The organism is Fredinandcohnia onubensis (assembly GCF_002734215.1).
Taxonomy (GTDB): Bacteria; Bacillota; Bacilli; order Bacillales; family Bacillaceae_L; genus Ferdinandcohnia; species Ferdinandcohnia onubensis.
In genome coordinates this window covers 597,800-655,470 of record NZ_NSEB01000004.1, presented here as the reverse complement: position 1 = coordinate 655,470, position 57,671 = coordinate 597,800, and the positions used below count along the sequence as shown (strand labels likewise).

59 protein-coding genes, 1 pseudogene and 3 riboswitches (1 of these 63 cut by a window edge) are annotated in these 57,671 nt (G+C 38.2%); of the genes and pseudogenes, 14 read left to right on the top strand and 46 right to left on the bottom strand.

Annotated elements, in window-relative coordinates:
• Together CKK03_RS06240 and yutH are read right to left on the bottom strand one after the other, a co-directional pair.
• Positions 1-221: the 5' portion of a 2-hydroxyacid dehydrogenase gene (locus CKK03_RS06240; protein WP_099361729.1), read on the bottom strand. Its footprint begins 763 nt before the window's first position; only the first 221 of its 984 coding nucleotides appear in the window; its start codon is at positions 219-221; its stop codon lies beyond the left edge, outside the window.
• Positions 222-269: 48 nt separating this feature from the next.
• Positions 270-1,274: a spore coat putative kinase YutH gene (gene yutH, locus CKK03_RS06235; RefSeq protein WP_099361728.1), complete on the bottom strand. Its 1,005-nt coding sequence runs from the start codon at positions 1,272-1,274 to the stop codon at positions 270-272.
• Positions 1,275-1,436: 162 nt separating this feature from the next.
• Here yutH and CKK03_RS06230 point away from each other — a divergent pair, with 162 nt between their 5' ends.
• Entirely contained in the window at positions 1,437-1,919 is a 483-nt protein-coding gene (locus CKK03_RS06230; protein ID WP_099361829.1) for a phosphatidylglycerophosphatase A family protein, read from the top strand.
• Positions 1,920-2,019: 100 nt separating this feature from the next.
• On the opposite strand, the gene nucF is transcribed toward CKK03_RS06230, so the two are convergent.
• On the bottom strand, positions 2,020-2,790 hold the full coding sequence (gene nucF, locus CKK03_RS06225) for a 5' nucleotidase NucF (RefSeq protein ID WP_099361727.1): 771 nt from the start codon (positions 2,788-2,790) through the stop codon (positions 2,020-2,022).
• An 18-nt stretch (positions 2,791-2,808) separates the two neighbouring features.
• The gene (gene hepT, locus CKK03_RS06220) at positions 2,809-3,249 is read right to left on the bottom strand and encodes a type VII toxin-antitoxin system HepT family RNase toxin (RefSeq protein WP_099361726.1); all 441 of its coding nucleotides are present in this window, start codon (positions 3,247-3,249) and stop codon (positions 2,809-2,811) included.
• A gap of 183 nt (positions 3,250-3,432) precedes the next feature.
• On the opposite strand from hepT, the gene CKK03_RS06215 reads away from it, so the two are divergent.
• Both CKK03_RS06215 and CKK03_RS06210 read left to right on the top strand, forming a co-directional pair.
• Positions 3,433-3,699 carry a DUF3055 domain-containing protein gene (locus tag CKK03_RS06215; protein ID WP_099361725.1) on the top strand — a complete coding sequence of 89 codons (267 nt, stop codon included), beginning with the start codon at positions 3,433-3,435 and terminating at the stop codon, positions 3,697-3,699.
• Positions 3,700-3,811: 112 nt separating this feature from the next.
• Positions 3,812-4,042: a cytosolic protein gene (locus CKK03_RS06210; RefSeq protein WP_099361828.1), complete on the top strand. Its 231-nt coding sequence runs from the start codon at positions 3,812-3,814 to the stop codon at positions 4,040-4,042.
• A 52-nt stretch (positions 4,043-4,094) separates the two neighbouring features.
• Here CKK03_RS06210 and CKK03_RS06205 read toward each other — a convergent pair whose 3' ends face one another.
• The gene (locus tag CKK03_RS06205; RefSeq protein WP_099352671.1) at positions 4,095-4,370 is read right to left on the bottom strand and encodes a YutD family protein; all 276 of its coding nucleotides are present in this window, start codon (positions 4,368-4,370) and stop codon (positions 4,095-4,097) included.
• 125 nt (positions 4,371-4,495) lie between these two features.
• Here CKK03_RS06205 and CKK03_RS06200 point away from each other — a divergent pair.
• A pseudogene (locus tag CKK03_RS06200) lies at positions 4,496-5,140 on the top strand (YhcN/YlaJ family sporulation lipoprotein); the annotation flags it as partial.
• 171 nt (positions 5,141-5,311) lie between these two features.
• Here the strand turns inward: CKK03_RS06200 and lipA are convergent.
• The gene (gene lipA / locus CKK03_RS06195; protein WP_099361724.1) at positions 5,312-6,211 is read right to left on the bottom strand and encodes a lipoyl synthase; all 900 of its coding nucleotides are present in this window, start codon (positions 6,209-6,211) and stop codon (positions 5,312-5,314) included.
• A 255-nt stretch (positions 6,212-6,466) separates the two neighbouring features.
• Here lipA and CKK03_RS06190 point away from each other — a divergent pair, with 255 nt between their 5' ends.
• On the top strand, positions 6,467-7,462 hold the full coding sequence (locus CKK03_RS06190) for a M23 family metallopeptidase (RefSeq protein WP_425432843.1): 996 nt from the start codon (positions 6,467-6,469) through the stop codon (positions 7,460-7,462).
• A 72-nt stretch (positions 7,463-7,534) separates the two neighbouring features.
• On the opposite strand, the gene CKK03_RS23485 is transcribed toward CKK03_RS06190, so the two are convergent.
• The 27 genes from CKK03_RS23485 to CKK03_RS06065 all read right to left on the bottom strand — a co-directional run bounded on the left by CKK03_RS23485 (position 7,535) and on the right by CKK03_RS06065 (position 36,029).
• Complete coding sequence (locus CKK03_RS23485) at positions 7,535-7,648, bottom strand: methionine/alanine import family NSS transporter small subunit (RefSeq protein ID WP_142354001.1); 114 nt, start codon at positions 7,646-7,648, stop codon at positions 7,535-7,537.
• Entirely contained in the window at positions 7,645-9,186 is a 1,542-nt protein-coding gene (locus CKK03_RS06185; protein ID WP_099361723.1) for a sodium-dependent transporter, read from the bottom strand. The genes CKK03_RS23485 and CKK03_RS06185 overlap by 4 nt, the downstream gene beginning before the upstream one ends.
• A 249-nt stretch (positions 9,187-9,435) precedes the next feature.
• Complete coding sequence (locus CKK03_RS06180) at positions 9,436-11,019, bottom strand: Na+/H+ antiporter NhaC family protein (RefSeq protein ID WP_099361722.1); 1,584 nt, start codon at positions 11,017-11,019, stop codon at positions 9,436-9,438.
• 126 nt (positions 11,020-11,145) lie between these two features.
• A riboswitch (Lysine riboswitch) is annotated at positions 11,146-11,328 on the bottom strand.
• Positions 11,329-11,420: 92 nt separating this feature from the next.
• On the bottom strand, positions 11,421-12,179 hold the full coding sequence (gene yunB / locus CKK03_RS06175; RefSeq protein ID WP_099361721.1) for a sporulation protein YunB: 759 nt from the start codon (positions 12,177-12,179) through the stop codon (positions 11,421-11,423).
• Positions 12,180-12,302: 123 nt separating this feature from the next.
• Positions 12,303-12,605 (bottom strand): YunC family protein, encoded by a 303-nt coding sequence (locus tag CKK03_RS06170; protein WP_099361720.1) that lies wholly within the window; start codon positions 12,603-12,605, stop codon positions 12,303-12,305.
• Positions 12,606-12,715: 110 nt separating this feature from the next.
• On the bottom strand, positions 12,716-14,119 hold the full coding sequence (locus tag CKK03_RS06165) for a bifunctional metallophosphatase/5'-nucleotidase (RefSeq protein WP_099361719.1): 1,404 nt from the start codon (positions 14,117-14,119) through the stop codon (positions 12,716-12,718).
• Positions 14,120-14,217: 98 nt separating this feature from the next.
• Positions 14,218-15,066 carry a DUF72 domain-containing protein gene (locus tag CKK03_RS06160; protein WP_099361718.1) on the bottom strand — a complete coding sequence of 283 codons (849 nt, stop codon included), beginning with the start codon at positions 15,064-15,066 and terminating at the stop codon, positions 14,218-14,220.
• A gap of 79 nt (positions 15,067-15,145) precedes the next feature.
• Positions 15,146-16,543 (bottom strand): Fe-S cluster assembly protein SufB, encoded by a 1,398-nt coding sequence (gene sufB / locus CKK03_RS06155; protein ID WP_099361717.1) that lies wholly within the window; start codon positions 16,541-16,543, stop codon positions 15,146-15,148.
• 57 nt (positions 16,544-16,600) lie between these two features.
• Entirely contained in the window at positions 16,601-17,047 is a 447-nt protein-coding gene (gene sufU / locus CKK03_RS06150) for a Fe-S cluster assembly sulfur transfer protein SufU (RefSeq protein ID WP_099361716.1), read from the bottom strand.
• A complete protein-coding gene (locus tag CKK03_RS06145) occupies positions 17,037-18,257 on the bottom strand; it encodes a cysteine desulfurase (protein WP_099361715.1) in 1,221 nt (406 codons plus the stop codon). Before CKK03_RS06145 ends, sufU begins: the two co-directional genes overlap by 11 nt.
• The gene (sufD, locus tag CKK03_RS06140) at positions 18,257-19,564 is read right to left on the bottom strand and encodes a Fe-S cluster assembly protein SufD (RefSeq protein ID WP_099361714.1); all 1,308 of its coding nucleotides are present in this window, start codon (positions 19,562-19,564) and stop codon (positions 18,257-18,259) included. The genes CKK03_RS06145 and sufD overlap by 1 nt, the downstream gene beginning before the upstream one ends.
• A gap of 17 nt (positions 19,565-19,581) precedes the next feature.
• The gene (gene sufC / locus CKK03_RS06135) at positions 19,582-20,367 is read right to left on the bottom strand and encodes a Fe-S cluster assembly ATPase SufC (protein ID WP_099361713.1); all 786 of its coding nucleotides are present in this window, start codon (positions 20,365-20,367) and stop codon (positions 19,582-19,584) included.
• Positions 20,368-20,739: 372 nt separating this feature from the next.
• Positions 20,740-20,877: a YuzK family famiily protein gene (locus tag CKK03_RS23625; protein ID WP_180271132.1), complete on the bottom strand. Its 138-nt coding sequence runs from the start codon at positions 20,875-20,877 to the stop codon at positions 20,740-20,742.
• A gap of 279 nt (positions 20,878-21,156) precedes the next feature.
• On the bottom strand, positions 21,157-21,999 hold the full coding sequence (locus CKK03_RS06130) for a MetQ/NlpA family ABC transporter substrate-binding protein (RefSeq protein ID WP_099361712.1): 843 nt from the start codon (positions 21,997-21,999) through the stop codon (positions 21,157-21,159).
• 17 nt (positions 22,000-22,016) lie between these two features.
• The gene (locus CKK03_RS06125; RefSeq protein ID WP_245864033.1) at positions 22,017-22,616 is read right to left on the bottom strand and encodes a methionine ABC transporter permease; all 600 of its coding nucleotides are present in this window, start codon (positions 22,614-22,616) and stop codon (positions 22,017-22,019) included.
• Between the two features lie 97 nt (positions 22,617-22,713).
• Positions 22,714-23,739 carry a methionine ABC transporter ATP-binding protein gene (locus CKK03_RS06120; RefSeq protein ID WP_099361710.1) on the bottom strand — a complete coding sequence of 342 codons (1,026 nt, stop codon included), beginning with the start codon at positions 23,737-23,739 and terminating at the stop codon, positions 22,714-22,716.
• Between the two features lie 142 nt (positions 23,740-23,881).
• Positions 23,882-23,989, bottom strand: a riboswitch (SAM riboswitch).
• A 104-nt stretch (positions 23,990-24,093) separates the two neighbouring features.
• Complete coding sequence (locus tag CKK03_RS06115; protein WP_099361709.1) at positions 24,094-25,416, bottom strand: O-acetylhomoserine aminocarboxypropyltransferase/cysteine synthase family protein; 1,323 nt, start codon at positions 25,414-25,416, stop codon at positions 24,094-24,096.
• Positions 25,417-25,486: 70 nt separating this feature from the next.
• Positions 25,487-25,587: riboswitch (SAM riboswitch) on the bottom strand.
• A 191-nt stretch (positions 25,588-25,778) separates the two neighbouring features.
• The gene (locus CKK03_RS06110; RefSeq protein ID WP_281254476.1) at positions 25,779-27,125 is read right to left on the bottom strand and encodes an MFS transporter; all 1,347 of its coding nucleotides are present in this window, start codon (positions 27,123-27,125) and stop codon (positions 25,779-25,781) included.
• 128 nt (positions 27,126-27,253) lie between these two features.
• Positions 27,254-28,033, bottom strand: coding sequence for a TerC family protein (locus CKK03_RS06105; RefSeq protein ID WP_099361707.1), 780 nt, complete (start codon positions 28,031-28,033; stop codon positions 27,254-27,256).
• Between the two features lie 200 nt (positions 28,034-28,233).
• The gene (locus CKK03_RS06100) at positions 28,234-28,539 is read right to left on the bottom strand and encodes a thioredoxin family protein (protein ID WP_099361706.1); all 306 of its coding nucleotides are present in this window, start codon (positions 28,537-28,539) and stop codon (positions 28,234-28,236) included.
• Between the two features lie 80 nt (positions 28,540-28,619).
• Positions 28,620-28,973 carry a toprim domain-containing protein gene (locus CKK03_RS06095; RefSeq protein WP_099361705.1) on the bottom strand — a complete coding sequence of 118 codons (354 nt, stop codon included), beginning with the start codon at positions 28,971-28,973 and terminating at the stop codon, positions 28,620-28,622.
• A 147-nt stretch (positions 28,974-29,120) separates the two neighbouring features.
• Entirely contained in the window at positions 29,121-29,366 is a 246-nt protein-coding gene (locus CKK03_RS06090; RefSeq protein ID WP_180271166.1) for a YusG family protein, read from the bottom strand.
• A 146-nt stretch (positions 29,367-29,512) separates the two neighbouring features.
• The gene (gene gcvH / locus CKK03_RS06085; RefSeq protein WP_099361703.1) at positions 29,513-29,896 is read right to left on the bottom strand and encodes a glycine cleavage system protein GcvH; all 384 of its coding nucleotides are present in this window, start codon (positions 29,894-29,896) and stop codon (positions 29,513-29,515) included.
• Between the two features lie 109 nt (positions 29,897-30,005).
• Positions 30,006-30,365 carry an arsenate reductase family protein gene (locus CKK03_RS06080; protein ID WP_099361702.1) on the bottom strand — a complete coding sequence of 120 codons (360 nt, stop codon included), beginning with the start codon at positions 30,363-30,365 and terminating at the stop codon, positions 30,006-30,008.
• A 192-nt stretch (positions 30,366-30,557) separates the two neighbouring features.
• A complete protein-coding gene (locus tag CKK03_RS06075; RefSeq protein WP_099361701.1) occupies positions 30,558-32,342 on the bottom strand; it encodes an acyl-CoA dehydrogenase FadE in 1,785 nt (594 codons plus the stop codon).
• A 55-nt stretch (positions 32,343-32,397) separates the two neighbouring features.
• The gene (locus tag CKK03_RS06070) at positions 32,398-33,576 is read right to left on the bottom strand and encodes an acetyl-CoA C-acetyltransferase (RefSeq protein WP_099361700.1); all 1,179 of its coding nucleotides are present in this window, start codon (positions 33,574-33,576) and stop codon (positions 32,398-32,400) included.
• A gap of 68 nt (positions 33,577-33,644) precedes the next feature.
• Complete coding sequence (locus CKK03_RS06065) at positions 33,645-36,029, bottom strand: 3-hydroxyacyl-CoA dehydrogenase/enoyl-CoA hydratase family protein (protein WP_099361699.1); 2,385 nt, start codon at positions 36,027-36,029, stop codon at positions 33,645-33,647.
• Positions 36,030-36,283: 254 nt separating this feature from the next.
• Here CKK03_RS06065 and CKK03_RS06060 point away from each other — a divergent pair, with 254 nt between their 5' ends.
• Positions 36,284-36,433: a YuzL family protein gene (locus CKK03_RS06060; protein WP_099361698.1), complete on the top strand. Its 150-nt coding sequence runs from the start codon at positions 36,284-36,286 to the stop codon at positions 36,431-36,433.
• 847 nt (positions 36,434-37,280) lie between these two features.
• Here CKK03_RS06060 and CKK03_RS06055 read toward each other — a convergent pair.
• Entirely contained in the window at positions 37,281-38,198 is a 918-nt protein-coding gene (locus CKK03_RS06055; protein ID WP_099361697.1) for a proline dehydrogenase family protein, read from the bottom strand.
• A 219-nt stretch (positions 38,199-38,417) separates the two neighbouring features.
• On the opposite strand from CKK03_RS06055, the gene CKK03_RS06050 reads away from it, so the two are divergent.
• The gene (locus tag CKK03_RS06050; protein WP_180271165.1) at positions 38,418-38,738 is read left to right on the top strand and encodes a hypothetical protein; all 321 of its coding nucleotides are present in this window, start codon (positions 38,418-38,420) and stop codon (positions 38,736-38,738) included.
• Between the two features lie 16 nt (positions 38,739-38,754).
• Positions 38,755-39,108 (top strand): spore coat protein, encoded by a 354-nt coding sequence (locus CKK03_RS06045; RefSeq protein WP_180271164.1) that lies wholly within the window; start codon positions 38,755-38,757, stop codon positions 39,106-39,108.
• Positions 39,109-39,145: 37 nt separating this feature from the next.
• On the opposite strand, the gene CKK03_RS06040 is transcribed toward CKK03_RS06045, so the two are convergent.
• From CKK03_RS06040 to CKK03_RS06020, 5 genes are read right to left on the bottom strand one after another with little or no spacing between them, the layout of a single operon-like run.
• The gene (locus CKK03_RS06040) at positions 39,146-39,394 is read right to left on the bottom strand and encodes a YusU family protein (RefSeq protein WP_099361696.1); all 249 of its coding nucleotides are present in this window, start codon (positions 39,392-39,394) and stop codon (positions 39,146-39,148) included.
• Positions 39,366-40,172 (bottom strand): IucA/IucC family C-terminal-domain containing protein, encoded by an 807-nt coding sequence (locus CKK03_RS06035; protein WP_099361695.1) that lies wholly within the window; start codon positions 40,170-40,172, stop codon positions 39,366-39,368. Before CKK03_RS06035 ends, CKK03_RS06040 begins: the two co-directional genes overlap by 29 nt.
• Before the next feature lies 1 nt (position 40,173).
• The gene (locus CKK03_RS06030) at positions 40,174-40,983 is read right to left on the bottom strand and encodes an ABC transporter ATP-binding protein (RefSeq protein ID WP_099361694.1); all 810 of its coding nucleotides are present in this window, start codon (positions 40,981-40,983) and stop codon (positions 40,174-40,176) included.
• A gap of 25 nt (positions 40,984-41,008) precedes the next feature.
• Complete coding sequence (locus CKK03_RS06025; protein ID WP_099361693.1) at positions 41,009-42,067, bottom strand: FecCD family ABC transporter permease; 1,059 nt, start codon at positions 42,065-42,067, stop codon at positions 41,009-41,011.
• Entirely contained in the window at positions 42,064-43,068 is a 1,005-nt protein-coding gene (locus CKK03_RS06020; RefSeq protein ID WP_099361692.1) for a FecCD family ABC transporter permease, read from the bottom strand. The genes CKK03_RS06025 and CKK03_RS06020 overlap by 4 nt, the downstream gene beginning before the upstream one ends.
• A 413-nt stretch (positions 43,069-43,481) precedes the next feature.
• Here CKK03_RS06020 and CKK03_RS06015 point away from each other — a divergent pair, with 413 nt between their 5' ends.
• Positions 43,482-44,456, top strand: a complete 975-nt coding sequence (locus CKK03_RS06015; protein WP_099361691.1) for an ABC transporter substrate-binding protein — start codon at positions 43,482-43,484, stop codon at positions 44,454-44,456.
• A 36-nt stretch (positions 44,457-44,492) separates the two neighbouring features.
• On the opposite strand, the gene CKK03_RS06010 is transcribed toward CKK03_RS06015, so the two are convergent.
• The 5 genes from CKK03_RS06010 to CKK03_RS05990 form a co-directional block, all read right to left on the bottom strand.
• The gene (locus CKK03_RS06010) at positions 44,493-45,443 is read right to left on the bottom strand and encodes a Gfo/Idh/MocA family protein (protein WP_099361690.1); all 951 of its coding nucleotides are present in this window, start codon (positions 45,441-45,443) and stop codon (positions 44,493-44,495) included.
• A 101-nt stretch (positions 45,444-45,544) separates the two neighbouring features.
• Positions 45,545-46,309: a (S)-benzoin forming benzil reductase gene (locus CKK03_RS06005; protein ID WP_245864017.1), complete on the bottom strand. Its 765-nt coding sequence runs from the start codon at positions 46,307-46,309 to the stop codon at positions 45,545-45,547.
• An 80-nt stretch (positions 46,310-46,389) separates the two neighbouring features.
• A complete protein-coding gene (locus tag CKK03_RS06000; RefSeq protein WP_099361688.1) occupies positions 46,390-47,472 on the bottom strand; it encodes a Ger(x)C family spore germination protein in 1,083 nt (360 codons plus the stop codon).
• Positions 47,469-48,557, bottom strand: coding sequence for a GerAB/ArcD/ProY family transporter (locus CKK03_RS05995; RefSeq protein ID WP_099361687.1), 1,089 nt, complete (start codon positions 48,555-48,557; stop codon positions 47,469-47,471). Before CKK03_RS05995 ends, CKK03_RS06000 begins: the two co-directional genes overlap by 4 nt.
• Positions 48,558-48,600: 43 nt before the next feature.
• Complete coding sequence (locus CKK03_RS05990) at positions 48,601-50,085, bottom strand: spore germination protein (RefSeq protein ID WP_099361686.1); 1,485 nt, start codon at positions 50,083-50,085, stop codon at positions 48,601-48,603.
• Positions 50,086-50,277: 192 nt separating this feature from the next.
• Between CKK03_RS05990 and CKK03_RS05985 the strand changes: the two genes are divergently transcribed.
• The 4 genes from CKK03_RS05985 to CKK03_RS05970 all read left to right on the top strand — a co-directional run bounded on the left by CKK03_RS05985 (position 50,278) and on the right by CKK03_RS05970 (position 54,961).
• Positions 50,278-51,648 carry a S8 family peptidase gene (locus CKK03_RS05985; RefSeq protein WP_099361685.1) on the top strand — a complete coding sequence of 457 codons (1,371 nt, stop codon included), beginning with the start codon at positions 50,278-50,280 and terminating at the stop codon, positions 51,646-51,648.
• Between the two features lie 150 nt (positions 51,649-51,798).
• Positions 51,799-53,493, top strand: a complete 1,695-nt coding sequence (locus CKK03_RS05980; protein WP_099361684.1) for a DUF6044 family protein — start codon at positions 51,799-51,801, stop codon at positions 53,491-53,493.
• A gap of 21 nt (positions 53,494-53,514) precedes the next feature.
• Positions 53,515-54,546 (top strand): glycosyltransferase family 2 protein, encoded by a 1,032-nt coding sequence (locus CKK03_RS05975; RefSeq protein ID WP_099361683.1) that lies wholly within the window; start codon positions 53,515-53,517, stop codon positions 54,544-54,546.
• On the top strand, positions 54,515-54,961 hold the full coding sequence (locus CKK03_RS05970; RefSeq protein ID WP_099361682.1) for a GtrA family protein: 447 nt from the start codon (positions 54,515-54,517) through the stop codon (positions 54,959-54,961). Before CKK03_RS05975 ends, CKK03_RS05970 begins: the two co-directional genes overlap by 32 nt.
• Here the strand turns inward: CKK03_RS05970 and CKK03_RS05965 are convergent.
• Both CKK03_RS05965 and CKK03_RS05960 read right to left on the bottom strand, forming a co-directional pair.
• Positions 54,958-56,133 carry a D-alanyl-D-alanine carboxypeptidase family protein gene (locus CKK03_RS05965; RefSeq protein ID WP_099361681.1) on the bottom strand — a complete coding sequence of 392 codons (1,176 nt, stop codon included), beginning with the start codon at positions 56,131-56,133 and terminating at the stop codon, positions 54,958-54,960. The two genes, CKK03_RS05970 and CKK03_RS05965, sit on opposite strands and share 4 nt — an antisense overlap.
• Before the next feature lie 193 nt (positions 56,134-56,326).
• Positions 56,327-57,040 carry an ASCH domain-containing protein gene (locus CKK03_RS05960; protein ID WP_099361680.1) on the bottom strand — a complete coding sequence of 238 codons (714 nt, stop codon included), beginning with the start codon at positions 57,038-57,040 and terminating at the stop codon, positions 56,327-56,329.
• Between the two features lie 214 nt (positions 57,041-57,254).
• Between CKK03_RS05960 and CKK03_RS05955 the strand changes: the two genes are divergently transcribed.
• Positions 57,255-57,602: a gamma-type small acid-soluble spore protein gene (locus CKK03_RS05955; protein ID WP_099361679.1), complete on the top strand. Its 348-nt coding sequence runs from the start codon at positions 57,255-57,257 to the stop codon at positions 57,600-57,602.
• Positions 57,603-57,671: the final 69 nt, after the last annotated feature.

Below are 57,671 nucleotides of genomic sequence, written 5' to 3'. Positions count from 1 at the left end.
GCGATTACCTTTAATTTTGGTGCTGCATCAAGAAGCTCTTTATCGACTTTATCTGAAAGCATTGTTAAAAGAGCGTCTGCTTTTTTTACCTCTTCAAGTAGGATCTCTCTTGGAACGGCTTTTTCTTCTTCATTCCAAATATGTACATCTGCTACTTCCATTAGTGGTTGAATTGCGTTTTCGGAAAGTTTTCTTGTAATAAAAACATATGGCCTAGTCATGTTTCACCTCTAAGAAAAAATTATCTTTCTCTATAGTACCATACATTTTTATTTTTGAAGCCAGCTTATAGTTGGAATTGTTAGTCTTTTTTCTTCAACTCCTACACTTGATAAAAAGGTCGCTAAAAAGCGTTCATGTTCACTGGAATGCTTCAGAATGGATTCTAATCTCTTACAATACCTTTCCATTTGCATTTCTGAACCTGTCATATAAAACCATTCAATACACTCAAAAAAATGCAATGGAAATAAAAGGCGTGCATAAAGAAGTCGCCAGGAGAATGCAGAAAGTGGGCTAACCCGCTCATATTCCTTCAAAAAATGCACAATTTGTCCGTTTTGTCTTGTTTCTCCATTAACGTATTGATCTCGAATAAATTCTGCAAGGTCCCTTGTATAATGGTCAAAAACCCAAGCCGTAGGTAGCTTCGTATAGGAATTCCGATCCCAAGAATTTTCCGTAAAACGATGGTGACATATCGTGGCCGAGTCGATTGCAGAAGGGGTTTCGTCAATTTCTGTATCAACCAGATATTGGATTGCATTTTCTGTTAAGCCTATATAATATGGAAAAGCCTCGACAAATAAGGTTTCAAACTCGTTTTGCGGATGCTGCTTTACCTTTTCCTTCCAGAACAACTCCATTTGATCCAATCTTTTTTCCCATAAAAATTTCCACTGTCCGATTCGATTAACCTTCTTTACTTGATAAGGAAAGCTTCTGCCTCGTTTATGAAACCGGGCCAACTCATACCCTAATGAATTGGAAACCCTATGGCTATACACTGGACATCTAATCATAACTGCTTCCGCATCATTGATAATGGTACTTAACTTTCCTTCTGTTGTAGGTAAAATAGAGCCAACACGAATATCTCCCTTTTGAATCATGTAATCACTAAGATGTTTAATTTCAATCAGTTCTTCTTGTTCCAAGTTTGATATTGGCACAATACAATATACTATATTTCGATAGATGATCGCTTCATAGCCGAATACTCTTACGAATCGATCCACTTTTAATTTGTATTGCTCCAAAAGTGTTTCTTTCATAAATCATCGCTCCCCGCTCATACTATTAAGACTACGTATTGATTTGTATAAAACATCTATATGAAACAAAACTTCATTACTTGTGGTAAACTAGGAAATATTAGTAAAAATTATTTTGAAATCAGAAGAAATTAGGTGAACCAGATGAGTCAAGAAAATAAAATGAATGAGATTGAAAAAACAGCCAGAAAATGGTTGGAGGAAAGAGGCGTCACCATTCAAGATATTGCGGAGTTGGTGTATTATCTACAAAGCAAATATCACCCAGATTTAAAAATGGAAGAATGTATTCATAATGTTGACCGCGTGTTAACAAAGCGTGAAATCCAAAATGCAGTGTTAACAGGGATTCAATTAGATAAACTTGCTGAGAAAGGCTTACTTGAGGAGCCATTACTATCAACAATCAAAGTTGACGAAGGACTATATGGAGTAGATGAAATCCTCGCCTTTTCAATTGTGAACGTCTACGGCTCAATCGGATTTACAAACTACGGATACATTGATAAGAAAAAACCTGGAATATTAGAACGCCTAAATGATAAATCAACTGGGGAATGTCATACATTTTTAGATGATATTGTGGGCGCAATTGCAGCTGCAGCATCAAGTCGTTTAGCACATCGAGCAGCAAACATAGAGTAAGGATAAAAAAAGATCAAATCCAATCGATTTGGTCTTTTTTATTTGACGATAATGTTATTCCGTATTTTGTCCGTAAAAAAAACGCTCAAATTGAGCGTTTTTAAATGCGATCCATCCATTCCTTTAAGCTATGAATTGCATAGGTAGGAGGACGGTCATATCCTTTTAGTAGTTCAGGGGTTGTAACACCTGTATGAACAAGCAAAGTATCAATACCTGCATTCATACCTGCCATAATATCGGTATCATAATAATCACCAATCATGATGGTATCCTCTTTTGGAGTGCCCAGTTGTTTTTGCGCTTGTTCCATGATAATTTTTTCTGGCTTCCCAATAAAAGTGGGTTTTACTGTTGTTGAAACAGTGATCACCGAGGTTAATGAACCATTCCCAGGTAGAAGTCCACGCTCAGTTGGAATGGCGATATCACCGTTTGTCGAAATAAAGGTTGCACCATTTCGTACTGCTAAACAAGCAATGGCGAATTTTTCATATGTAAGGGAACGGTCTATTCCACAAACCACAAAATCTGGGTTTTCCTCTTGAAATGTAAAGCCTTTTTCCTCTAATGCTTGGTAGATACCATCTTCACCAATTACATATACACTTGCTCCTGGTTTCATATCATACATATAATTTGCCGTTGCTTGACTAGTGGTGAAAACCTGGTCTGCTGTACACGCAATATCAAAGTCACGAAGTTTGGTTGCTACCTGTTCGGGTGTTCTAGATGAATTATTCGTAACAAACAAATATGGTATTTGCTTTTGATTTAATTTATTCACAAAATCACACGCTTCTTTTATACGCTCTGTTCCACGGTACATAGTACCATCTAAGTCAAATAAGTATCCTTTGTATTGTTTCACTACTTCTATCACCTTTTTTTAGTTTTTAAATGCTGAAACCGGTCCTAATTCATTTTCAAGATAAGATCGTACCGCTTGTGGAAAGCTTGCAAGACTTTCTTTATTTTTTTGAAGGCTCAAGATTAATTCATCATGATTAATCTCAAGATAATCTTGTACAATTACTTTTCGAAAACGGATAATTTCTTTAAGTTCATTCGCTACTTCAGTTGTCACTACTTTTTCATCTTCAAGTATATCAATGATATCCTCATAGCTACCTGGATCACGCATAATAAAGCCGTCAATCATCGAATTTCCTACATCTAGAATTGCCTCAATTGTAAGATGAGTGATTCTCTCTAACGCTTTCTTTTCAATCACGCCTGTCCAACTTGAATTCGCTGCTACAATTAATTGTAAATTCTCTTCGTAAAAAAGAAGGGTTTTTTCAATCTTTTCCCGGTCAACAAAATACATAGTATCACCTTCAGTTTATAATCTTTACCCATCATCTTTTATATACCACATTATTTTACCATAAAGTTTATAATCATTCATGGTATGCCCCTCATTCATTGCATCTATAAATTCGTTTTCTAATTCGTACACCTTTGATATGATAAGTATAAATGACTGTTTCTTAAAAGGAGAGAATCCATTATGGCTGAACGTTTTTTCTTATATGATGATACAATCGACACACAAACACGGTTTGTAAGCTTTATGGGGGAACACCAGCGTTACGACTTAGCTGTTGTTAAATCTGACCGCTATTATGGCAAGCATATTGTTTTAAATATCTTGAGCAATCGCTTTGCAATTATCGGAAGAGATGACCTAGATGAGCCGGGTTATATCGAACATGCTTATCAGCTGTCTGAAGAGGAAGCAGAGGAATTACGTTCTTTTCTGTATGAAATTGTCTAACATAATTACGTAATGCTGCGAAAACACTAGAAGTAAGAAGTGAGGTGTTTTTCAGGTGGCAGATAAAGACAAGGAAGAAATAAAGTATACCGATTTTTCAAATGTGGAGACGATGAGAAATTTCTTAACTTTTGAGGAATATCCAGAAGGACCATATGGCACACAACAAGGTAAGGATACGCCCGTAGAGAACAAAAGCACACCGTGGAAAGAAGGTCAACGAACCTATAGCAACTTTAATTATGAGTTCAAATCACTTCACCAGGATCTCCCTAGACAATTCCCTGGGGCTCATCCTACACATGATGACAAGGATGAAAATGCCGAACCACCTTATGACTAATAGGAAGGTTCAAGCCATAATAAAAGTACAGGCAGATGAGTTAGCCTGTACTTTATTTTTTTACCTTTTTTAAGACAAAATAGGCGCAACCGAAATTGCAATATTCGTATAAATATTCAGAAAGGGTACTTATTTTTGTATCAAATGACGCTTTTTGGTTTTTATCATCAAAAAAACCTTTTAAGCGAAGCTGTTCATATCCCCAGTCCCCAACTATATAATCATACTTCGCTAAGATATCACTGTATCTCGCACGAAAAGCTTCTTCATTAAATCCATCTTTTAGCTCATCAATAAGCTCATATGTAGTATTACCTATGCTAATCACTTTAATCACCTCGTACCCCATACTAGAGGATGTTCACTATATATCCATTATAGCCAATCAATCCATCAATTACTATGCGAAATTTTTGTTGAATTGGTCACCCTACAACTGAGGGGGTGTCAAGATTGAAAAAATACACAATCATCTCAGGCTTAATTGCTTTAACTGCTTTAACAGGTTGCGGTACTTCTGACGACAATGCAGGAGTCTACCATGAAAGTGGAAATACAATATATCGAACTGACCAAAATGAGCTTTACAATGCGAAAGGCGTCAAAAACGATGGTAAAGAAATGACGAACTTTGGCTATGTTCGTCACCAAAAAAATCCAGTCCTTGGCGGTGCAAATGTATACAGTGATTTGCCAACCATGGACAGGGAAAAAGTAGCAGATTTAATCAGTAAAATCTGTACAAACATTCCGAACGTCAAAGATGTTGGTACGCTTGTAACGGATGAAGAGGTCCTTGTTGCATATGATACGGATTCTAAAGATCGTATGTTAACGGCAGACCAGGTAAAACGTTCCGCGTTGTCAGTTGTTCCGAGGTATTTCCATGTATACGTTTCTGACAATCCAGACATGATGAATCAAATTGAGCGATTCGGTAGACTTGATTCAGACAGTCGAAATGTCGATCAAATTATTACATCAACCATTCAACAAATGATTAAATCTCCACAAGGATATAAAGTCAGCGATGGTGAAAATGAAAATGGGGAAATGGAAGGTGGCCTAAACCCAGAGTATGAGCGTAGGGCAAGGGAAAACCAAGACTTCCTTAAAAATCCTAGTATCAACAATAAAGGTGGAATGGAATTCAACCCTGAAATTGATCGCACAACCGATAATAAAGGGAATGAAGACCAAAAGCGAGATGACGGAAGAGAATTATTGCAAAAAGGAACGCACTAAAAAAAAGGGGATTTCCCCTTTTTTTTATGCTTGCTTAACTTGTTGATTTGATTTTGCTGCGTTTACTTGTTCATCTGCATGATAAGAAGAACGTACAAGAGGGCCAGCTTCACAATGACTGAAGCCTTTACTTAATGCAATCTCTTTTAATTCCGCAAATTCATCTGGATGATAGTATTTTTCAACTTTCAAATGCTTTTTCGTTGGTTGTAAATATTGACCAATTGTGATGATATCTACATCGTTTGCTCGAAGGTCGTCCATTGTTTCAATGATTTCTTCCTTCGTTTCGCCAAGGCCGATCATGATACTTGATTTTGTTGGGATGTCTGCATTCATTTCTTTTGCACGACGTAAAAATTCAAGTGAACGTTCATATTTCGCACGTGCACGAACACGGTCAGATAAACGGCGAACCGTTTCAATATTATGGTTCATAATGTCGGGCTTTGCATCCATTAAGGTTTTTAAGTTTTCGTACACTCCACCCATATCAGATGGTAGCACTTCAATTGATGTAAATGGATTCTTTCTACGAATTGCACGAACGGTTTCTGCAAATACCGCAGCTCCCCCGTCTTTCAAATCGTCACGAGCAACTGTTGTAATAACAACATGCTTTAATCCCATCATTGCGACAGAATCAGCTACACGCTCTGGTTCTGCCCAATCCAATTCATTTGGAAGTCCAGTCTTAACCGCACAAAAGCGACAAGCGCGAGTACAAGTATCCCCAAGAATCATAAAAGTAGCTGTTTTCCTTACAGCCCAGCATTCATGAATATTAGGACATTTTGCTTCCTCACAAACGGTATGTAATTGCTTTTCTCTCATCATTTTCTTTAAGCCTGTGTAGCTCTCATTCGTATTCAGTTTTATTTTTAGCCATTCCGGCTTTCGAAGATATTCTTGTTTTTTTGACATACTTCATCACTCCATTGCAAAGGCTATCCCTATTATACTCCTAACTTCTTTAAGAATCCAAGTATTCGATTTATTTGTATTTTTTAGCTTCCAACAATTAGTGATTATGAAAATGAGATGATTTAACAAACTAACAAGGAAGAGTACTTCTTTTTATTTAATTCCAACTAGACAAATTCGGCTTTTAAGTACCTATAGATGCCTTTTAAGAACCATACATCCTTGTGTTATTTTAGTGAAAGGAGATTTGCGTGCGTGAACAGAAAACTTGGTATAGTAGTTGTTATTTGCTTACTTTTTACGTGTATGCCTTTGGATGCAAGTGCAAATGAGGATCAACAAAAAGTTTTTCAGGAACGAATGAACCTCTATACAAAGATGGAAACAGTAACACAGATTCCATGGTACTATTATGCGGCTATTGACCAGTATGAAAGAAGCATCCGTCGTTCCCGAAAGGATATTCCGAAAGAAACGGGGTTAATTGGAATTTACATTAAACCCGAGTCTTGGGCGGGGGCTTTAAATCCAAATCCAAATGATTCGAATCCATATAGCATTCAGCTTTTTGGAGGAATTGGTCTTGATGGCAACGGGGATGGTGTTGCTGATCAAACAAATGATGAGGATATCCTACTTACAATTTCAGAACAAATTTTAGCGTACGGAACTGATCCTGATAATATCAAGATTGGTTTATGGGATTATTACAAACGGGATAAATCCGTTTCACTAATTACGGGAATCGCTACAATCTATTCAGCATATGGCACACTTGATTTAGATAAACACGCCTTTCCGGTTCCTCTTGGCTATAATCATAGCTATAAAAATACATGGGGAGATGCGCGTGGCTGGGGAGGTCGTAGAATGCATGAAGGCACTGACATCTTTGCAAGCTATGGAACACCAGTAAGGGCAACCTCATATGGGATCATCGAAATGAAAGGTTGGAACCGATTTGGTGGGTGGCGTATCGGAATCCGCGATGTGAATAATACGTACCATTACTTTGCTCACTTAAATGGATTTGCAAAGGATATTGCAATCGGTCAGGTTGTTGAGCCTGGTACAGTGATTGGCTCTGTTGGAAGTTCTGGCTATGGACCACCAGGCACTGCCGGAAAGTTCCCTCCACATCTTCACTACGGAATGTACAAAGATAATGGATATACGGAATGGTCCTTTGATCCGTATCCACATCTACGGGCTTGGGAACGATCAGAAAGACAAGCAAGGAAACGTAAATAAAATAAAAGGCTGTGGTATTTTTACCACAGCCTTTTTCCGTTCTATTATGACCCTCTTTTTATATTTATTTCTTTAACCTTGTTTCGCTTGTTTAGCCTTTTTTGCAGCATGTGCAATACTTGCAACTAGACCTCCCCATAAAATGACCATTCCAATAACCATCATAGCAATTGCACCACCGGTCATAGTCCTACCTCCTTGTCACTACTAGAAGAATAGTTGTCATTTAACGCCTCATTACTCCATTTTTTTAGTGAGAACACGATTCCTAATATAATGACTCCTGCTGCAATGAAAACACCTGGGAAGAGTATAAATGAAGTTGCATACCCTTCATAGTTACCAGTTGCATTGTCAAATTGTTGTAGGATATTTTGTTTGAATAAGTCAAACATCATATATCCTAAAACCACTGGTGTGATTACGCCTAAACAAATCTTCCACCAACCACCTGCACGAATATCGGAGATAGCATTTGCGTGTGCTTGTAATGGATTCATTTGCTTGAATACCCAAGCAATAAGTATTACTTCAACTAATCCGGCAACAGCAATACCAAATTGGTTAATGAAGTAGTCAACTACATCTAGGAAGTATAAGCCTCCATTTGTAGAGTATAGAATTGAAATAAGTGATGCTAACCCCGCACCATATATGACTGCCTTGTTACGAGTAAGATTAAACTTGTCTTGAACTGCTGCAATGAACACTTCACAAATCGAAATAAGTGATGTTAATCCGGCAAATACTAACGATAAGAAGAAAAGTGCTCCGAAAAATTCGCCAAATGGCATTTGGTTAATAATTTGCGGGAAGACCGCAAATGCTAGACCAACACCCGCACTTGCTACTTCTTCTACAGGTACATTCGCTTGTGCTGCCATAAAGCCTAGTGCAGCGAATACACCGATACCAGCTAAAAGTTCAAAACCTGAGTTCGCAAAACCAGTAATAAATGCATTGTTTACTACATCGGACTTCTTAGGTAAATAACTTGCATAAGTAATCATAATTGCAAAACCAATTGATAAACTAAAGAAAATGTGTCCGTATGCCGCAACCCAAACCTCTCCAGACATAATCTTATCCCAGTTAGGTTGGAAGAATGAATTTAGTCCTGTACTTGCTCCTTCAAGTGTTACTGCTCGAATAACGATAATCGTAAATATAACTAATAGTGTAGGAATGAAAATTTTATTCGCTTTTTCAATTCCCTTTTTCACGCCTTTAAATAGGATAAATAATGTAATTGCCCACACAACGACTAAAGGTCCAAAAACCCCAAGTACTGGTGCTCCTACATCTCCTGGAGTTTCAGCTAAATGCAAGTATTTAGAGAATAGGAATCCGCTTGTATCTTCTCCCCATGCTTTATTAAATGAGAAGAATGTATACGAAATTGCCCATGCGATAATGACTGCATAATAGGTGGCAATTACGAAAGAAATTAATACCTGCCACCACCCGAGCCATTCTAACTTTTTATTTAAACGGAAAAATGACAAAGGTGCTGATCCTCTAAACTTTTGTCCGATTGTGAATTCTAGAATTAGGATTGGTATTCCAGCTGTTAAAATCGCAAATAGGTATGGAAGAAAAAATGCGCCTCCTCCATTTTCGTAAGCAACATATGGAAATCTCCATATATTACCTAAGCCAACCGCAGAACCGATTGCAGCCATTACGAACCCTGCCCGTGTCCCCCACTGTGGACGATTATCCATAAACAAACCTCCCCTTTCCCACTTTAGCCCATTACCGCATTAGTCCTTTAGCACTAGACATAAGTTGGAAATTTTAATATTTTCAGATTATTTTCTATAATCTATTTATTAGTATAGCCAGTCTTTATCTCTATGTCAAAAGTTATTTTAAAATGAAATTTACTTTTAAAAAAAAAGAGACAAAGGTTCTAATTCCCTTTGTCTCTTATATACTAGTTAAGTTCGATTGTTAACATTTGAATAGTAATTCTATGCGTTTTGTCTGTTTTTCATAGTGAGAACAAAAATAACAAATAATACTAAGGTAGTAAGCACTCCTAATAGGGTACTGCCTGTCAGACCTAGTACTATATATCCGATTACAGCGATGACGGCAGAAGTGATGGCATAGGGTAGCTGAGTCATTACATGATCAATATGATGGCTTCCCGCTCCAGTGGAGGACAGAATAGTTGTATCTGATATTGGTGAACAATGATCACCAAACACGGAGCCCGCTAGGACAGCAGCTAAAGCCGGAAGTAATAAATTAATATCAGATGCTGCTGCAATGTCTCCTGCAATCGGAAGCATCATCCCAAAGGTTCCCCAAGACGTCCCAGTCGCAAACGCCATAAAGCCTGCTACAACGAATAAAATGACCGGTAAAAATGCAATATTTAAATTGGACCTTTCAACGAGGCTTGCTAGATATTTACCTGTTTCAATTTGTCCTATCAAGTCAACAATTACCCAAGCAAATAGTAAAATGTATACAGCTGGAAGCATTGATTTTATCCCTTCAACAATTCCCTTAGGGAGAAGTCCAAAGTTTAAAGCCTTTTTTGCGTAAACCTGAACAAAGAACAAAATAAGTGTTACAAGAATACCTAGAATTCCACCGGATAATAAAGAACCTGTTACATCAGTATTTTCAAAAATTGTAAAAATGGTTATATCGCCTTCAGAAGCTTTGTAGCCTGTCCATATTAAGGAACCAACCGTACCAACAACTAATGCAATAATCGGCCAAACTAAATCACCAACAGTACCTTTCTCACTTTGAGGCAATTCTTGTTTTAACTCTCCAAGTACTGGCTTTTCCGGATCTGTAACCTCTCCTGTTGTCATTGCACGCGTTTCATGAACCTTCATACTTCCAATATTGAGATTAAAAACTGCAACCGCAATAACCATTAATATAGCTGTTACTACGTATAAATTCATTGGAATGATTTGTATAAATGCAGATAAAGGAGAATACTCCGCTACTCCATGTGTTGCTAAAATTGGTGCAATGATAGCAATAATATAAGCACCCCAGCTTGAAATTGGTGAGACAACACATATTGGTGCAGATGTTGAATCAATAATATAGGCTAGTTTTGCACGTGATACTTTATTACGATCAGTAATCGGTCTGCTTACTTGCCCAACAGCCAACGCATTAAAGTAATCATCAATAAAAATGATAATTCCCAAAACTGCAGCTAAGAGTTGAGCTCCGGTTCTAGTTTTAACCTTTTTTTGTGCCCATTCTCCAAATGCACGACTACCACCAGAGATGGAAATGAATGCAGTGATAATTCCTAAAATAAGAAGAAATAAAATAATATACACATTCCAAGTGTTTAGTGCTCCGTCAGATACAAATACGGCTTTAATACTTGTCCAAATGGTGAGTAAAACGTCTTGTAGCCAAGCTCCGACTCCTTCATTCTTAAGTACATTTCCATGTAATACGAATGCCGCCGATAGAATGCCGACTCCAAGTGATAGTAGAACTCTTCTTGTTAAAATAACCATGAGAAGTGCAATGATTGGTGGGATAATTGAATATATTGTTCCAGACATGATATGATTCCTCCAAGTATTTTTATGGAGGGCGTGGTGAAAGAAGATACTCTTTAGAAGACAAAAAGAGAGTATGATAGAAAATAACTATCATTACTCTTTAGTAATGTTATGTTATCCTCCATCACGATCAGTAGCCCTCCATTATAGATCATTTCTATAATGACAGTGTTACCCTTTTTCAAGGCAACCCCAACAAAAATAACATTGACGAGTTTATTTTTGCTTCGGCAAAAAATCCTTTCAACTATGCTCTACGTTGTCATCCTCACATAGTTTACTCTTATTTTCCGCACCTCTACCCCATCGATCCGATAAGGTGGTGTATTCATTTATTAATTCCTTCGCTAGTATATACGATTTTTCGCTTAGATTCAACTATTCTAGTATAGTATTTTCTGCTAATTTGTCGGTATCTCTATAGAAGGAGATGAGTCCCCACCATTATTGTAGAAGTCTGGAACATCATGTAAAATGTTTTGATTGATAACCGGGATAATGGTTTCAATTTCTACCTCTCCAGTTGAGAAAGGTAAAATAACCTGCATCGTCACTGTCGCAAGAACATTATATTGAAACCAGCCATTATTAATCCCCCACTCGTCAATTCTTCCTTGAGGCGTTGTTTCTCCAAATCCAATCATATGAAAACGAATCGGTATTTCCGGACCTAAGTTTCCTAAAAGGGCATTATTTGTTGCTTCCCCAAGAGGTACCTTAAAAACAAAGCCCGTTTGTCCACTGGCATCATCCGTCTCAATTTCTAAATCAGGATATTCAAGTTTGTTAACTTCACCTTCATTTACATATTTTAAGTATCGCTCAATATTTCCGAGGGTCTTTGTAGCCATTTTGTTGACGACCTGGGTATTGTAGCTAATTACTTTCCCATTTTCATCCGTTTGCACAATACTCAAATCCTCTTGGACCAATTCTTCCTCATTTAATTGTTGATTAATAGCATTTTTAATAACTGTGGCAGCAACCTTCTTCGTTTCATTTTCAGCATATGCCATAAGTGCTGGCTCTATCGCTTTGTTAATAATGAATAAACCAATAACAGTTGAGAGAATAAAAAAGACAAATGTTAATAAAAAGACGTAACGGAAAGGCAAGGGCCCTTTCCTTCTTGGTTGTAGACGTGCTCTGTACTTTCCCAAACGAAAATCCCCCCTTACAAGCTATGTGTATGCAAGTAAGGGGGGATGTACGATAACTATTTTGTTCGACAACATTTAAGTGATGCCACGTACTTTTATATGGTATACCTTCTCAGGTTAATTTTAGATCATTTTTAATAGGGCGTCTTTGCCTTTCATACCTACTGTAATGCCTCGATTTTCGGCTTCAAATGTAATTGATTCAAGAGGGGCATCCAGTAATTGCTCGATTGTACGAACACCAACTGCCCTACCAGCAATAATGCCTCGTTCTTTAAGTTTTTCATTCAACAATGCAACATCGAGAGCTCCACACATAATATAGCCATTTTCATTTGTGACTGCCATAAAATTTGTTTTAGGTAGGTTAACGGTAATGGCTGTAAATTGATGATTATCAATTACTATTGGTGTCATTGAGACCATTCCTAGCACACTCCTTTCCCTAACTAATTTATGTAACGGGAAAGTGATTTGTGTTTGAAATAGTGATGGTCATAGACCTATCTTTTTCTAGGCCTTTTGACTACGTATCTTTAGAACGTTTTGCTGATTGCTTTTAATTTTTCAGCTAAAAGGTCTCGTAAGAATTCTGGCATATAGTATTTTTTATCTTTAGCATCCCGTATGACAGGAAAAAGTGAACCGAATGTGAACATATCAATCGTGGCGATTGAATACGTTTTGTCTGGATCAAGGTCCTCCCCATTGACTTTAATATCGGTAATATGGTCTAATCCATCCGAAAGCTTTGAAGTGTTAAGCTCTACACCGTCATATACCATTTTGCCCATTACCTTTCCACGGAAGCCTAGACCTTTAATTCTGAGATTTTCCATTTCCTTTGTGTTTGCCTGTAAAATGATTTCCTTCAGTTCATCGCCCTTAACCCAGACCTTACACGGATTAATAGGATGAGGGCAAATTCGATGCAAGTCTTCTCTTGTTACCTTTCCTGTTGGAAGAGAGTCAAGTAGTAGCCCTGCGTTCACCATCGATATGTCTCCTTCACACCATTCTCGAAGCACCTCAGCTAAAAGCTTGGAAAATGAGGTTTCCGCAAACCAATCACTTTGAAGTGGTTGTTCAATCTCAGCAACAACATCATTTTGTAAGGTGTGAATACTATTTGCCATGTACTTTGAAAGGATTTCAGTTGTTTCCTTACTCTCTGACAGTGATTTCGTAGGGATTACATTTGCAGCACTTTCAATAAGCCTATTTTGTTCAGTATCAATTTTAAGAGTAACATGTCCGATGTAATTCCCGTATTTTTGCGCACAGCATAAAAGTGTGTTATTGATTCTCTTTCCATTTTCTAAAAGATGATGTGTGTGGCCACCAAGTAGCACGTCAACATCTGGGAAATCTCTTGCAATTTGCTCATCCTCATTAATTCCTAAATGGGACATCAAAAGAATCATATCTGTTTTGTCTTTTAATTCATTGATTGTTTCTTGAAGGATAACCAAAGGGTCTTTGACATTCCACCCGAGCAGCTTATAAAGCCCAATATAATGAACCGTTAAACCGATGATGCCAATTCTAAACCCACTTGGCAAGACATGAATATGGTAAGGATCGGCCCAATTAGGTAGCTTCCCATCTCGGTCGAATAGATTTGCAAGCAACACCTTAAATTCTGCCTCATCATATAAAGAATCCAGATGCTCATAAGACATCGTAATCCCTTCGTTGTTACCGATAGTAGCATAATCGTATTCAAGCTGGTTTAGGAGCTGCACATTCATTTTGCCATGGGATGCTTCAGAAATTGGATGAAAGCGATCAATATGGTCACCAATATCGATTAAGAGCATTTCCTCATTGTTTGCTTGATGAAGATTTCTCATTTCTGTGATATATTTTGTAATTTTAGGCCATCGGTCAAAATGGCTATGGAGATCGTTTGTATGATAAATATGTACGGTTTCACTCAATCCCTACACCTCCTTTTTGCCTGTTTAAAATCCTGTGAACTTTCCACCTTTAGGTACTTCACTTATGTATGTATTCTAAAATATGCTTATAGCTTGTACTAACTAAAAAAGTCTAATTGCCTCGGGGCTAGCCCGTGATATTCGATTCCGAGCATATCGATAAATTGTTTAGCATTATCTGCTGCGTCTCCACCTGAGTTGTTATTAAACAATACGTAGATGGTTTCACTTGTTTGATTAAGTTCCTGAACATAGTGAATCCATTCTTCTAGCTCTTCTTTATTATACTTATATAAATAACGAACATCACGCCAATTGCCTTCTTTTGGCTTTGTCCAGCCATGGACATTTCTGCCATGGAAACGTACGAGCGTTTTTTGTTGATGGGTTGGATGGAGGACTGTCGGGATTGACCCTTGGCCTGCCTGTGGCTCATCACAAATACTATGAATCCAGCCTTCTTGTTCCATAAATTGTAATGTTTGTTGTTTTAGCTGTGGTGAAAACCATGATTGGTGGCGGAATTCAAGGGCGACAGGAGTTTCTCCCATCTGCTGCTTGCACCACCTTAAGTAGTCTACATTTTCACGTTTACAATCATACCATGGTGGAAATTGAAATAAAACCAAGGCGAGCTTATTTGCTTGTTGATAAGGTTCAAGTGACAAACGAAAGGCATCAAACATGTCTTTCTTTGATTCAAATGGGATTTCCCCACGTTGATGACCGGTCATCCCTTGATAAGCTTTAACAATGAATTGAAAAGATTCAGGCGTATCTTTCAACCATTTTTCCACATTACGTTTAGGCTGGATGGCATAGAAAGACGCATCTACCTCGACGATTGGAAAATGACCAGCATATTCTTTTAGTTTATCACCTGATGAGGTTCCTGCTGTATAGAGACGATCATGGTCACCCCAGCCAGTTACACCAATATAGATCATGGAGTCACCTCCTATTACTATTATGTACAAAAATAACTCGCTTGAGAGTATCTCAAACGAGTTATTGCATGTGTTCTTATTATCCGATAGAACCTTCCATTTCGAACTTGATCAAGCGGTTCATTTCAACGGCGTATTCCATTGGAAGCTCTTTTGTAAATGGCTCGATAAAGCCCATTACGATCATTTCAGTAGCTTCTTGCTCAGAAATACCACGGCTCATTAGATAGAATAGTTGTTCTTCAGATACTTTCGATACCTTTGCTTCATGCTCTAATGAAATATTGTCATTTAAAATTTCATTATACGGAATTGTATCAGAAGTAGACTGATTATCCATGATTAACGTATCACATTCGATATTAGAACGTGCGCCATGTGCTCTACGTCCGAAGTGTACAATACCACGGTATGTTACTTTACCACCGTGTTTAGCAATAGACTTCGATACGATCGTAGAAGACGTATTTGGAGCAAGGTGAGTCATTTTCGCACCTGCATCCTGGTGTTGACCTTTACCAGCAATTGCAATGGAAAGAGTCATACCACGAGCTCCTTCACCACGAAGGATAACAGCTGGATATTTCATTGTTAATTTTGAACCAATGTTACCATCGATCCATTCCATTGTTGCATTGGCATCACAAACTGCACGCTTGGTAACAAGGTTATACACGTTGTTAGCCCAGTTTTGAATAGTTGTATAACGGCAGTACGCATCTTTTTTGATGATGATTTCAACAACAGCACTGTGTAGTGAGTTTGTTGTATAAACAGGAGCCGTACATCCTTCAACATAATGTACGCTTGCACCCTCATCAACAATGATTAAAGTACGCTCGAATTGACCCATGTTTTCAGAGTTGATACGGAAATAAGCTTGTAGTGGTGTATCAACCTTTATACCTGGTGGTACATAGATAAATGATCCACCAGACCAAACTGCTGAGTTCAATGCTGCGAACTTATTGTCAGTTGGAGGAATTACTTTTGCCCAGTGCTCACGGAAAATATCTTCATTCTCTTTTAGAGCTGAATCTGTATCCTTAAATACGATTCCTAGATCTTCAAGGTCTTCCTTCATATTATGGTATACAACCTCTGATTCGTACTGAGCAGAAACACCCGCAAGATATTTTTGTTCAGCTTCAGGAATACCTAACTTATCAAAAGTTGCTTTGATTTCTTCAGGAACTTCATCCCATGACTTTTCGGATTTCTCGGATGGTTTTACGTAATACGTAATTTCATCAAAGTTTAAGCTATTAAGGTCTCCACCCCATTGTGGCATAGGCATTTTGTAAAAATGCTCTAAGGATTTAAGACGGAAATCTAACATCCACTGAGGCTCTTCTTTCATGCGTGAGATTTCTTCAACAATTTCCTTTGTTAAACCACGTTCTGAACGGAAGATGGAAACGTCTTTATCTGCAAAGCCATATTTATAATCGCCAATTTCAGGCATTTTCTTTGCCATTCTACTTCACTCCATTCTATGTGAGGTACCTCATAGCAAAATGCTACGAGAAATCACTCACGATTCATTTTGTTCGCTCTTAAATCCCTTTTCCATTGCCTTCCATGCTAATGTTGCACATTTAATGCGTGCGGGGAATTTTGAAACGCCCTGAAGTGCTTCAATGTCTCCTAAATCAATGCTATCATCATAGTCTTTCCCTAGCATCATTTCTGAGAAGATTTGTGACATTTTTAATGCATCTTCAATTTTACTGCCTTTAATCGCTTGAGTCATCATTGAAGCAGATGACATTGAAATGGAACAACCTTCTCCATCAAATTTAGCATCTTGAACGACACCATCATCTACTTTTAACGTAAGGTGAATCCGGTCTCCACAGGTTGGGTTATTCATATCAATTGTTAACGCCCCATCTTGGATAACTCCTCGATTTCTCGGCTTTTTATAATGATCCATTATTACCTGTCGGTATAAGGTGTCAAGGTTTATTTTAGAATCCATTGCTGAAATACTCCTTTGTTTTTATGAGTCCTTCAACTAGTTTATCAATTTCTTCTTCTGTATTATAGAGGTAAAAACTTGCACGAGCAGTTGCTGATACCTTCAACCATTTCATAAGTGGTTGGGCACAGTGATGACCGGCTCTTACAGCAATACCTTCAGCATCAAGAACTGTTGCAACATCGTGTGGATGGACATCTTCAATATTGAAAGTTACTACCCCTGCACGATGCTTAGGTCCATAAATAGTTAGACCCTCTACTTGTGACAATCGTTCAATTGCATGTGCTGCTAACTTGTGCTCGTGCGCAAGAATATTGTCTAGACCAATATCTTCTAAAAAGTCGATTGCAGCTCCTAAACCAATTGCTCCAGCAATAATAGGTGTTCCAGCTTCTAGTTTCCACGGAAGCTCTTTCCATGTTGATTCGTATAGGTCAACGAAATCAATCATTTCCCCACCCGTTTCGACTGGCTCCATTTTCTCAAGCAGTGCTTTCTTACCATATAATACACCGATACCCGTAGGTCCGCACATTTTATGGCCAGAAAAAGCTAGGAAGTCACAATCAAGGTCTTTCACATCAATTTTAAGATGTGGCGCAGCTTGTGCACCATCAACAACCATGACAGCCCCATTACGGTGTGCAATTTCGGCAATTTCTTTAATTGGATTGATTGCACCAAGAACGTTTGAGACCATCATTACTGAAACAATTTTTGTTTGATTCGTAACGATCTCTTCAACATCCTTGAGATCAATCGAACCATCCTCTTGTAGAGGGATATATTTTAATTTCGCACCTGTACGTTTTGCAATTTGTTGCCAAGGAATAATATTGGCATGGTGCTCCATATAGGTAATGACAATTTCATCACCCTCACTGAGATTATCGCGCCCATAGCTTGCTGCAATTATATTAATTGCAGTTGTTGTTCCCCGGGTAAAGACAACCTCTTGAATAGAAGATGCATTGATAAACTTTCTAACTTTTTCACGAGCATTTTCATATGCATCAGTTGCTTTTGTACCTAGGGTATGAACTCCGCGGTGAACATTTGAGTTGTATTCTCGATAATAGCGATCCAGCGTTTCGATTACAGTTACAGGTTTTTGAGATGTAGCTGCACTGTCTAAGTAGACAAGCGGATTTCCATTTACCTCTTGATTTAAGATTGGGAACATGGAACGAATATCTTGGATATTCATTATTTTACTTTCCTTTCAATTAGCTCAACAAGTTGTTTCTTAACTCCTTCGATTGGAAGTTGGTTTACAACCGGAGCAAGGAAACCATGAATGACTAAGCGCTCTGCTTCCATCTGTGGAATACCACGGCTCATTAAGTAATATAATTGAACAGGGTCAACCCTACCAACAGATGCAGCGTGACCTGCTGTTACATCATCTTCATCAATAAGTAAAATTGGATTTGCATCCCCACGAGCTTTTTCGCTAAGCATCAATACTCTTGATTCTTGTTCCGCATTAGATTTAGAAGCGCCATGTTCGATATGCCCAATACCATTAAAGATCGAGCTTGCGCTGTCCTTCATTACACCATGTTTTAGAATATAACCTTCAGAATTCTTACCATGGTGAGTAATTCTTGTCGTAAAGTTTTGCTTTTGCTCACCTCGACCTACAACAACGGTCTTTGTATCAGCATATGAGCCGTCTCCAACTAAGTTAGTGATATTCTCAGAAATGGTATCACCATCATTCATAAGTCCGAGAGCCCATTCAACTTTACTGTCACGGCCGATTACTCCACGACGAGTTACGTAAGTTGTGTTTCCAGTAGCTAAGGCATCAACAGCACCGTAAGTAACTTTTGCATTGCTGCCTGCAATAACTTCTGAAACAATATTTACAACTGTATTCGCAGTATCTGTTGTTGAAATATAGTTTTCAACATAAGTAACTGAACTATTATCTTCAGCTACTACGATTACATGGTTAAATAGTGCGGACTCACCATTCTCTTGAATAAATACAGCATGAAGTGGAACTGATACTTCCACATTCTTAGGAACATAAACAAAGGCACCACCGTTAACCAATGCAGCATGCAGCGCAGTTAGACGGTGTTCGTCAACCTTGACAGCTTCTTTCATAAAATACTTTTGAAGAAGGTCACTATGTTCACGAGCAGCTGTATGAATATCAGTAAAAATAACACCACTTGCTTTTACTTCTTCTGTAAGAGAGATAAAGGCTGGAGTGTTGTCACGTTGAATATATATATTCTTATCTTCTTCAACATGAATTAATGATTTAATTTCTTCAGGGAGTTCGTCAATTGAGTTGTATGGTGCACTTTCCACAACATGATTTGCAAATTGTGTAAAGTTCCATTTATCAATTTTTGTTTTATCTGGTCTTGGCATTGGAAGGTCTTCTGCTTTTTCAAGAGCTTGTAAGCGAAGTTCCTGTAGCCAACTTGGTTCACCAAGAGTAGACGAAAAACCTCTGACATAATCTTTATCAAATGGTAATTTCGTATCGATTGTCATAATAATCCTCCTTACGCTTACGCTTCTTGACCTACAGTTTCATCTTCAATTCCTAATTCTTTCTTAATCCAATCATATCCTTCAGCTTCTAGACGTTGTGCAAGTTCAGGTCCACCTGATTTCACAACACGTCCTTGCATCATTACATGAACTTTATCTGGTGTAATATAGTTAAGTAAGCGTTGGTAGTGAGTGATGATTAAGCAACCAAACTCTTCTCCGCGCATTTCATTAATTCCTTTAGAAACAACCTTCAACGCATCGATATCAAGCCCTGAGTCAATCTCATCAAGGATTGCAATCTTAGGTTCAAGCATCATTAATTGTAGGATTTCATTACGTTTCTTTTCCCCACCTGAGAAGCCTTCGTTAAGGTAACGTTGAGCCATGTCAGGATCCATTTCTAAGTATTCCATGTTTTTATCCATTGTACGGATGAATTTCATTAATGAAATTTCATCACCTTCTTCACGACGTGCATTAATTGCAGAACGAAGGAAGTCAGCGTTTGTAACACCATTGATTTCACTTGGATATTGCATTGCTAAGAAAAGACCAGCGCGTGCACGCTCATCAACTTCCATTTCTAACACATCTTCACCATCAAGTGTGATGCTTCCGCTTGTTACCTCATATTTAGGGTGACCCATGATTGCAGATGATAATGTTGACTTACCTGTACCATTCGGTCCCATAATTGCGTGAATTTCTCCACCTTTTATTTCAAGGTTAACCCCTTTTAAAATCTCCTTGCCTTCGATTTCGACATGAAGATCCTTAATAACTAAAGTTGATCCTGCCATAACTACTACCTCCATTAAACGAAAATATTTTGTATAGTATTGACACATTAAGTCAAAACTTCATTCTCATTTTATTCTCATTACAATCTTATATCAAATTCAAAGTGATATCAACCTTTACACATTCACACTAGTGATACATTTTTTAAATATAAGTTTTCTTGTATTGTGGCCCTTAAATGAGAAGAAAAAGTTAAATCTTGTCCATCAATAAGATAACATAAAATAAAGGGATATGTAAGGAAGATTGGATGCTAGCTAATGGTAAGTATTCAAATCCTCAGTTTATTTTTCACAGATTCCGATAATTCATTCTATAATATAGAAACCCAGTGTGGTGGGCACTGGGTTTCGCAAACGTAATATATCTATTTAGATGTTCATCTTACCTATTTGAGCAATAATCATTAGACCTTGTTTATAGTCCTGTTCTCGGTTATTCTCAACCCGCATACGCTCTTTGAATTTTCGACAGTAATCTTTATATCCAATCCCATGTGCCTGATGCATTGCCTTTTCCATTTCGCCCGTATAATTCAAACGGATTTGATTGATATTGGACCAATCCCTTCGTTTTTATCGTGCTTCCTTGCACATATTTAATGCTATCACTCTCAACCTTTTGCCTCAACAGCGTGATTTTGGAGTATTTAAAGCTACTCATCCTTATTTGACTAAATGGATAACAATAGGAACACGGGAGATACAATTCAATCCATTTCCTTTGTTTTCCTCGAGAATATTCAAAAATTGAAAAGAGGCTTACCAATTGGCAAGCCTCTTTTTTATTTATTCTACTACAGTAACAGCACCAGCGTATTTTTCTTCAATAAACTTTTGAATTTCTTCGGATTTTAATACTTCTACTAATGCTTTGATTTCTTCGCGATCTTCGTCGCCCTTATTCACAACGATTAGGTTTGCAGGCACGACATCTTCACCTTCAAAGGCAATACCATCTTCTGCAATATTCACTCCACCTTCAAGAGCGTAGTTCGTGTTGATAACAACCGCATCTCCTTCGCCATTTTCAAAGGATGTAGCAAGAAGTTTTGCTTCAATTAAAGTAGAAAAATCTAGATTTTTTGGATTGTCTACGATATCTTCAACTCTTGCTTGGTTACCAACACCTTCTTTAAGTTTAATAATACCTTCTCTTTCAAAAATCGGTAAGATACGGCCATGGTCACTAAAAGAGTTACTCATAATAATTTTTGCACCATCTGGGAGCTCATTTAGATTTTTGTATTCTTTAGAATAGATTCCAATTGGCTCTTTATGGATTTCTCCAACACTTACAAAATCAAAGTCAGGGTTGTCCTTTAGTTGCAGCTCTAAATAACCTGGTGTTTGGAAGTAGTTTGCATCAAGTTCTTTTTCATGTAAAGCAACGTTCGGTAAAATATAGTCTGTAAAAACTTCTATTTCAAGGTCAATACCTTTATCCTTTAATAAAGGTTTTGCCTGTTCAAGGACTTCCGCATGCGGAACAGCTGATGCACCTACAACAAGCTTTTTATTTCCTTCAGCTTCCTGAGTGTCTCCTCCATTACCAGCGTCGTCATTTCCGCCACAAGCAACTAGGGCAAATGAAAGTAGTCCAAATAATAGTACATAAAGTAATTTTTTCATTGTTGTTTTTCCTCCTGTTATCTCTTGTCTGTATGTTTTGTAAAGTAATCACCCACAAATTGAATGATAAATACCAATATTAGAATTGCAACTGTAGCAATAAATGTAATGATCGGTTTATTGCTTTGGAATCCATATAAATAGGCAAAATGTCCCAACCCACCTGCACCGATAACACCGGCCATTGCGGTAAAGCTTACTAACGAGATCGCAGTAACGGTAATCCCAGAAATTAAGGCTGGTAAAGATTCAGGAATTAACACTTTAAAAATGATTGTCGGGTTTGTAGCTCCCATTGAATGAGAGGCCTCAATCACACCTTTATCGATTTCACGCAAAGCAATTTCAACCATTCTAGCATAGAACGGTGCCGACCCTATAATCAAAGATGGTAGTGCAGCATTTGGTCCTAGCATGGAACCCATCATAATTTTCGTGAAAGGGATTAATAGGACAATCAGGATGATGAATGGTATGGATCGAAAAATATTAACAAATGCAGATACAATCCGATTCACCACTGTATTCTCCCAGGCATTCCCTTTATCTGTTAAAAAGAGAACTAAACCTAAAAACAAACCAATAATAAAAGTAGCAAGCACCGAAATTGAGGTCATATATAAAGTCTCTAAAGTTGCTTCCCAAAGGTTCCCCCAATTGAGTGCTTGATAATCATTAACCTGTTTCTCCCATTTAAGCAATTCTTGAAATTGTTCAAGCATTTTCAATCACCTCAGCTTCTACTCGTTGTTGTCGAATAAATTCGATGGCTGAAGTGACTTCATTAGCATCACCATCAAGATGAATAAACAATGTTCCATAAGATCCATTTTGGGTTTGTGAAATTTTCCCTTGTAAAATATTCACTTCCACCTCAAAGTCACGGATTAATCGTGTGATTAATGGCTTTTCAGCATCTTCCCCGACGAAGCTAAGCTGTACCATTTTTCCGTTTGGATAACGATCTAATAAATTCTCAACCGTTTCTTTTGTTTCTTCTGGTTCTGTCACTTGTTGGACGAAGCGTTTTGTAATGTTGGCTTGAGGCTTTTTAAATACATCAAGCACTCGTCCTTGCTCAACAAACTTCCCATTTTCCATAACTGCAACGCGATGACAGATTTTACGAATCACATGCATTTCATGGGTAATTAATACGATTGTTAATCCTAAACGTTCATTAATATCAACGAGCAAGTCCAAAATAGAGTCAGTTGTTTGTGGGTCTAATGCAGATGTTGCTTCATCGCATAATAAAACCTTTGGGTTGTTAGCAAGTGCTCTTGCAATTCCAACTCTTTGCTTTTGACCACCACTTAGCTGTGATGGGTAAGCATCTTCTCGCCCTTCAAGTCCTACAAGCTTAATAAGCTCTGTAACGCGTTCTTCTCGTTTAGGTTTTGGCACCTTTGCAATCTCCAGGGGAAAAGAAATATTTTCCCTCACTGTTCGCGACCATAATAGGTTAAAGTGCTGAAAAATCATACTTATTTCTTTACGAGCATCACGTAATGCTTTACCTTTTATGGAAGTGATATTATGTCCGGCAACAGAAATATTCCCTTCTGTTGGAGTTTCAAGCCCATTCAATAAACGGATGAGTGAACTTTTACCCGCACCACTGTATCCAATGATCCCGAAAATTTCACCTTCATTAATCTGTAAGTCAATATTGTTAACTGCTGTTACAGAATTTGTTTTTGTTTGATAAATCTTTTTAACATTTTTTAGTGTTATCACGTTGTCACACCTTCTATTCAGAGAAAACTATGTTTAGTGTATGCGATAATGTAAATAAATAAAGATACTAAATATGCCCGCATATAAAAATAAAAGCCTTCCTGCAAAAACGAGCAGAAAGGCACAATTTAGTGATTCCTTCCTCTCATCTCCCAAAGCCCATAGCTTTGTGTGAATTGGCACCTTTTCAACAGACGTTGACGGTTGCTGGGTTTCATCGGGCACATCCCTCCACCACTCTAAATAAGAGTTATCAGATTTATTTAACTTTAATTATCGTACTTAAACAACACGAGAGTTATCTTATCATCTCTATATAGGGGTGTCAACGAAAATATTGTGAACGATTTTTAGTTATGCAGTCGGCACCGATAAAGCTGAACTTGTTCCATTTGCTGCTTTAATGGCTTGCTCCAAATCTTCTAAAATATCTTCAACATTTTCAATACCAACAGATAAGCGAACTAAATCTTCTGTTACACCAGATGCCTTTAAATCTTCTGGACTTAATTGTTGGTGTGTAGTACTAGCAGGGTGAATAATTAAACTTTTTGCATCACCAACGTTTGCAACATGTGACCAAAGCTCAACACTATTGATTAGCTTTTCGCCAGCTTCTCTTCCACCTTTAATACCAAACACAATTACGGATCCAGCACCTTTTGGTAAATATTTATCTGCTAGTTGTTTATTTGGATGGTCCTCTTCACCTGGATACAATACCCATTCAACTCCAGGATGATCCTTCAGATAAGAAACAACTTCTTTCGTATTTGCAATATGCTCCTTCATTCGAACATGTAATGTTTCTAGACCTAAGTTAAATTGGAATGAATTATAAGGGCTAATAGCTGGACCTAAATCACGCAGTAATTGAACTCTCGCTTTAATAATAAAGGCTACTGGTCCTAATGCTTCAGCGTAGACTAAATCATGATAGCTTGGATCTGGAGTAGTAAATCCAGGGAATTTTGACGAGTTCCAATCAAATTTTCCACCGTCTACAATAATTCCACCCATGGATGTTCCATTTCCTAGTAACCACTTTGTAGCAGAATGGATGACAATGTCTGCTCCATGCTCAATTGGTCTACATAAATATGGGGTTGCAAATGTATTGTCAACAATTAGAGGAATTCCTGCTTCATGAGCAATGTTAGCAACGGCCTCAATATCAAGGATATCTAAGCTTGGGTTTCCGATTGTCTCAGCAAAGATTGCCTTTGTATTTGGTGTAATGGCTTGACGGAAATTTTCCGGATTTTTTGGATCTACTAATTGTGTCTTAATTCCATATTTAGGTAGAGTGTTAGCAAATAGATTATACGTTCCACCATATAGTGTAGAAGCAGATACAATCTCATCCCCTGCTCCTGCAATGTTAAGGATTGAAGTCGTAATGGCTGCCATTCCACTTGCAACTGCTAATGCACCAACTCCACCTTCTAATTGGGCAACTCTTTCTTCAAAAACAGTCGTAGTAGGGTTGTGGATTCGAGTATATATATAACCATTTTCTTTTAAGCCAAAAAGATTTGCTGCATGTTCAGTTGTGTTAAATTTGAAAGCATTTGACTGATAGATAGGAACTGCTCTAGCTCCGGTTACTGGATCTGCTTCAAGACCCCCATGTATCGCGATCGTTTCTGGTCTATAGTTTTTCTGTTTTTCACTCACTTGAATCTCTCCCTTTTATAATAAAATAAAAAACCTCTTCGATAAGAAGAGGTTGTATGTATGGTTTCTCTTCTTATCTTTCAGGCAAAAATGCCTGTTGGATTTAGCACCGTGTAAATTACCGGTTGCCGGGTTTCATAGGGCCATTCCCTCCACCACTCGTGATAAGATAAACTATTAAGTTTTGTACTTTTATGATTAATTTGATGTTAACCCTTTTTCATTTACAAGTCAATGAAAATATTTAGAAAAAACAAGATATTCCAAATTTCTTGTCTTTTTTGTGTAAATCGACATCCTTATATGACACATTCATGTAATTGCTACAAGATTCGTTCCTTTTTCCCGGGAAATACGACATATTAAGATATTTTCGCGATTTGTTTTTCTCCATTTTGAAAGGATTTCCCTGTAAAAACAAATAGGAAATAGAGAGAACCGATTAAATATAAGACAGACGTAATTGTAAACACATAAGCATAGCCCCAATAAGCACCATGCAGCATCACAATTGAGGTTGATACTGGCCCCATTAAAGCCCAGCCTAATGAAAATACCATTTGGTTAACTGAGTTGGCCAGTCCTTTCATAGAATCATCCACCCGTCCCATAACAAGAGATGCTTGAATCGGATTGCCTGCGTTCATTAATGCTTGTCTAAATAAAAAGGCAATCGCTGCTATGTAAAGATTTTCGGTATACCCAGTTAGCAAGAGGAAAGGTAATGATGATAATTGTAGATAAACCACTGCGCGAACTTCTCCTACCTTACTAACAATGGCTGGACCTATAATCATCGCGATCGCTGTTGCGGCTTGTCCCAACGATAAAATAAGACCAATTACAGTATTACTCGCTAAAAACCGGTCTGCAAAATACAAATTTAAGTATGGAATAACTAAACCTGAACCAAATCCTATGATCATTTGAGCAAATGCAAACATCGCAATTAGCTTTATTTGAGATTTATTTGTTCGTAGCTTTTGACCAAAAGACTCCACTTTTTTAATCTCTGGTTGTTTCCTTGGCTGTTCATTCATTTTAAGTATTGGTAAAATACCAGCCATATAAATGATAGTTGCAATTAATAGTGTGATTCTTACACTCCAAAGCCCACTCATATGAAAGACAAATTGAAAAGCATCAGAAAATGCTCCACCCGCAATATTCCCTACCACTTGGGCGACCATCATGATTGCTGAATGAAAACTAAAAAGGTGAACCCTTTGTGCAGATGTTGAGTTTTCCGCTAACCATGGGATTCCTGATACTTGAATAAATGCAGTCGATAAGCCTGTTATAAAAGCGGTGGCAATAAGCAACTGCTCAACATCAAGTATACTTCTAGCAAAAAAAGCAAATGTAGAAATTGCAACTCCAAGTACCATCACTTTCTTTCTGCCAAATCTATCACTCATTAGCCCTGCTGGTACGAGGATTAAAGCAGATGCTAAAGCCGTCATTGCGATAATCGTTCCATTCGTTTGATCGGAGTAACCTAGCTCTCTAACATAAAAGTTATACATGATGGTGAACATACCCATGCCTAATTGTGTAAAAACAGTCGCTAGTATAAATCGTTTAATGTTTTGATTGTATGCTTTATATTGTGTTTTCCACTCTGTCACAATGCTCATATGTGCTCCTATAATTCCATGATATGTACGATATTTCGATTCCCTAAATATCATACAACTTTTTAATAAAATTGCAATATACCGAATACAAAAATGGTGTATTTTTTAAAAAAAGAACTGCGATAACCCAATTGGATTATCGCAGTTAACAGGCATGAATTGAAACACTCTTTCGCTTCATCACAGGAAAGAATATATTTTTAAGAAGCTTCACGGTTTTGTAAAGTTTTCTTATTACTCGGTGCAAACCAACCAAGTAGTGCAATGCCAACTAATACTCCATAGAAGATAATTGTCCAAACAGTACTATGAGGGAAATCATGATCTAAGATACCAATATCCTCGTGAGCAAGGGTAATTACAGCAAGTTTGACACCGACCCAGGCTACAATTGCATATGCAGTTGTTTCCAATGCAGGTCGCTTCTCAAGAAGTTGCACAAACCAAGTTGCAGCAAATTTTATCAATACGAGGCCAGCAATACCTCCAAGAAGAATAACAAGGAATTGCCCTCCATCCATACCACCGAAATTGCCAAGAGGTGAGTCTGGAAGACCAAGTGCTAGAGCGACCGCAGCTAAGATTGAATCAATAGCAAAAGCAAGATCCGCTAATGCAATCTTTCCCACCGTCGGCCAAAATCCTTTACCAGCAGACTCTTTTTCATCATCCTTATGAATGTTCTTATTTTCTTTTCCAAATCTTGCTTGGATGATATGCTTTAATCCTAAATAAAGAAGATAAGCTGCTCCTATCGCTTGTATTTGCCAAACGTTTGCAATAAAGGAAATAGCAAAAAGTGCTCCAAAACGGAAAACAAAAGCCATGAGTATTCCGTAATTGATTGCTCTTTTTTTCTGTTCTTCGGGTAAATGTTTGGCTATGATTGCTAGCACTAGAGCATTGTCGGCTGATAATAAGCCTTCCAAGCCAATTAGGATTAACAATGCCCAGGCATATTCAAGCCATATTGACTCCATGAACGTCTCCCCCAACTTTTAGGAAATATCGTACAGAAATTTCATCAGTTTTCCCTTTTTTATAGTACTCCTTTTAGTATGAGTACAATGAAAAACGATAAACGGAGTTGTTTTAGGTAATATGTTTAAAATTTTCCTTGGGTAGACAATTAACCCGTTGAAAAACAAAAAACCAAGAATGCTGATACAACATTCCTGGGCTATTTCTTTGATAAAATTTCAACCAAGTAAGGAACCGAGTGAAAGGCATAATACTTTTGCGCAACTTTTCCTTCTTTTACATGCATTAAACAAGGAACACTTTCAATTTGCCAATCAATTGCTTTTCTTGGTAAATAATTCAGATCACTCTTACCGATTATTACGTGGGGTAACAATTCAGCGACGACAGTCATCATTTTTGAAGCTACCTGACAGGTTCCGCACATCGGTGTAAATAAATAAAGCCAAAACTCCCCCGTGTTCGTAAGGTGAGTATCAATTTCGTGTTCATTCCATTCCTTCATCTTAACGACAACCTTTTATCATCTTAATTGTTGTTTATTTTACCATATTTATTGAAAAAGTATAGGATAGAAGCTCGGCACTACAGTAAGTATTCAGCGTGCACATCAATGTTTGCTGAAAGCAGTACCGTTGCAATATGTTGTTCAGGGGCAGTCGCAACCTCGCGATACATTTTATCGATAAACAAATGCCGTGCTTCTGGAAATTCACGTTTAAACTGTTTTCTAAGCTTATCGCCTGCTCTGTCGGCATCCACTAATATATAAACATCTTTATTAAACAAATGCTCAATTAACTCATCGAGTTTGGAAATACTAATCGTTCCGTTGGTACAAATAATTTCAACGGGTTCATTCACAACGGTTTCGACTTTCTTTTTATCTGTTCTCCCCTCAACAATGATTACTTTTTCATATTCGTCAAAAGCCACCATTTCATCACCTTGTTTCAAGTGTACATTAATCTGTTATATACTTCTTCGATGTGTACAACTGCTTTTCCTTCATTTTATAGCGAAGATAATATTTTGGTGAATCATTATGAAACAATAGGGAAAAAAAGACAGTGGGTATCCACTGTCTTAACACCAACCATTTTCATCATCACAATCTACATATTTCATATCTGGGTTAGTAGGTATATCAGCATATGTGAAAATTTTGCTCTTCTCTTGCTCATACCCCTGCTTTAATTCATATTGAGCCCCTTCATTTGTAAATCGGATTTTTCCAATTGGTTCTTTCTCAACATATAATTTCATTTCGTTATCTCCAAGCTTACCAACCACTCGGTCGGTCACTTCAATTCGAGTATGTTTCAATACCATAACGAACACCCTTCCCATCGGTATTTAATTTTAGAGTGTCCATTAAGAAAAACTTCATTCTATTTGTCATTGTCCTCATAAGTATGGAAAAAAATAAAAGAGCCGATAGGAATTTTTTCCTATTTTCGGCTCTTTTTATAAAAATGTTAGTCTTCATTTATCATTTCTTCATATTGCTCAGCTGTCATTAGGTTTTCAATATCACCAGCATTTGCAGGCTCAATGACGATCATCCATGCTTTTTCATATGGAGATTCATTTACGAATTCTGGGCTGTCATCAAGGTCTTCATTTATTTCGACTACTTTACCACTGATAGGTGCATAAAGTTCAGAAACCGTTTTAACAGATTCAACACTACCAAATGGCTCATCTGCTTGTATTTCATCGCCTACCTCTGGTAGTTCAACGAATACGATATCACCTAACTCAGATTGTGCAAAATCTGTAATCCCAATACGTACTTTTTCCCCTTCGACTTTAACCCATTCATGTTCTTCAGAATAACGTAATTCTTTTGGCGTGCTCATCTTGTACCCTCCATTAATTCGATATTATGAAATAATTAGTGTCCATTTTGATGAATGATCTCAATAAAATGGATTATGTAAAAGTCCTTTTTAAGGTCTTTCATCCGATTTATTTTGCCCAAGTGCCTTCAAACTGCGCCTCATTAAAACCAACAGTTACCTTCTTGCCATCGCTAGTGAGTGGGCGCTTAATTAGCATTCCATCAGATGCTAAGAGTTCTAACAATTCATCCTCGGAGGCTGTACCAACTTTGTCCTTCAATCCAAGTTCGCGATATTTTTGACCACTTGTATTGAAGAATTTCTTTAATTCCAATCCACTGTTTTGGTACATTTCTTTTAATTGCTCTTTTGATGGGGGATTCTCCACAATATGTATTTCCTCAAAAGCAACCTGATGTTCCTCAAGCCATTTTTTCGCTTTTCGACAGGTTCCACATTTTGGATACCAGTAAAATGTTAAAGCCATATTCTCACCACCCCTACAACATACTACCCAAATATTTTAACATATAAAATTTTGAAATAACAACGATTCTCTATCTTCCAAGGATTAATTTCGACTCATTTCACGTTTATCCTGCTTAATAAAGAAGAATCTCTCTAATTTAAGAAAAAAAGCCCCTATTCTAGGAGCTTTTTCTCGCCGTTCCGTTTTGAATTACACAGTGTATTTTTCAGCCTCGATAAGTGTTGCTGCAATTTCACGTTTTTTCGCAATGACATTTACTGGTGTATGACGAGTTAATTTACGTAGTGCAGATGTCATCATCCGTAAAACATCGCCTTCTTCTGTCGCAACAAGTGTTTCTTTAGCGTGAGCTTCAATTTCATTAAATGCTTCTTGAACAAATACTTGAGTATAAAGGATCTTTTGTTGATTTTTATCTTCACCTGATTTGTTGATTGCTTTTTCTGTACGAAGAACCACAGATTCCATCGCATAAATATTTGCAGCAATATCGGCAATATTTGCAAGAATCTCTTGTTCTTTCTCAAGCTTAGGACCAAATTTTTGTGCTGCAAGTCCAGCAATCATAAGAGCAATCTTCTTTGCATTTCGAACTAGGAATTTCTCTTGTTCTAGAACGCCCTCGCCCACCTCTTCAGGCATCAGCATCATGAGCTCCTCTTGAAGCTGTGTAGCTTTTTCAAGTAAAGGTAATTCCCCTTTTAATGCCTTACGTAGGAATGTTCCAGGGACGAGTAGACGGTTGATTTCATTTGTTCCTTCAAAAATACGGTTAATACGAGAATCACGGTATGCTCTTTCGATTTCGTATTCCTGCATAAATCCATAGCCACCATGGATTTGAACACCTTCATCAACTACATAGTCTAACACTTCAGTGTTGAAGAATTTATTAATCGAACACTCAATTGCATATTCAGCAATTGATTTTGCAACTTCTTTACCATTCTTTACTTCTTCTTCGGATAATTGCCCCATACGGTCTTCAAAATAACCAACTGTACGATACACGCTGGATTCAGCCGCATAAATCTTTGATGCCATATTCGCTAATTTTTCTTGGATTAAGCCAAATTTTGAAATTGGCGTTTTAAATTGTTGACGTTGGTTTGCATATTTTACAGCAAGTTCAAACGCACTCTTCGCACCGCCAACCGCACCTACACCTAGCTTATAACGGCCAATATTTAAAATATTAAAAGCAATTACGTGACCACGGCCAACTTCACCTAAAAGGTTATCCACTGGTACCTGTGCATCTTCGAGAATTAGTGTACGTGTTGAAGAACTCTTGATCCCCATTTTCTTTTCTTCAGCACCTGTTGAAACGCCAGGAAACTCACGCTCAACAATAAAAGCCGAGAATTTATCGCCATCAATTTTTGCATAGACAACAAATACATCCGCAAAGCCAGCATTTGTAATCCATTGCTTTTCACCATTTAATACATAGTGCGTTCCTTCTGCATTTAATTTTGCAGTCGTCTTTGCACCTAGTGCGTCAGAACCTGAACCTGGTTCTGTTAATGCATATGCTGCTAATAACTCACCTGTAGCTAATTTAGGAAGGTATTTTTGTTTTTGCTCTTCATTTCCAAAAAGAACAATTGGAAGTGAACCAATTCCAACATGTGCTCCATGCGATATGGAGAATCCACCTGCTCTTGCCATTTTTTCAGCAATTAAAGCAGAGCTTACTTTGTCTAGACCTAATCCACCATACTCTTCTGGTACGTCTACACCTAACAGGCCAAGGTCTCCTGCGCTTTTCAATAATTTTACTGAGCGATCAAATTCATGGTTTTCAAGTTGCTCAACCTGTGGAAGAACTTCGTTTGCTACATAGTCTTCTGTAGTTTTTGCGATCATTTTATGTTCATCTGTATAATCTTCCGGTGTGAAGACACGGTCTGCTTCAAGATCTTCGATTAAAAAGCCCCCACCTAAAACGACTTTATCAGTTGCATTTGACATTTGGTTTCCCCCTAAAAGTTTTATTCAGAGGCTAACTCATTGTTAGCCATATTTTTTAAGCTAGTAATTCAAACACTCCGGCAGCTCCCATACCACCACCGATACACATTGTGACAACACCAAACTGTACATTACGACGCTTCATTTCATGCATCAATGTAAGTGTTAATTTTGCTCCTGAACATCCAAGTGGATGACCAAGTGCGATTGCTCCACCATTTACATTTACTTTTTCTTCATCAAGTCCTAATTCACGAATAACCTGAAGAGACTGAGAAGCAAATGCTTCATTCAACTCAAATAACCCGATATCTGATAGCTCAAGGCCTGCCATTTTAAGTGCCTTTGGAATCGCTGCAACTGGACCAATCCCCATAACTTCTGGTGGTACTCCAGCTACGGCAAACGATCTAAACTTCACGAATGGGGTCAAACCGAGGCTTGTTGCTTTTTCACGGTCCATCACCATTACAGCAGCTGCACCATCACTTGTTTGTGAAGCATTTCCTGCTGTAACAGATCCAGTCACTGAGAATGCTGGTCTTAATTTTGCAAGCACCTCAAGATTTGTATCTTCTCGAACACCTTCATCCTGAGAGAAAAGGACATGTTTTTCTACTAATTTATTATTTGCATCCACATGACGAAGAGTTACGTTTACTGGAACAATCTCATCCACAAACTTACCAGCTTTAATCGCTGCTGCTGCCCTTTGATGACTTCTTACAGCAAAAGCGTCTTGATCTTCACGACTTACACCGTATTTTTCCGCTACCTGTTCTGCTGTATGGCCCATTCCCATATAGTATTCAGGTGCTGTTTCTGCAAGCCTTGCATTTGGACGGACAACATGGCCCATCATTGGTACTAGACTCATAGATTCTGCTCCACCTGCAATTGCTGTATCAGAATGTCCGATCATAATTTTTTCTGCTGCATAGGCAATTGATTGAAGACCAGATGAACAATAACGATTAATCGTAATTGCCGGAACTGTATGCGACAATCCTGCTAATGCCCCAATATTTCTTGCCATATTTAAGCCCTGTTCTGCCTCAGGCATTGCACATCCGATGATTAAATCATCAATATTCCCTTCATAATTACCTGCACGTTTCAATGTTTCTTTAACAACTAGTGCTCCTAAATCATCTGGTCTAACATTTGCAAGTGTACCTTTTTTCGCTTTACCAACAGGGGTTCTCGCACCCGCTACGATGACTGCTTCTCTCAACACATTCCCTCCTAACTTTTTAACCGGTCAGGAGATTGAAGTATCCAATCTCCTAAAAACTTATATGTTTAGTTACGTAATGGTTTTCCTTTTACAAGCATGTGTTGCATTCTGGCTTGCGTCTTTGGCTCACCAACAAGGCTAAGGAATGCTTCACGTTCAAGGTCTAATAAGTATTGTTCATCTACCTCAGTACCATATGGAACATTTCCACCTGCAAGTACCCAAGCAAGCTTTTTCGCGATCTTAAGGTCATGGTCTGAAATGTAACCTGAGTATTTCATTGCTTGTGCACCCAATAACAAGGTTGCGTATCCTGACTCACCAACAACCGGTACCTTCTTACGTACTGGAGCTTTATACCCTTGTGCGGACAATGCTAGCACTGATTGTTTCGCATCATGGATGAGGTGATCTCCATTGAAGCTTATGCCGTCTTCTTTTGTTAAAAAGTTATTCGTACGTGCTTCATCAGCTGATGTTGAAACCTTCGCCATGGCTATTGTTTCGAATACTTTGTTTGCGACATTTTGAAGATTTAACTCTACTCCTGCTGGCATTCCTTGAAGATGGTTAATGTAAAGCTCTTTATTTCCACCACCGCCAGGGATTACACCTACACCAACCTCTACTAGCCCCATATAGGTTTCACTTGAAGCTTGAACCTTAGCAGCAGGTAAACAGATTTCTGCTCCTCCACCAAGCGTCATGCCAAATGGTGCTACGACCGCTGGTTTTTCACTGTATTTGATATTCATCATCGCTTGTTGGAACTGACGAACAACAAGTTCGATATCATAAAAATTGTCATCCTGTGCTTCCATTAAAATCATCGCAAGGTTAGCACCGACACAGAAATTTTTCGCCTGGTTACCAATCACTAAGCCTTTATAGTTTTTTGCTATTTCATCTATTGAGTAATTAATCATCTGAATAATATCGAAACCTATTGCATTATTAGGTGATGTGAATTCTAAAAGGGCAACATCATCGCCTAAATCTATTAAACTAGCACCACTATTTTTCTTAATGACTCCATTTGTTTCTTTTAATGTCTTAATATTTATATTCTTTGGATTTACCTTAACTGCTTTGTATTCGCCGTTTTGATAATAAGAAATAGAACCATTCTCTTTTTTATAAAACGAAGTATGTCCGTTTGCTAGCATTTCTTTAATCCACGCTGGCACTTCGGCACCTTCTGCTTCCATCTTCTTCACAGATTTTTCAAGGCCGATTGCATCCCATGTTTCAAATGGACCTAATTGCCAGCCGAAGCCCCACTTCATTGCCTCATCGATAGCAACGATGTCATCTGCAATTTCACCTAAAAGAGTAGCTGAATAGATAAGTGCTGGGCTTGTAATATTCCATAATAGCTTTCCGGCACGGTCCTCCGCATATAAGAGAGTTTTTAACTTATTCGCTGTTCCTTTCACTTGCTTAATGGAAGCTGTAACTGGAGTTTGTAGCTTTTTTCTCTCTTGGTAGTGGAGAGTTTCAGGGTTTAATTCTAAGATTTCCTTACCCTTTTTCAGGAAAAAGCCTTGCCCTGATTTACTCCCCAACCATCCTTTTTCCAGCATGGCTTTCATAAAGTCAGGAACATCGAAAACTTCTTTTTCTGCTCCGTCAACTTGTTCATAAACATTATTGGCCACGTGTATAAATGTATCTAGCCCAACAACATCGAGAGTACGGAATGTTGCGCTCTTCGGTCGTCCAATCATAGGACCTGTAACTGAGTCTACTTCCCCTATGCTATATCCGCCTTTTAACATTTCACGAACGGTAACAAGCAACCCATATGTTCCAATCCGGTTTGCGATGAAGTTCGGTGTATCTTTCGCTTCAACGACTCCTTTTCCAAGTACATCCTCACCAAATGATTTCATAAAAGAAAGTACTTCTGGGCTTGTGTTTTTTGTCGGAATCACTTCAAGCAATTTTAAATAACGAGGTGGGTTGAAGAAGTGGGTTCCTAAAAAATGCTTCTGAAAATCCTCTGAACGTCCTTCAGCCATAGCCTCAACCGAAATACCAGATGTATTAGAACTCACAATGCTTCCTGGCTTTCTCACGTTATCGATTTGGCTAAAAACCTTCTTCTTAATTTCAAGGTTTTCAACAACCACTTCAATAATCCAGTCAACCTCTGAAAGCTTTGCCATGTCATCTTCAAAGTTCCCAGTTGTGATTAGAGCGATGTTTTCCTTAGAAGTAAGTGGTGCTGGCTTTTGTTTCAACAACTTTTGGACTGCTGAATCACTTAGACGATTTCGAACTTGTTTATCCTCTAATGTAAACCCTTTCTTTTTTTCTACTTCTAAAAGTTCACGAGGAACAATATCTAATAGTAATGTGGGTATTCCGATATTAGCTAAGTGTGCAGCAATACCTGATCCCATAACTCCCGAACCAAGAACTGCAGCTCTTTTAATGCTTTGGATCATTCACAGTTTCCTCCTTTTATGCTTTTTGAACATTTGAATGAACACTCATTCATTTTTCTTTCAAAAAAAATATCCCCTATTCGAATTCGCCTTATGGATTTTTTGAACATCCAAAAGAATGAGTTCCTTTATATCTAAATATAAAGCAATATTTTAATTTTCGCAATATATTCAACAAACAATTTTTGTTTTTCTTTGGAATTCGCATTGAAAGTTGAGATTCAGGTGATTCTAAGAACTGGAGGTGAATCAAAATGGCTAAAGTTGATAAAAACCCATCAAAACGCGCGGTTGGTGCAGCAAGTGTAAAGGGAAATGCAGGTCCTGATACAAGAGCGAGAAGCGGAAAAACACAATCCACAAACCAACAATACGGAGCTCATAATACGGGCGGAGAAGGTTAATAGGTAGAGGTTTTTTGGGGGCTGGGGTGATGAAGGACTTTACGAGGCAAATGCTGGTGTGGAAGTGCCTTCATCACCTTGATGAAGGACTTTATGAAGTGAACACTTGAGCGGTGGGGACTTCATCACTTTGATGAAGGACTTTACGGCGGATCTTGCGTTGGGTTCAGGACTTCATAAGACCGATGAAGGACTTTACGATGCGAATTCTTATGCTTAAGTGCCTTCATCACCTCGATGAAGGACTTTACAGCGGATCTTGCGTTGGGTTCGGGACTTCATAAGACCGATGAAGGACTTTACGAAGCGAACTCTTGAGCCTAAGTGACTTCATCACCTCGATGAAGAGGAATTCGAAGCAAATATATAAGCCCAATCCCCTTCATTACCTCGATGAAGAGGAATTCACAACAAATTTTTCAACCCAATCCCCTTCATTGCCTCGATGAAGAGGAATTCACAACAAATACTTCAACCCAATCCCCTTCATCACCTAAATGAAGAGGAATTCCCTGCAAAAACCTCATCCCAATCCCCTTCATCACCTCAATGAAGAGGAATTCCCAGCAAAAACCTCAACCCAATCCACTTCATCACCTCGATGAAGAGGAATTCACAGCAAAAACCTCAACCCAATCCCCTTCATCACTTCGATGAAAAGGAATTCACAGCAAATACTTAAGCCCAATCCCCTTCATCGCCTAGATGAAAGACAATTCGCAGCAAATACTCCGCCCCAATCCCCTTCATCTCCTCTAACCCTTAAGCATCCTCATAATCTCGAAGCAAACAAAAAAGCAGCGCTAGAAAACACATTTTGTTTTCCTCGCACTGCTTTATTATTTACCTACTTCCCAAAAACTCCTTTTAACACAAATGCTACATTTGCTGGTCGTTCAGCAAGTCGTCTCATGAAATAGCCATACCAGTCCGTTCCATACGGTACATACACCCGCATCGTATATCCCTCTTTTACAAGCTCCTCATGGCGTTCTGTTCGAATCCCGTAAAGCATCTGGAACTCAAATTGGTCATGGCTTATATTATGTTCCTTTACTAATTCCTTCGTATATTGGATCATAGCCTCATCATGGGAAGCAACTGCTGTATAGTTTCCATTCAGCAAATGCATTTTAATGATTTTCTTAAAGTTCTCATCGACGTCCTTCTTGTCAGGAAATGCTACTTCTGGTGATTCTTTATAAGCACCTTTTACAAGACGAAGATTTGGATGATACTCATTTAGGTCTTCTATATCTTGGACAGTACGATAAAGATAAGCTTGGATTACAGTTCCTACATTATCGTAGTCTTTTCGAAGTTCTTTAAAAATTTCAATTGTCTTTGCGCATCGTGAGTAGTCTTCCATGTCAATTGTCACGAAGACATCGTTTTCTTTTGCGGCATCAAGGATTCGTCGCATATTATTCATAACAACCTCATCTGAAATATCCAATCCCATTGAGGTCATTTTTAAGGATAGTTGTGCATTTAGCTTTTCTCTGCCAATTGCTTTGATTGCCTCAATTGAACCGTCAGCCATAAGATTCGCCTCTTCTACACTGTCAACGAATTCACCGAGATAATCGATGGTGACCGCGAGGCCTTTTGCATTTAGCTCTTTGATTTTTTTTACAGCTAAATTTATTGTTTCTCCGGCGACAAATCTAGCCGCACCAAAGCGCAAGCCATATTTTCTCGCTATTTTTGTAAACGCTTTATTTTTTGATAAAAATAAAAAGAAATTACGTAAAATTTGTTCCATTTCAATTTCCCCCTCGAAATGCAATCATAGCTGTAATCTAGCAATCTACCTAAATTCTCATTTATTTTATCACGATTAATTTGCTTTGGATATATACCCGGAAAAATTTTGTCGAACGCCTACATTTTGGAATACTTCCATATTTCATTGTATGCATTGCATACAAAAACGTTTTGTTGGAAACCTAATAGTGAAAAATAGGATAAGGAGGGTTTTTATATGCAACAGCAGCAATCACAACAGCAACAACAGCAACCTTTTTATACTCCAAAGAGTGGACAAATGTCAGAAACTCCTGCAGTTATTACATCAAAGGACCTCTTATACTTAACAGATATGATGTCCTGGAACCTTTTAGCATTAAAAAAGGCACATTTCTTTGCAGGCCAATGTCAAATGCCTGAAATCTCTCAAGCGCTCGAAAAAGCATGTCAAATGCATGAGCGCCATTATCGACAAATTTTAGATCATATGCAAAAGCATACGGGGCAAGCACCACAGCAACCGAGCCAAAATCAACAAAGCCAGCAAATGCAATAGAAGGAGGGCTACATAAATGAATCAGCAAATGAACCAAAATCCAAATCAGGTAAGTAATCCAAAAACGACCGTTCCAAAAACACCCGAAATGAATGATCGTGATTTTATCAATGACATGCTTGCAACGGAAAAATATATGACTGCTGCATACAGCACTGCCTTGAATGAAATGAGTCATGATGGGCTTTATGAAGATATCCGCTCCATTTTTAATGAAACACAGGACTGCCAAAGAGAGCTATACAACCTTATGTTCAAGAACGGCTGGTATAAGCTTGAGGAAGAAGAAACTCAAAAGGTTCAACAAAAACTGCAACAATTTTATAACTATACAACAACGCAATTCCCAAACCATAATACAATGCAATAGAAAAAAAGAGATGAAGCCCCTTGTTGGTGCCTCATCTCTATTTATTTTTTGAACGATGTTCCTCATTTAATTTTTTGATTTCTGCAATGATTTCCTTGATGCCCTCCTTTGCATCTGGGTAGGTTTCGTTCCAGTGCTTTGCAAGAGGTGGCATTGATTTTGATATATGCATATACAAGGACCATAGCTTTACTTTTTCCTTTAATTCCGGGGAACTTTCGCCAAGTAAAAGCTCTGTATATTTTTCTAGTAATCCATCAACTTGTTCTTCTATTTTTTGATTCATTTTTATTAACTCCTATTTTACAGTTAAGCGGACATGTTTTGCAACGGTCTCCGCTACTTTTGGTTTTATAGTAAAGACAACATGTTGTCCTTGTACGAATGTTTTGTTCATATTCTGGGCGATACACCTTTATACCGTAATAACGTGATAAAGGGTTAAAATCTATCGGACCAAATAGTTCCCCTTCCGCATTCTTTACAAGATACGTAAAATCATCCTGGATCATCTCGCGTTTTTCATCAAACTTTGGTCTTGCCAGTACAGATTCATAGAGCCAATACACATATATCGCAACATTTTCCCAAAGCACTTTTTTCGAGAGGCCGGAATGCTCAGATAGAGCCATTAAGACTTTATGGATATTCTCATGAAAAATAGCCCGAATCGTTTCGTTTCGCCATTGCTCTCTAGATTCAGAAGGACCGGATACCGTATGAAGGTTAAAAAAGTAGAACTTCGGATTCCAATACCAGATTTCCTCTTCATCACTTGTTTCTAATGAAATATTAGTCAATGAAACATTTAATCGGTTATTTAAAACTGTCATTGCATACAAATTCAGGACAGCAAAAAATCCATAACGTTTCATGAACATGGATGCCGCTACTCGTTTGTCTGGCGCAGATATCTTCTGCTGGACATCCTCCAAATATTGTTTAATCTTCTCTTCCTCTAAAAGCTCTATCACAGGACTTGATAGGTTTGATTGAAATTGTTGATTACTAAAACGAAATTCCTTTAATTGTTCGATTTCTGTTTCCAAAAGGAGGTTTGACATATTAAACTCCTACCTTATTTAATATACGTCTTCCTTTGCCGTGAGGAATGCATAGAGGCGTTCCAAACAATGGATCAGTGGCAACATCACAATTCATGCCAAACACATCTTTGACAAGACTCTTATTGACAACAAATTCAGGCTTGCCCTGTCCGTAAATTTGTTTATTTTTAATTGCGACAATATGATGGGCATAGCGGCATGCTAAATTTAAATCATGCAGTACCATGATGATGGTTCGTTGTTCTGTTTCATTAAGTTCAAATAACAGGTCTAAAATTTCGATTTGGTGTGTCATATCGAGATATGTTGTTGGTTCATCAAGTAAGATAATATCGGTTTGCTGTGCAAGTGTCATTGCAATCCAAGCACGTTGACGTTGACCACCTGAGAGGGAATCCACCGTGCGTTCCGCGAAATCCTTCATATTGGTAGCTTCTAGTGCGTGATTAACCATTCTCTCATCTTCTTCTGTCCATTGCTTAAGCCAATTTTGGTATGGATAACGCCCTTGTTTCACTAATTGGAGGACAGTTAACCCTTCTGGTGCAGTTGGTCCTTGGGGAAGGATGGCAAGCTTTCTTGCTATTTCTTTTGTCGGAAGTTTAGCGATTTTCTCCCCTTCAAGGAGAACAGCACCTTGTTTTGGCTTCAATAATCTTGCTAAAGAACGTAGCAAAGTTGATTTCCCACATCCATTTCCACCAATAAAGACCGTGATCTCCCCTTTTGGAATTTCAAGATGCAAGTCTTCAATGATAATGGAGTCTCCGTACGATAATGTTAAGCTTTCCGTTTCCAGTGCATTCATCCAATACGCCCCCTTTAACTTTTTTCTAGCTGTTTCTAGTCTTATAAAGCAAGTAGATAAAATAAGGTGCTCCGATGGCAGCGGTGAACACGCCTGCTGGCACTTCGGTTGGAGAGAAAGCGGTTCTCCCTATTAAATCCGCCAGCATGACAAGAATTCCCCCTAAAAGGGCAGCCGTTGGGAGCAATGCTCCAAAGGCTGAACCGACTAATCTCCGGGCCATATGTGGTGCCATTAGGCCAACGAAACCAATCCCGCCTGCAAATGCAACTGCACTACCTGTTAATGCAGTACTTACTAACAATAAAAGAAATCTATGTTTTTGTACGGCACTCCCTACTCCGGTTGCTAGCTCTTCTCCTAGTTCTTGAATGTTTAGGTGTCGTGCAAGCATGAAGGAGATAACTAATAACATAATGACAACAGGACTAAGTATTTGTACATTTGCCCATGTAGACCCATTAACAGTACCTGTAATCCAAATATTTGCCTGACTAGCTTGATAAATCGGTCCCATTACCATAAATGTTGTTGTCAATGCTTGTGTGAGGGCTGAAACACCAATTCCGATGAGAACAAGGCGAATGGGCGAAACACCATTTTTCCAAGCCAACACATAGACCAAAAAGGCGACAACAGTCGCACCAATAAATGCAGCGACAGGCATCCATTTTATACTTACAGTTAAAGCATTGCTAGAATTTGAAAAAGTGGCTAGAAAGGCAACCACGGCAACAGAAGCACCACCTGTAATTCCTAGAATATCTGGTGAGGCTAGTGGGTTTCGAATAATTCCTTGCAGAATACTCCCAGCAGCTGCCAGCGCCATTCCCACTAATAATGCAATGATAATTCTTGGTAAACGAAATGAAGTGACAACCAATTGTTCCATTCTTGAGCCATAACCAAACAATGTTTTGACAACAGTAACGGGGTCTATCTTCATTTCACCTAACCCTGTACTGGCTAAAAATAAAATAATTGTTACTACTATTAGAACGAGAACCGTTATAAATGATTTATGATCAATTAAAAAAGAGATGTTTCCCTTTTTTCCAAATCGAATAGATCGATATTTATTCATGCTTTACGAAACCCCTTTCTTGCCACATAAATAAAGAAAGGTGTTCCAATTAAAGCTGTCATAACACCGACTGGCACCTCTTCTGGCATGACAATATATCTGGCAGCTATGTCAGCTAGTAGAAGTAATACGCCACCAAGAATCCCACAGAATGGCAGGATCCATCGATGATCAATTCCTACTAAGCTTCTCGCAAGGTGTGGAATGACTATCCCAATAAATCCAATTGGTCCGGCAACTGCCACTGCACCACCAGCTAGTAGAATAATCGTAAAGGCTGTAAATAGCTTAACCGTTCCAGTTCGCTGTCCTAAGCCTTTTGCAACATCCTCACCCATTGTAAGAACATTGATTTTGTTGGCTAATAGAAGGGATGCAACCCATGCCACTGCTAAATAAGGAAGAACACTCGTAAGCATTTCAAGCTTTCGTCCTTGAATAGAGCCGGCAAGCCAAAATAATACTTGGTCTAATGCCATTTCATCAATAACTAATAATCCTTGCGTAAAGGAAGAGAACATCGCGGCCATCGCCGCACCCGCTAATGTTAACTTCATCGGAGTAAGACCTTCTCTACCTAGTGAACCAATAAAATAAACGATAAACGCGGCAATCGCTGCTCCTAAAAAAGCAACCCACGTAAAGGCTTGTAAGGAGTTGATCGAGAATATCGAGACACCTGCTACAATAAAAAATCCAGCTCCCGCATTTACGCCGAAGATACCTGGTGATGCCAATGGATTTTTCGTTAAAGCCTGCATGAGTGCTCCGGCAATCCCTAAACTTGCTCCTACAGCTGCAGCAATAAGTGCGCGAGGTAAGCGAATTGTTTCAATAATAATATGTTCATTTGAACCATCAAAAGCCGTGAATGTTTGATAGGCCATTTTCCAAGATGTATCGGTATACCCATACACAATACTTGCACACATTGAAAAAAGTAATAATAAAATTCCGATAATAAGTCCAGCAAATTTAGCTTGATTTGATTTCAAAACCATTATAGTAAGACTCCTTGAATAATTAGAAAAGCGCAAGGGGCCTGCTTATCGGCGACAAGCATAAGACGAGCGCTGACAGAAGGCGCTTTTTGCCTTCCGAAGCGATTGGCTTATGACCTCGAGCCGATGGCTCCTGGAGCTAGACATTGTAAGAAAGACATGTATGACTTTAGTTAAACATGTTTATGTTATATATTAGGTCGTTTTTTGTTAGGCTTTACTTTTCATATGCCTTCTTATTCATTGGAACAAGAAAGCGAAATTAGTAATTTAGTTCTCTTTTAGTCTATTGGAAGTGAGAATGATTGTCAACGGGATGAAAATCATTCTCAATTTTGTATTGACTAATGTTTCAATTCATTTTATCATTTTAAGTAATTGAAAACCATTATCAATTAACAGGAGGATACATAATGAACGTTAGAAAGAAAGCTTATCTAGGATTCCTAACATTGGCTGTATTATCACTTCTTTTAGCTGCTTGTGGTGCAGCAGATAACACAGACAAAGGCAACAATGAAACTGAAGGAGCAAATACATACACGGTTGAACATGCCATGGGTACCACTCCAATCAGCAAAAATCCAGAAAGAATTGTCATTTTAACAAATGAAGGAACAGAAGCCTTATTAGCAATGGGAGTTAAACCAGTTGGCGCTGTTCGTTCTTGGATTGGAGACCCTTGGTACGAACATATCGAAGATCAAATGGAAGGTGTCGAAGTTGTCGGTGAGGAAAGCAATGTCAATATCGAAGCCATTGCGGCACTTGAGCCAGATTTAATTATCGGTAATAAAATGCGCCAGGAAAATATTTATGAGCAACTAAAAGCGATTGCCCCAACAGTTTTTGCTGAGGATTTACGTGGTGATTGGCAAAAGAACTTTACCCTATATTCAAAAGCCGTCAATAAAGAAGAAGAAGGAAAGAAAGTCCTTGGTGAATTTGAAGAGCATTTAAATCAGGTTAAGGAAAAAATCAATACCGACGCTGAAGTATCAGTCGTGCGCTTTATGGAAGGAAGAACTCGAATTTATTATACTGATTCGTTCTCTGGCGTGATTTTCGAACAATTGGGCTTGAAACGTCCACAGCAACAGGTTGATTTATTTGCTGAAAATCCTGAAGATCAGTTTGCAAGAGAAGTGGACCAAGAAAAAATCCCATTAATGGATGCTGATGAAATCTTTTATTTCACATATGAAACTGGTAATGGAGAAGCTACAAAGGTCGAGGAAGACTGGATTAACAATCCGTTGTGGCAAGGTCTAAATGCCGTGAAAGCAGGAAAAGTGCACAAAGTAAGTGACCCTATTTGGAATACTGCAGGCGGCGTTCTAGCAGCAAACCTTATGCTAGATGACATTGAAAAATACTTAGCGAAGTAAAAGTGAGCTCCCACCTTTTTGGCGGGAGCTTTTCATTTAGTTATCTCTAAGCTTTTCTAAAACAACTTGTGCCTCATATCCATCCTTAAAGGTAAAAAGTCGGTTTTCTTTACCTGCAATAGCAGAAACGAGATTGTCAATGAGTGTGGCTGTTTCAGTCGTCTCTATCTCAATCGGTTGAATTTCTTCTCCTAGCTTGCCACCTTCAAGCCTCCCCCAATCTCCAAGCGATAGTGTTCCTTCTGTACCATATGCCGTATAAGCGATTCGTTCAGCTCCAGCAATTTGACTGATTCCATTTATTAAAAATGGGGTACCATCCTCTAGTTCTAATGAAGCAATGATTCCAGTTTCACACTTTGTCTCATCTTCTGGAAGCTCTAATGTGCTATTTTGAAAAGTAATTGAACCAAAGATTCGTTGGGTTAATTGAATAAAATGAACCCCTACTTCCAACACAAATCCGCCTTGTTCACGTCCCGCAACCCAATCATTCTGTTGCCATAAACGGGGCCAGTTTGGGAAGTTCATTGAAAGTTCAAGTTTTCTTAATTTACCTATGTAACCTTCCTTAATCAACTGATCAAAGCTATTAGCAGGGTTACTATAATTTAGTGGGAAATTCATAGCATGAATGATTCCTGCTTGCTCTGCTTTTACTAACATTTCCTTAGCCTCTTCAACTGAATTCGCTAAAGGCTTCTCACATAAGATATGTACTCCTTTGTCGATTACATCCATCGTTACAGCATGATGATATTTTGGCGGGACAGCTACATAGACAAGGTCTAACTCCTCATTAGCTAGCATATCCTTGTGGTTATCATACCAATTGATACCGCCTAATTTTTCAGCCATTTCTACAGCTCGCTCTTTTTCCTTATCAACGACTGCAGTTACGGTTGTATGTTTATTCGCATTAAAACCTTGGATTAACCTTTCTCCAATTGCACCAAGGCCAATTACTCCTACTCTTACATGTTTCATCTTTTCTCTCCTCCCCATTCCCCATTATAATTCCAGCCCGCAAAATCGTCTATCAACATAAAAAAAGTCCCCCCTGAAAATTCACTCAGGAAGGGGGTCTTTTATACGAATGATTTTATATCATAGACATGACCATTGATTAATTCTTGGTTAAAAATGAGGTCTAGGATAACACCTGCAACAAACTCTGGTGATCGTAGCATCCCTTTCTCATTAAATTCGATGAATTGCTCAACCTCAGTAAAGTCCTCTTTATTTGTCTTTCTGATTACTTCTTGCATTTCTGTATCCATAACGCCTGGTGAAAAGGAAATCATGGTTACTGGGTTTTCAACTGTTTCCTGCTCAAAACCAACTGATTTTGTAAACATATCGATTCCTGCTTTAGACGAAGAGTATGCCGTCCATCCATGTCGAGCACGATTTGCAGCACCTGATGATACATTGACAATTACCTTTTTAGTTGCAAACGTTCCCGTATGGCGAATGAAATATGAGCTTAACAACATTGGTGCCAATAAATTAACATGAATATTTTCAGCTAATTCTTTTGGACTCGCCTTTCCAATCGGCTTGATTGGATCAATTATTCCTGCATTATTTACTAAATAAATTCCTTCAGCATTTGAGAAATCGATGGATGAAAAAATTCGTTCCATCACTTTTTCGATTTCTTCACTCTTTTGGAGATCACAAGAAAAATAATAAAGATTGATTCCCTTTTCAAACGCTAATTCTTTTAATTCATTATTTTGCTTTCTAGAGATACAAAATAAGGTGTGATCCTTGTCCAAAATTTGCTTAACAATGGATTCTCCTAATCCCCTAGATGTCCCAGTAATAATAAAATATTTCAAATAAGACACTCCTACCAACTTTTATCTTTTTCCATTGAAATAAGTATATCATACCCTATTGAAAACTGGCTTATAGATTGGTCACAACTTCATTGCGTAATACCCGTCTCAGTGATCGTTACCTCTGAATGAACCTCTATTTTTATATTCGGATAATTAAGTTCCCATTTCTTAAAATCTAAACCACGAGTTGAGTGTCTAGCCATATACCCAATCCCAACTGGGTCAATATTTTTCTCTTGAAAATCCTTTAACATTGCTTCGGATTTATCTTTTATTGTGTTCTCGAGTTCTTCATCGATCGTTTGAATAGTTTTGGGATTTGTTGTTTGCCCAGAAAATTCACTTAATACTCCTTCAAATTTAATCGTGATGTTTACTTTTGGCTCCCCATCTACTTCCTCGACCTTTATTTTTCTCTTTGATTTGATACGCCGGATAGAAGCGTACTCATCTGTCCCTTTTAATCGAATTGTATAGGACCCTTCCCCATAATCTTCGACCATTGCCTTAAAAAAGAACAAATCAGGCTCATCGATTTTAGCCACCATTTTACCATGCTTAAACATTCCAAGCCCTGTAATCTCCATCTTATTAGAAAGCAGTTTCATCGTTGGGAGAAAGGGATCCATCCCCTCCATATAATGATTATACATAAAAGTATGAAGATCAGACCTAGGCAAATCTCGTTTCTCGATATTATGTTGTAACATGATTGATAAGTATTCCCCAGTACCCCTGTTACCTAAACTCTTTTCTAATACCTCATTTGTCTTTCCTTCTATAATGGCTAGATTAATTTTCGATCCGATGCTTGCATCACGTTGAAGGGCGTCAATATACCTTAGTATTCCGTTTTTTGCAAGTTCATCCTCATACAAAACAACACGGACAGCACCTGTCACTAATGGGTCCGCTGATTTCTTTTGCAAAACATTGATTATTTCCTTAGCTAACACGGATTCCCCAGTGAAGCTAGCATTCTCGATGCTTTTGTCTGCCTTAAAAACGGGGATAACAGCTGTCCCTTTGATTTTTTGACCCTCAGCTCTATCAAAGCCAACTGCTGCCACCATGTTAATTTCATCTATTATTTCTTCAGATATTCTTCCATATAAGATTGTTATTAATGTAATGGTACAGATTGCAATTCCTATTAGTACTTTTTTCATTTTTTCTCCCTCATTTTACGAACGACTAGAGTAATGATGAAGAGGATTGGAATATAAGCAAAGATATAATAAAGTCCAAAATTTGACATATATCCACTAATCATGTCTATATGTTGACGTGATTTAATGAGACTGCTTGCAACTAATACAACTGGTAAAATCCAGAGTAACGATTTTCGTTGTTGTATCGAAAACACTTTTTTAATTCCTCTCCCAGCTCCCCAAAGAGCAATACAAATATTGGGAAGGATTACAAGAAACCATGATGCGATTCCAACATACTCAAATCGTTCTACAAACGGCATGTTGATACTTTTAAACATGGTTAGGGTTGCCCAAATGATTTTATCTAGTTGGTCAGCGCTAAAATACATGATTGCGGTAACATTAGCAATTAGGTATAAAATCGTTGTTGCTAAGACTCCAAGGTGAGCCCATTTTTGAGACTTTGGTGGATTTTTAATAAAAGGATAAAAAAGCAAAAGCGTTTCAAAGCCCAAGATACTTAGGGTCATATCCTTTGTCGATTTTGCAATTTCTGTTACCGAATGGTTCATAATTGGTAACAAATTTCGTACATGGCCGTAATCCAAAGGAAAGAATACTAAAAGAAGTATATATAATGGGAGGACAATACTAAAAAAACTAATGCCCGTTACCGTTCTAAAACCACCTAAAATAATATAGTACGCTAGTACAATTGTAAAAAAACCAAAAACCCAACTATTGAATTCTGGGAACATCCATACCTGAATTACCTCGATATAAGAACGTAAAACGGTTACCGCTAATGCCATAAGGTAGAGAACAAATAATAGGCTAAGAAAACCTCCTATCCACTTTCCAAAAACCTCTTTATGTACATCAACAATGTCCCCCCCAGAAGGATCTAAGATTTTATAGATGATCCATACAATGATGTGCACAGCTACTCCAGCTAGTATGACGGCTATCCAACTGTCATATCCTGATGATTTTGCTATGATTCGTTGAAAACCAAGCATTCCTACCCCTACTTGCATGGAATGAATTAAGAAAAATACAAAAATAGGAGAAACTAAAAATGATTCTTTGATCCTTTCCATCGTTGCAACTCCTTGGAATCAATTACGCATGAATACAGTGAAGCTATTCATCAATATCTTTTTTCGCTTCTGCTTTATTTTGATTAAAACGATTTTTATCTTCAGGACGTAAATAACCTGGACGTTTTGCAAGCTGAGAATATGGTAGCCGAATAAATGCATCCTTTAAATCTCCTACACGTAGTGGGTAAATTGGTTCTAAGAATGGCCGACCTAAAGATGTTAATCGAATTAAATGTGCTAATAGAAAACAAAAACATACAACAATTCCGATTAATCCCCATAGCTGAGAAAAGATAAGAAATGGAAAACGAATGATACGGATGGTATTACCCATCGTATAAACGGGTGTTGTAAAAGACGCTAATGCAGCCAGTGCGACCATAATCAACAATACATTACTCGTAAGACCCGCTTCAACAGATGCTGTTCCAATAACGATACCGCCCACGATACCGATTGTTTGACCAACTTTTGCAGGCAGCCTTGCTCCTGCCTCACGAAGGAGTTCAATGACGATTTCTAAAAACAATGCCTCTAGTATCGGTGGCAACGGAACCTCACGCCTTGAGATAACTAAAGTTGCCAGTAGATCCCTCGGAATTAATTCATGATGATATGTTAGAACAGCAACATATATCGGCGTTATTAATATAGAAAAGATGACCGAAAAAAGGCGAAGCAACCTAACAAAGGAAGCAATATACCAGTTTAAGAAGTAGTCTTCAAATGATGAGAAAAACTCAACAAGTGTAGTTGGAGTAATAATAGCTTGTGGTGATCCTTCTGAAAGCACCACTACCTTCCCCTCAACTAATACAGACGCAACCCTGTCAGGCCGTTCCGTTTCAAGCATTTGTGGGAAGGGTGAGTTCGTATTATCAACAATCATTTGTGAAATATAAGAACTATCACTTATTTGATCAAAGTCAATATCGCTAATCCGTTGTAATACAGTTTGTACATTTTCCTTCTCAACAATATCTTCAATATAAACTACTGCTACCTTCGTTTTTGATAATTTTCCTATGGTCAGTTCCTTTACCCGTAATTCAGGCACAGGGAGCCGCTTTCGGATTAGGTTTAGATTGGTATCAAGTGATTCGACAAATGCCTCTTTTGGACCAGTTACACTAAACTCCACTTCAGGTGAGTTAACTGATCTTTTTTCAAATTTCACAGCATCTATAAGCGCACAATAACCGTCATGTTTGTGAAATTGAATCATAATACTACCTTGTAAAAGCTTATCTTCAATTTCCCTAGGATTTTTTGAAATCACAATCTCCTTATTTGGAATAATTGCTTTAAGGTCTCGAATTGAATAGACCTTCGCATAAAGTAAATAAGGTAGTATGTGTTCGTTAAGGGTTTTTGTATCAATAATATTGCGTTGATAACAAATCCAATACGGGCGAATTGCTTGTCCATTGAATTGGCAAATGAAATCTTCTGATTTTCGAAAGGTTTGATATATTTCTTCCGTTAACCTAGGTTTCTTATCTTCCTTTTTGAACCAATTTGCCATTGCGATCACCCTTTTGCTTTTAACATGTTTCTTTATATTTCTACTTCTTTCCCTCCTGTTAGTTATTCCATGAAATGTATGGAAATTATGCATACTATTTCTTCTTACTTTCAATTTATTGGAATGAAAGTAAGGCATGAAAGAAAGGTGTAAGCAAGATACTAAAAGAAAAGTGTGGTTGAGGTGATTTTAATGTGGAATAAAAAGAGACTTGCTATAGTAGCATTAATAATTGCGGTGGGGTTATCGATTTTCGTTTCTTTTAGATTATTTGATAATAATGGGGAACAAGCTAATTCAAAAACATCTTCAACTCGTAGCACTCCCCTCCTAATGAAAAATGAAACGATTGATACTTCCCCTCAAGTGATGAATGTAGACTCGATTCAACTATACAACAATGTGCAAAGGCAATTAGATAACCACGAAGAAATAGACGTTATTGATCATAATGGCAAAGATAAAAGTCATTACCATCATCACCAAGTTATTGTTGATTTTAAACATCACTTAAAGCCTGAAGAAATTAAACAAATTGAAAAGGACATTAAGGGAAAGCTACTACGTAAACTAGATTCCTCTTACATTTTTGAATCAGATAACATGAAGACACCTGCGATGATTTCTTATTTCGATAAAAGGAAGGACGTCGAGTTTGCTGAGCCTAACTATATTTTAATGCAAAATCAGCAATCACCGAATGACCTCCTTTATAATGATTTCCAATGGAATTTACGTATGATTGATTCCGAAAATGGCTGGGGTATAACACAGGGCTCAGATAAAGTTAAAATAGCCATCATTGATACGGGAGTAGATTTGGATCATCCTGACCTAGTGAACCGAATTACGGACGGCTATAACATCCTAAAGGACAATAATGTTCCAGATGATGACAATGGGCATGGTACACATGTTGCCGGAATCATTGCCTCACAAACAAATAATCATGAAGGAACTGCAGGAGTCACATGGTTTAACCCAATTATGCCAATTAAAGTAATGGGCTCAGATGGATATGGATCAACCTTTGACATTGCTCGTGGAATCATTTGGGCAACTGATCATGGAGCTGATGTGATTAATCTTAGTCTTGGGAATTACCAAGGATCAAAGTTACTGAAACAAGCAGTTGATTATGCATATAGACATGACGTTGTGATGGTGGCTGCTTCTGGTAACGATAATTCAAGCCAACCAAGCTTCCCATCTGCGTACCCACAAGTATTAAGTGTCGCAGCCGTTGATTTAAACGGCGATAAAGCAGAATTCTCCAATTATGGAGATTATATCGATGTATCAGCACCAGGTGTGACAATTCCGAGCACCTATATCGATGAGCAGTATGCTGCATTGTCTGGAACTTCTATGGCAGCACCACATGTTGCAGCGCTTGCTGCCTTAATGCGCTCAATTAATCCAAACCTATCTAATAAAGAAATCATGGAGATTATCAAGGGAACAAGCTTAGACCTCGGAAAAGCGGGGAAAGATATTTATTTTGGCGACGGATTAATCGATATTGTCCAAGCCCTTGAAAAAGCAAAAGGAGGTACCGACTAATCGTTGAACAGCGGTCGGTACTCGTGTAAAACCATTCATAAAAGTGGGGTTTCCCCACTTTTTTCTTTTCACATTCATATTACATACGATTATGGATACGATAAAAAATGGAAATCCAATAATGGAAATTTTATTAATGGAGGGAGGACATTGTCGCAAACTAGGACTCAACAACGAGGTGAGTTTCGTCTCATCATAGCAGCCCTCCTACTCATCGTCATTTTTGTATCTCCTTATTTTATCCTTGGTGAGAATGCTCATCTACGAGTTCACGACAACTTAGATTCGAATCTTGCCTGGTATAAGGTTCTTGCAAAGAGCAATCAAATGCTCGGACCAGTTGATGCCTCAATCCCTCAAATACTTAACGGTCATCTTCAAAGAGGTGCATTTGGAACCGAACTTAGTGGGATTGTATGGCTACATGCCGTTTTTCCACCAATGATTGCCTATGGACTAAGCCAATTTATCACGAGAATCTTTGCGTTTTTAGGCATGTATTTATTACTAAAAAAGCATATCCTCACCCGTAATGAATGGGCTTGGATTCGAGTTGGGGTTTCATTAGCCTTTGCCCTGACACCTTTTTGGCCTTCTGGAATGTTGAGTACACTCGGGATGCCGCTTGCTTTATGGGCACTGCTTAATATCCGAGCTGGGGAGAAGTCATGGGTAAACTGGTTGACACTAACCTTACTTCCCTTCTATGCAAGCATTGTTCTTGGATTTTTCTTTTTTATTAGTGCGATGGGGATTTTTTGGCTGATCGATTGTTTCCGTGGCAAGAGTCTGAACCTACGCTTTTTATGGGCACTCATTTATTTCACATTAATTTTTATGGTAGTTGAATATCGACTTGTTTACTCCTTTTTATTTATGGATGAACCAAATAGTCGGGATGAATATTTTCATGCACGATTATCATTTTTACGTGCTCTCCGTCTTTCCTTGAAAAATTATGTACTTGGTCACACCCATGTAATGAGTGTTCATGGCTTGGTCATTTTGCCAGTTAGCATACTGGCCTTGAATGTTGTTCTCATGAAGAAAAAGTGGAAACAAGAGAAAGTTTTTCTTTTCTTACATGTCCTAAACGCTGTTTTGTCCATTTGGTATGCCTTTTGGTTTTTTAAAGGGTGGGTTCCCTTAACTGAACGATTTCATTTTTTAAATACCTTTAATTTTGCAAGATACCATTTTCTGAGGCCCATGGTTATTTATGTTTTGTTTGCTATTTCGTTAAAAATTTTATGGGAATACCGAGGTGGATGGAAGCGTGCAAGTTTGTTATTCCTTGCAGCACAACTAGTTATTGTGGCTTCTTTTAATGAAGAACTTGTTTATAAAAACAAGCCCTCTTTTCAGCAATTTTTTGCAGAAAAACAATTCGAGGATATCAAGGAGTACATAGGCTTGCCACAGGAGGATTATCGTGTAGCTAGCATCGGTCTTCATCCCGCTATCGCTCAGTTTAACGGGTTTTATACACTCGATACATACAATAATTTTTATCCTCTTTCTTATAAGCATCAGTTTCGAGAAATTATCGCCAAGGAATTGGAAAAGGACAAGAAACTGCGACAATATTTTGATGAATGGGGTGGCCGATGCTACATCTTTTTAGATGAACTCGGCAAGCACTATATGTTTAAAAAAACGTCGAAAAAAGAAATTAGTAAAATGGAACTGAACATGCAAGCATTTTATAACATGGGTGGGCGGTTTATCATTTCATCTCTGCCTATTCAAAATGCAGCCGATAATCATTTAGTTCTCGAGGAGACCTTCGATTCTGCAGAATCTGCATGGAGGATTTATTTATATCGAGTTTCCATTTCACAATAAAATGGTTAGGGGGGATTCATCATGAATATACCTTTACTTACAATTGTTGTCCCTTGCTATAACGAAGAGGAAGTTCTTCCTGAATCAATGAAACAACTTAGAGCCCTTCTGGACGATCTTATCGAGGACAAGTTAATTTCCGAAAAAAGTAGACTCTTATTTGTTGATGACGGAAGCAAGGATCAAACCTGGTCGATCATTTATAAACAAGGACTTGAAGATAGTAAAATAAAAGGAATAAAGTTAGCCAGAAATGTTGGCCACCAAAATGCCCTACTTGCAGGTTTGTTTTCCGCAAAACGTCAGTCAGATTGTCTCGTCTCCATAGATGCCGATTTGCAGGATGATATTGAAGTCATACGTGAATTTATACTTCGCTTCTCGGAAGGCTATGAAGTCGTATATGGTGTACGAAAAGAACGAAAGACTGATACTTTCTTTAAGAAGCATTCCGCACAAGGATTTTACAAGTTAATGAATTTCATGGGTGTTAACCTCGTTTATAATCATGCCGATTTCCGCTTAATGAGCAGGCGAGCCGTGGAAGCACTTGAACATTTTGATGAAAGTAATCTCTTTTTACGAGGAGTGGTTCCACTAATTGGTTTTCAATCTACATCAGTCTTTTATGATCGTAAAGAACGAATGGCTGGTGAAACAAAGTACCCCTTACGCAAAATGCTGTCGTTTGCTCTTGATGGGATTACGTCTTTTAGTGTTACGCCGATTCGCTTGATTTCATTAATGGGCCTGCTTTCATTCTTTGTTAGCTTATTTTTTGGAGGATACTTTTTTTATTTAAAATTTAGTGGACAAACCCAGACAGGCTGGACTTCCCTGATTACCTCGATTTGGTTAATTGGTGGATTGCAGTTGATTGCTTTAGGATTTATCGGAGAATATATCGGAAAAATTTATAAGGAAACAAAGCGACGCCCAAAGTTCGTTATCGATATCGACACATTCAATCTTGCATTACGTGAAGAAGAACCTGAAGCTCCAGAAGAGGGTGGATACTTGATTGATTACAACCCATTATCTGAAACCAACTAACACATTCATCCGCTTTCTGCTTGTTGGACTCATGAATACATTTGTTGGACTATCGAGTATTTTCTTGCTCTTACATGTGGTTGGTCTCTCTTACTGGCTTTCAACGTTTCTAGGAAATTCAGTTGGCGCGGTCATCAGTTATCTCTTAAACCGACGCTTTACGTTTAACAGTAAGGCCACATTTGGAAGAAGCATCCCTTTATTTATTTTAGTCATTCTTAGCTGCTACTTTCTTTCATATTCAGTAAGTAAACTCGTAGCAGGTTTCATTTTACTGCCATACACAAACGAAATAGCTGTTTTGCTTGGAACAGGACTTTACACAATATCAAACTACTTTGGCCAAAAATATATCGTATTTGCGGGACAGAGGGACAGGTCCCTCGTCCCACGAAAAAAAAGCACTCTTGATTAAGTGCTCTTTTTTATGTTTTTTATTGTTTTTCGAAGATAGACGAGGCTTACGCCAAAAAACAGGACCATTAGGATGGCTGGTACTGGAACCTTAGGATGGATATTGGCTGGATTGATTTCAGCACGGGTGTTCAACGCTTCCTTTGGAATGTCCATTTTCATCTGTTTCGTTGCAAGTAGTCGGCCATCATCACCAAGTACCTGCAATACACCTTGGTCGTTCATCGCAATTTGTACTTCTTCATTTTTCATTTGTGTATATTTGAGTGGTTTGCTTAAATGATAACTTTCTTTTTTGTCACCGATAAAGGATGTATCCGTTGCTACCTCTTTTACCTCAAAATTTTCAAAGCCGTAATCTAAAAGCTCAACTGTATCTTCATAAGCAATTTCATTTCGATCGGCTTTTAATACGATCGCAATTAAAGACATTTCACCTTTTTCTGCAGACGTTGAAAGGGTGAATCGTGATTCCTGGACAAAGCCTGTTTTTCCACCTGTGATCCCTTCATATGGAATTTCACCTCTGAGCAATAAATGGTGGCTATAAAGGGTTGTGTCCCAACTTTCACCATTCCAGGCTAATTCCTTTGTTCCAAAAATCTCACGGAAAACTGGATTTTTTAATGCATATTTCGTTATTAAAGCCAGGTCATATGCAGTGGTGTAGTGATTTTCATCAAACAGACCATGTGGGTTAGAAAAATGGGTCTGCTTGACACCCACTTCCTTTTGTAGAAACGAATTTAAGGACTTGGCAAAGTTCTCCACATTCCCATCAAGATGCTCCGCAATCGCAACCCCGGCATCGTTACCGGAATTAATCAGCAAGCCTTGAATAAGATGTTTTAACGTAACCTTTTCCCCTTCTTCAAGGTAAACACGAGTTCCGCCCGTTTCATAGGCATTGGCACTAACTGTGACAGTATCATCTAAATTTCCTGTTTCAATGGCGTAAATGGCAGTTGCCATTTTCGTTAAACTTGCAGGATATAATTTTGTATCACTATTTTTTTCATATAGTACTGAACCTGTATTTGCATCTAGTAAAATAACTGCGTCACTCTTTATCGTTGGTACATCAATTGGCTGAGAATTTTGAGCAAAAGCTTGAAAAGGCGCAACAAAAGCAATCACAACTATTAGAACCAAAATCATATAAAGCTGCTTCATTTCACTTCTCCCTTTTGGACTTGATGGACATATCTTGTTGCCCCATTAGTGTTTTATCTATTGAGCGGGACAAAAAGTCGATCAACCTCGTCCCACGATTTTACAATTACAGGTATTCGAAAGTCAAATTGGTTTTTTGGCGGCATCTAAAAAAGACGTTCCGCGTGTTCTACGCAAAACGTCTTCTAAATCCTTATTTATGATAGGTGTAAATGGAACTCCATTCATGAATCAATTGGGTTGCCAATAAGTTTTCTTTGGCGTACTTTTCCGCTTTTATCATGAGTTCCTTTTGGTCTATTTTCCCTTCGAAGTCGGGATTTACTTTGCAGTATATATATGTGCCTTCTTCATTTTGGCGAAATCGAAAAAATGCTACAAAATCTTTCTCTTTATATACGGAATAAAAGTAATCACTAGCCACCCCAAACAACTCAAAATCCGTCCAGTTGGCGACCTTGAACCGTTCCGCCTCGGACATTGGGACAAGGTGTAAATCTATCTTAACATCAATAAAAATGTCCTTAAGCGTAAAATGTTCTACGACTATCACGGTATCTTCATTAAGTTCGTAACCATCCATTTGTAGGGGCTTCTCCCAGCTAAAAATATGATCCTCTATAAACTCGTCAAGCGTGGAATTTTCGCCATTCGCGATTCTCTTACCCACTTCACCTTGAATTTCACCAAATCGTATTTCATAAAAATCGGTAATTTGGATGTTGGCCACATGTTCATTCCGCTTCGTAAAAGCCTGTATGATATCGCCTTTCTCGCTTTTTTCCTCGTCTGGCAATTGATCATACCAAACCTTCGGTGTACAGGTGACTGTCTTCACACCACGTAGTACTTCTTCAAGAAGTCTCTCATCATATTCATCTCGACCCCAAAAATCGATTCGTTTCATTCAAATCACCTCTTCCACTACTTGAATTATATAATGGATGGTTTGAAATGAACAACAAAAAACTCGGTAACCCTTTTATATTCCCAGAAAAATGTCACTTGATTAACATTCTTTTCAATACATTAAAAGGGGCTGTGCTACACAAATTAAGAAAGGATTTTTGAAAGGGCAGGCCTTTTGAGAATCCACAAAAATTCGTCTGGGAGGGTTCCGAATGCAAAACAACAACAATCAACAAATTCCAGCACAGGCTCAAGCTGCACTTAACCAAATTAAACAAACAGCCCAACAGTTGGCGCAAACAGAGCAAATGAATGCACAGCAGTTCCAACAAAGCTCACCACAAGTGCAACAATCTGCCCCTGGATTTGCAGGACGTGAATTGAATGCTGCTCAGCAGTTAAACCAGATAGAGCAGTCCGCACAGCAGCTCCAACAATCTGTTGGGCAACAACAATTCACTTCAACCGGATCCTCTTTCAGTACCGAATTCGCTAGCGAAACAGATGTTGCTGAAGTTCGTAAACAGAACCAGCAATCTCAGGCTAATAAAAATCGCTAGACACCTACCATTAGTAATGCCCTCACACATGTGAGGGTATTTTTAGCAAGTAAAATGGCTAAATGGTCT

Bases quoted from the DNA above. Each gene is read 5' to 3' on its own strand.
- CKK03_RS06090 (WP_180271166.1), bottom strand. From the start codon at position 29,366: ATGGTATTGAAACATACTCGAATTGAAGTGACCGACCGAGTGGTTGGT.
- sufU (WP_099361716.1), bottom strand. From the start codon at position 17,047: ATGGATTCTAAAATAAACCTTGACACCTTATACCGACAGGTAATAATG.
- CKK03_RS06080 (WP_099361702.1), bottom strand. From the start codon at position 30,365: ATGGCTTTAACATTTTACTGGTATCCAAAATGTGGAACCTGTCGAAAA.
- CKK03_RS06180 (WP_099361722.1), bottom strand. From the start codon at position 11,019: ATGTCTGGAACAATATATTCAATTATCCCACCAATCATTGCACTTCTC.
- hepT (WP_099361726.1), bottom strand. From the start codon at position 3,249: ATGTATTTTGTTGACCGGGAAAAGATTGAAAAAACCCTTCTTTTTTAC.
- CKK03_RS06145 (WP_099361715.1), bottom strand. From the start codon at position 18,257: ATGAATATCCAAGATATTCGTTCCATGTTCCCAATCTTAAATCAAGAG.
- sufB (WP_099361717.1), bottom strand. From the start codon at position 16,543: ATGGCAAAGAAAATGCCTGAAATTGGCGATTATAAATATGGCTTTGCA.
- sufD (WP_099361714.1), bottom strand. From the start codon at position 19,564: ATGACAATCGATACGAAATTACCATTTGATAAAGATTATGTCAGAGGT.
- CKK03_RS06075 (WP_099361701.1), bottom strand. From the start codon at position 32,342: ATGTCAAATGCAACTGATAAAGTCGTTTTAGGTGGGGGCTTTTTAATC.
- CKK03_RS06065 (WP_099361699.1), bottom strand. From the start codon at position 36,029: ATGATCCAAAGCATTAAAAGAGCTGCAGTTCTTGGTTCGGGAGTTATG.
- CKK03_RS06230 (WP_099361829.1), top strand. From the start codon at position 1,437: ATGAATGAGATTGAAAAAACAGCCAGAAAATGGTTGGAGGAAAGAGGC.
- CKK03_RS05995 (WP_099361687.1), bottom strand. From the start codon at position 48,557: ATGGAAAGGATCAAAGAATCATTTTTAGTTTCTCCTATTTTTGTATTT.
- sufC (WP_099361713.1), bottom strand. From the start codon at position 20,367: ATGGCAGGATCAACTTTAGTTATTAAGGATCTTCATGTCGAAATCGAA.
- CKK03_RS06010 (WP_099361690.1), bottom strand. From the start codon at position 45,443: ATGAAACATGTAAGAGTAGGAGTAATTGGCCTTGGTGCAATTGGAGAA.
- lipA (WP_099361724.1), bottom strand. From the start codon at position 6,211: ATGTCAAAAAAACAAGAATATCTTCGAAAGCCGGAATGGCTAAAAATA.
- CKK03_RS06105 (WP_099361707.1), bottom strand. From the start codon at position 28,033: ATGGAGTCAATATGGCTTGAATATGCCTGGGCATTGTTAATCCTAATT.
- CKK03_RS05965 (WP_099361681.1), bottom strand. From the start codon at position 56,133: ATGAAGCAGCTTTATATGATTTTGGTTCTAATAGTTGTGATTGCTTTT.
- gcvH (WP_099361703.1), bottom strand. From the start codon at position 29,896: ATGAGCACGCCAAAAGAATTACGTTATTCTGAAGAACATGAATGGGTT.
- CKK03_RS06015 (WP_099361691.1), top strand. From the start codon at position 43,482: ATGAACGTTAGAAAGAAAGCTTATCTAGGATTCCTAACATTGGCTGTA.
- yutH (WP_099361728.1), bottom strand. From the start codon at position 1,274: ATGAAAGAAACACTTTTGGAGCAATACAAATTAAAAGTGGATCGATTC.
- CKK03_RS05955 (WP_099361679.1), top strand. From the start codon at position 57,255: ATGCAAAACAACAACAATCAACAAATTCCAGCACAGGCTCAAGCTGCA.
- CKK03_RS05960 (WP_099361680.1), bottom strand. From the start codon at position 57,040: ATGAAACGAATCGATTTTTGGGGTCGAGATGAATATGATGAGAGACTT.
- CKK03_RS05975 (WP_099361683.1), top strand. From the start codon at position 53,515: ATGAATATACCTTTACTTACAATTGTTGTCCCTTGCTATAACGAAGAG.
- CKK03_RS06210 (WP_099361828.1), top strand. From the start codon at position 3,812: ATGAGAAATTTCTTAACTTTTGAGGAATATCCAGAAGGACCATATGGC.
- CKK03_RS06030 (WP_099361694.1), bottom strand. From the start codon at position 40,983: ATGAATGCACTGGAAACGGAAAGCTTAACATTATCGTACGGAGACTCC.
- CKK03_RS06050 (WP_180271165.1), top strand. From the start codon at position 38,418: ATGCAACAGCAGCAATCACAACAGCAACAACAGCAACCTTTTTATACT.
- CKK03_RS06020 (WP_099361692.1), bottom strand. From the start codon at position 43,068: ATGGTTTTGAAATCAAATCAAGCTAAATTTGCTGGACTTATTATCGGA.
- CKK03_RS06215 (WP_099361725.1), top strand. From the start codon at position 3,433: ATGGCTGAACGTTTTTTCTTATATGATGATACAATCGACACACAAACA.
- CKK03_RS23625 (WP_180271132.1), bottom strand. From the start codon at position 20,877: ATGCATCAGGCACATGGGATTGGATATAAAGATTACTGTCGAAAATTC.
- CKK03_RS06125 (WP_245864033.1), bottom strand. From the start codon at position 22,616: ATGACCTCAATTTCGGTGCTTGCTACTTTTATTATTGGTTTGTTTTTA.
- CKK03_RS06060 (WP_099361698.1), top strand. From the start codon at position 36,284: ATGGCTAAAGTTGATAAAAACCCATCAAAACGCGCGGTTGGTGCAGCA.
- CKK03_RS05990 (WP_099361686.1), bottom strand. From the start codon at position 50,085: ATGGCAAATTGGTTCAAAAAGGAAGATAAGAAACCTAGGTTAACGGAA.
- CKK03_RS06035 (WP_099361695.1), bottom strand. From the start codon at position 40,172: ATGTCAAACCTCCTTTTGGAAACAGAAATCGAACAATTAAAGGAATTT.
- CKK03_RS05985 (WP_099361685.1), top strand. From the start codon at position 50,278: ATGTGGAATAAAAAGAGACTTGCTATAGTAGCATTAATAATTGCGGTG.
- CKK03_RS23485 (WP_142354001.1), bottom strand. From the start codon at position 7,648: ATGACCGGTGGTGCAATTGCTATGATGGTTATTGGAATGGTCATTTTA.
- CKK03_RS06045 (WP_180271164.1), top strand. From the start codon at position 38,755: ATGAATCAGCAAATGAACCAAAATCCAAATCAGGTAAGTAATCCAAAA.
- CKK03_RS06055 (WP_099361697.1), bottom strand. From the start codon at position 38,198: ATGGAACAAATTTTACGTAATTTCTTTTTATTTTTATCAAAAAATAAA.
- CKK03_RS06000 (WP_099361688.1), bottom strand. From the start codon at position 47,472: ATGAAAAAAGTACTAATAGGAATTGCAATCTGTACCATTACATTAATA.
- CKK03_RS06130 (WP_099361712.1), bottom strand. From the start codon at position 21,999: ATGAAAAAATTACTTTATGTACTATTATTTGGACTACTTTCATTTGCC.
- CKK03_RS06170 (WP_099361720.1), bottom strand. From the start codon at position 12,605: ATGGTCTCAATGACACCAATAGTAATTGATAATCATCAATTTACAGCC.
- CKK03_RS06100 (WP_099361706.1), bottom strand. From the start codon at position 28,539: ATGAAGGAATGGAATGAACACGAAATTGATACTCACCTTACGAACACG.
- CKK03_RS06040 (WP_099361696.1), bottom strand. From the start codon at position 39,394: ATGAATCAAAAAATAGAAGAACAAGTTGATGGATTACTAGAAAAATAT.
- CKK03_RS06095 (WP_099361705.1), bottom strand. From the start codon at position 28,973: ATGGTGGCTTTTGACGAATATGAAAAAGTAATCATTGTTGAGGGGAGA.
- CKK03_RS06025 (WP_099361693.1), bottom strand. From the start codon at position 42,067: ATGAATAAATATCGATCTATTCGATTTGGAAAAAAGGGAAACATCTCT.
- CKK03_RS06185 (WP_099361723.1), bottom strand. From the start codon at position 9,186: ATGGATAATCGTCCACAGTGGGGGACACGGGCAGGGTTCGTAATGGCT.
- CKK03_RS06160 (WP_099361718.1), bottom strand. From the start codon at position 15,066: ATGATCTATATTGGTGTAACTGGCTGGGGTGACCATGATCGTCTCTAT.